The 57,671-nt window shown below is 45.1% G+C and carries 48 protein-coding genes and 1 tRNA gene (1 of these 49 running past the window's edge); 10 read left to right on the forward strand and 39 right to left on the reverse strand.

What is annotated here, in order from left to right; all coding sequences use genetic code 11:
- The coding region (locus PHW04_10370; GenBank protein ID MDD2716281.1) for a hypothetical protein at nt 1-493 on the forward strand (493 nt) is incomplete at its 5' end.
- Nucleotides 494-560: 67 nt separating this feature from the next.
- Here PHW04_10370 and PHW04_10375 read toward each other — a convergent pair.
- The 32 genes from PHW04_10375 to PHW04_10530 all read right to left on the reverse strand — a co-directional run bounded on the left by PHW04_10375 (nt 561) and on the right by PHW04_10530 (nt 33,026).
- Nucleotides 561-1,079 carry a hypothetical protein gene (locus tag PHW04_10375; GenBank protein ID MDD2716282.1) on the reverse strand — a complete coding sequence of 173 codons (519 nt, stop codon included), beginning with the start codon at nt 1,077-1,079 and terminating at the stop codon, nt 561-563.
- Nucleotides 1,080-1,081: 2 nt separating this feature from the next.
- Complete coding sequence (locus PHW04_10380) at nt 1,082-1,762, reverse strand: HEAT repeat domain-containing protein (protein ID MDD2716283.1); 681 nt, start codon at nt 1,760-1,762, stop codon at nt 1,082-1,084.
- A 1-nt stretch (nt 1,763) separates the two neighbouring features.
- The gene (locus tag PHW04_10385; protein ID MDD2716284.1) at nt 1,764-2,468 is read right to left on the reverse strand and encodes a hypothetical protein; all 705 of its coding nucleotides are present in this window, start codon (nt 2,466-2,468) and stop codon (nt 1,764-1,766) included.
- 78 nt (nt 2,469-2,546) lie between these two features.
- Nucleotides 2,547-4,406, reverse strand: a complete 1,860-nt coding sequence (locus PHW04_10390; protein MDD2716285.1) for a hypothetical protein — start codon at nt 4,404-4,406, stop codon at nt 2,547-2,549.
- 53 nt (nt 4,407-4,459) lie between these two features.
- A complete protein-coding gene (locus PHW04_10395) occupies nt 4,460-6,340 on the reverse strand; it encodes a tetratricopeptide repeat protein (GenBank protein MDD2716286.1) in 1,881 nt (626 codons plus the stop codon).
- Nucleotides 6,341-6,346: 6 nt separating this feature from the next.
- Nucleotides 6,347-7,306, reverse strand: a complete 960-nt coding sequence (locus tag PHW04_10400) for an HD domain-containing protein (protein MDD2716287.1) — start codon at nt 7,304-7,306, stop codon at nt 6,347-6,349.
- Nucleotides 7,306-8,904: an ATP-binding protein gene (locus PHW04_10405; protein MDD2716288.1), complete on the reverse strand. Its 1,599-nt coding sequence runs from the start codon at nt 8,902-8,904 to the stop codon at nt 7,306-7,308. The genes PHW04_10400 and PHW04_10405 overlap by 1 nt, the downstream gene beginning before the upstream one ends.
- 5 nt (nt 8,905-8,909) lie before the next feature.
- Complete coding sequence (locus PHW04_10410) at nt 8,910-9,248, reverse strand: STAS domain-containing protein (GenBank protein ID MDD2716289.1); 339 nt, start codon at nt 9,246-9,248, stop codon at nt 8,910-8,912.
- Between the two features lie 25 nt (nt 9,249-9,273).
- Entirely contained in the window at nt 9,274-10,377 is a 1,104-nt protein-coding gene (locus tag PHW04_10415) for a hypothetical protein (GenBank protein ID MDD2716290.1), read from the reverse strand.
- Between the two features lie 44 nt (nt 10,378-10,421).
- A complete protein-coding gene (locus tag PHW04_10420) occupies nt 10,422-11,420 on the reverse strand; it encodes a PDDEXK nuclease domain-containing protein (protein ID MDD2716291.1) in 999 nt (332 codons plus the stop codon).
- A 50-nt stretch (nt 11,421-11,470) separates the two neighbouring features.
- On the reverse strand, nt 11,471-11,890 hold the full coding sequence (gene rhuM, locus PHW04_10425; GenBank protein ID MDD2716292.1) for a RhuM family protein: 420 nt from the start codon (nt 11,888-11,890) through the stop codon (nt 11,471-11,473).
- A 221-nt stretch (nt 11,891-12,111) separates the two neighbouring features.
- Entirely contained in the window at nt 12,112-12,705 is a 594-nt protein-coding gene (locus tag PHW04_10430; protein MDD2716293.1) for a hypothetical protein, read from the reverse strand.
- Nucleotides 12,706-12,777: 72 nt separating this feature from the next.
- A complete protein-coding gene (dcd, locus tag PHW04_10435) occupies nt 12,778-13,422 on the reverse strand; it encodes a dCTP deaminase (GenBank protein MDD2716294.1) in 645 nt (214 codons plus the stop codon).
- Nucleotides 13,419-14,780, reverse strand: coding sequence for a hypothetical protein (locus PHW04_10440; GenBank protein MDD2716295.1), 1,362 nt, complete (start codon nt 14,778-14,780; stop codon nt 13,419-13,421). The genes dcd and PHW04_10440 overlap by 4 nt, the downstream gene beginning before the upstream one ends.
- Nucleotide 14,781: 1 nt before the next feature.
- Nucleotides 14,782-15,243: a hypothetical protein gene (locus PHW04_10445; protein ID MDD2716296.1), complete on the reverse strand. Its 462-nt coding sequence runs from the start codon at nt 15,241-15,243 to the stop codon at nt 14,782-14,784.
- Nucleotides 15,244-15,373: 130 nt separating this feature from the next.
- On the reverse strand, nt 15,374-15,988 hold the full coding sequence (locus tag PHW04_10450; protein MDD2716297.1) for a hypothetical protein: 615 nt from the start codon (nt 15,986-15,988) through the stop codon (nt 15,374-15,376).
- Between the two features lie 10 nt (nt 15,989-15,998).
- Nucleotides 15,999-16,565, reverse strand: coding sequence for a hypothetical protein (locus tag PHW04_10455; GenBank protein MDD2716298.1), 567 nt, complete (start codon nt 16,563-16,565; stop codon nt 15,999-16,001).
- A 15-nt stretch (nt 16,566-16,580) separates the two neighbouring features.
- A complete protein-coding gene (locus PHW04_10460; protein ID MDD2716299.1) occupies nt 16,581-17,609 on the reverse strand; it encodes a DUF3644 domain-containing protein in 1,029 nt (342 codons plus the stop codon).
- A 70-nt stretch (nt 17,610-17,679) separates the two neighbouring features.
- Nucleotides 17,680-19,101 carry a restriction endonuclease subunit S gene (locus PHW04_10465; protein ID MDD2716300.1) on the reverse strand — a complete coding sequence of 474 codons (1,422 nt, stop codon included), beginning with the start codon at nt 19,099-19,101 and terminating at the stop codon, nt 17,680-17,682.
- Nucleotides 19,094-20,527: an N-6 DNA methylase gene (locus tag PHW04_10470; protein ID MDD2716301.1), complete on the reverse strand. Its 1,434-nt coding sequence runs from the start codon at nt 20,525-20,527 to the stop codon at nt 19,094-19,096. The genes PHW04_10465 and PHW04_10470 overlap by 8 nt, the downstream gene beginning before the upstream one ends.
- Before the next feature lie 9 nt (nt 20,528-20,536).
- On the reverse strand, nt 20,537-22,927 hold the full coding sequence (locus PHW04_10475) for a DEAD/DEAH box helicase family protein (protein MDD2716302.1): 2,391 nt from the start codon (nt 22,925-22,927) through the stop codon (nt 20,537-20,539).
- 98 nt (nt 22,928-23,025) lie between these two features.
- On the reverse strand, nt 23,026-23,499 hold the full coding sequence (gene coaD / locus PHW04_10480; GenBank protein MDD2716303.1) for a pantetheine-phosphate adenylyltransferase: 474 nt from the start codon (nt 23,497-23,499) through the stop codon (nt 23,026-23,028).
- A 1-nt stretch (nt 23,500) separates the two neighbouring features.
- On the reverse strand, nt 23,501-24,031 hold the full coding sequence (locus tag PHW04_10485; protein ID MDD2716304.1) for an RsmD family RNA methyltransferase: 531 nt from the start codon (nt 24,029-24,031) through the stop codon (nt 23,501-23,503).
- Nucleotides 24,032-24,223: 192 nt separating this feature from the next.
- Nucleotides 24,224-24,451 (reverse strand): 50S ribosomal protein L28, encoded by a 228-nt coding sequence (gene rpmB, locus PHW04_10490; protein ID MDD2716305.1) that lies wholly within the window; start codon nt 24,449-24,451, stop codon nt 24,224-24,226.
- Between the two features lie 163 nt (nt 24,452-24,614).
- The gene (locus PHW04_10495) at nt 24,615-26,441 is read right to left on the reverse strand and encodes a tetratricopeptide repeat protein (GenBank protein MDD2716306.1); all 1,827 of its coding nucleotides are present in this window, start codon (nt 26,439-26,441) and stop codon (nt 24,615-24,617) included.
- 17 nt (nt 26,442-26,458) lie between these two features.
- Nucleotides 26,459-27,454 carry an anti-sigma factor antagonist gene (locus PHW04_10500; GenBank protein ID MDD2716307.1) on the reverse strand — a complete coding sequence of 332 codons (996 nt, stop codon included), beginning with the start codon at nt 27,452-27,454 and terminating at the stop codon, nt 26,459-26,461.
- A gap of 35 nt (nt 27,455-27,489) precedes the next feature.
- On the reverse strand, nt 27,490-29,577 hold the full coding sequence (pnp, locus tag PHW04_10505; protein MDD2716308.1) for a polyribonucleotide nucleotidyltransferase: 2,088 nt from the start codon (nt 29,575-29,577) through the stop codon (nt 27,490-27,492).
- Nucleotides 29,578-29,590: 13 nt separating this feature from the next.
- Nucleotides 29,591-29,860: a 30S ribosomal protein S15 gene (gene rpsO, locus PHW04_10510; protein MDD2716309.1), complete on the reverse strand. Its 270-nt coding sequence runs from the start codon at nt 29,858-29,860 to the stop codon at nt 29,591-29,593.
- Between the two features lie 93 nt (nt 29,861-29,953).
- A complete protein-coding gene (locus tag PHW04_10515; protein MDD2716310.1) occupies nt 29,954-30,481 on the reverse strand; it encodes a hypothetical protein in 528 nt (175 codons plus the stop codon).
- A complete protein-coding gene (locus tag PHW04_10520; protein MDD2716311.1) occupies nt 30,474-30,845 on the reverse strand; it encodes a hypothetical protein in 372 nt (123 codons plus the stop codon). Before PHW04_10520 ends, PHW04_10515 begins: the two co-directional genes overlap by 8 nt.
- Entirely contained in the window at nt 30,829-31,482 is a 654-nt protein-coding gene (locus PHW04_10525) for a hypothetical protein (GenBank protein ID MDD2716312.1), read from the reverse strand. The genes PHW04_10520 and PHW04_10525 overlap by 17 nt, the downstream gene beginning before the upstream one ends.
- Nucleotides 31,479-33,026 carry a hypothetical protein gene (locus PHW04_10530; GenBank protein ID MDD2716313.1) on the reverse strand — a complete coding sequence of 516 codons (1,548 nt, stop codon included), beginning with the start codon at nt 33,024-33,026 and terminating at the stop codon, nt 31,479-31,481. Before PHW04_10530 ends, PHW04_10525 begins: the two co-directional genes overlap by 4 nt.
- Before the next feature lie 89 nt (nt 33,027-33,115).
- Here PHW04_10530 and PHW04_10535 point away from each other — a divergent pair, with 89 nt between their 5' ends.
- The 5 genes from PHW04_10535 (at nt 33,116) to ispG (ending at nt 41,456) form a co-directional block, all read left to right on the forward strand.
- Nucleotides 33,116-34,264 (forward strand): 1-deoxy-D-xylulose-5-phosphate reductoisomerase, encoded by a 1,149-nt coding sequence (locus tag PHW04_10535; protein MDD2716314.1) that lies wholly within the window; start codon nt 33,116-33,118, stop codon nt 34,262-34,264.
- A 670-nt stretch (nt 34,265-34,934) separates the two neighbouring features.
- On the forward strand, nt 34,935-38,765 hold the full coding sequence (locus tag PHW04_10540) for a tetratricopeptide repeat protein (GenBank protein MDD2716315.1): 3,831 nt from the start codon (nt 34,935-34,937) through the stop codon (nt 38,763-38,765).
- A 1-nt stretch (nt 38,766) separates the two neighbouring features.
- A complete protein-coding gene (locus PHW04_10545) occupies nt 38,767-39,666 on the forward strand; it encodes a hypothetical protein (GenBank protein MDD2716316.1) in 900 nt (299 codons plus the stop codon).
- On the forward strand, nt 39,659-40,411 hold the full coding sequence (locus PHW04_10550; protein MDD2716317.1) for a hypothetical protein: 753 nt from the start codon (nt 39,659-39,661) through the stop codon (nt 40,409-40,411). Before PHW04_10545 ends, PHW04_10550 begins: the two co-directional genes overlap by 8 nt.
- Before the next feature lies 1 nt (nt 40,412).
- Nucleotides 40,413-41,456, forward strand: a complete 1,044-nt coding sequence (gene ispG / locus PHW04_10555) for a flavodoxin-dependent (E)-4-hydroxy-3-methylbut-2-enyl-diphosphate synthase (GenBank protein MDD2716318.1) — start codon at nt 40,413-40,415, stop codon at nt 41,454-41,456.
- A 22-nt stretch (nt 41,457-41,478) separates the two neighbouring features.
- Here ispG and PHW04_10560 read toward each other — a convergent pair whose 3' ends face one another.
- From PHW04_10560 to PHW04_10570, 3 genes are read right to left on the reverse strand one after another with little or no spacing between them, the layout of a single operon-like run.
- Nucleotides 41,479-44,433 (reverse strand): hypothetical protein, encoded by a 2,955-nt coding sequence (locus PHW04_10560; GenBank protein MDD2716319.1) that lies wholly within the window; start codon nt 44,431-44,433, stop codon nt 41,479-41,481.
- On the reverse strand, nt 44,420-47,617 hold the full coding sequence (locus PHW04_10565; protein ID MDD2716320.1) for a fibronectin type III domain-containing protein: 3,198 nt from the start codon (nt 47,615-47,617) through the stop codon (nt 44,420-44,422). The genes PHW04_10560 and PHW04_10565 overlap by 14 nt, the downstream gene beginning before the upstream one ends.
- 15 nt (nt 47,618-47,632) lie before the next feature.
- On the reverse strand, nt 47,633-50,725 hold the full coding sequence (locus tag PHW04_10570) for a fibronectin type III domain-containing protein (protein MDD2716321.1): 3,093 nt from the start codon (nt 50,723-50,725) through the stop codon (nt 47,633-47,635).
- A gap of 184 nt (nt 50,726-50,909) precedes the next feature.
- On the opposite strand from PHW04_10570, the gene PHW04_10575 reads away from it, so the two are divergent.
- Entirely contained in the window at nt 50,910-52,160 is a 1,251-nt protein-coding gene (locus PHW04_10575; protein ID MDD2716322.1) for a PLP-dependent aminotransferase family protein, read from the forward strand.
- Nucleotides 52,161-52,323: 163 nt separating this feature from the next.
- Entirely contained in the window at nt 52,324-52,668 is a 345-nt protein-coding gene (locus PHW04_10580; protein MDD2716323.1) for a cupin domain-containing protein, read from the forward strand.
- A gap of 78 nt (nt 52,669-52,746) precedes the next feature.
- On the opposite strand, the gene PHW04_10585 is transcribed toward PHW04_10580, so the two are convergent.
- The gene (locus tag PHW04_10585; protein MDD2716324.1) at nt 52,747-54,108 is read right to left on the reverse strand and encodes a flippase; all 1,362 of its coding nucleotides are present in this window, start codon (nt 54,106-54,108) and stop codon (nt 52,747-52,749) included.
- A 129-nt stretch (nt 54,109-54,237) separates the two neighbouring features.
- Here PHW04_10585 and PHW04_10590 point away from each other — a divergent pair, with 129 nt between their 5' ends.
- Nucleotides 54,238-55,059 carry a hypothetical protein gene (locus PHW04_10590; protein ID MDD2716325.1) on the forward strand — a complete coding sequence of 274 codons (822 nt, stop codon included), beginning with the start codon at nt 54,238-54,240 and terminating at the stop codon, nt 55,057-55,059.
- Between the two features lie 65 nt (nt 55,060-55,124).
- Here PHW04_10590 and PHW04_10595 read toward each other — a convergent pair whose 3' ends face one another.
- The gene (locus PHW04_10595) at nt 55,125-55,841 is read right to left on the reverse strand and encodes a hypothetical protein (protein MDD2716326.1); all 717 of its coding nucleotides are present in this window, start codon (nt 55,839-55,841) and stop codon (nt 55,125-55,127) included.
- 97 nt (nt 55,842-55,938) lie between these two features.
- Nucleotides 55,939-56,015, reverse strand: a tRNA-Arg gene (locus tag PHW04_10600).
- Nucleotides 56,016-56,124: 109 nt separating this feature from the next.
- Here PHW04_10600 and PHW04_10605 point away from each other — a divergent pair.
- Nucleotides 56,125-57,279 carry a DUF362 domain-containing protein gene (locus PHW04_10605; GenBank protein ID MDD2716327.1) on the forward strand — a complete coding sequence of 385 codons (1,155 nt, stop codon included), beginning with the start codon at nt 56,125-56,127 and terminating at the stop codon, nt 57,277-57,279.
- On the opposite strand, the gene PHW04_10610 is transcribed toward PHW04_10605, so the two are convergent.
- On the reverse strand, nt 57,263-57,671 hold the final stretch of the coding sequence (locus tag PHW04_10610; protein MDD2716328.1) for a CDP-alcohol phosphatidyltransferase family protein. Its footprint extends 968 nt past the window's final position; only the last 409 of its 1,377 coding nucleotides appear in the window; the start codon falls outside the window, past its right edge — the gene reads right to left on this strand; it ends in the stop codon at nt 57,263-57,265. The genes PHW04_10605 and PHW04_10610 overlap by 17 nt on opposite strands.

Below are 57,671 nucleotides of genomic sequence, written 5' to 3' on the forward strand. Positions count from 1 at the left end.
GCAGAGTCTTTCCAAATCAGGTACTGCCTTCTCCGAAGCCTATGCAGCGATGCGCACCGGAAAATCCGAACTTCAGACAGCCAGAACCGGCTACACTGCATCCAGGGCAGAATTCGAGAGAACACTTGCCCTGATCGACAAACTCACAGCCCAGCTCCAGAGCACCATCGGCCCCCCCCAGCCTCAGCCGCCCCAGCCTCAGCCGCCCCAGCCTCCCTGCCAGTTCTGCGTAGAGATCCGCAGGCAGCATGTCAATCCGGGAAATCAGATTGTGGTCAGCGAAAACACCCTTGAAGGTCAGCGCGTGATGCAGGTAGTCAGAAATAAAATTAACAATGAAATGTCCACTCTTGAGAGGATCCAGGTCAAATTTGCGCTCAGCGGGGCCAATGGTTTCACCTGCGCCCTCGTCAAGTGCAACAACCAGAGGTATGTCTTCTTCTGGTGGCATATTCTGGACGAGATCATGGACATCCTGCCGATCGATAAGTAAAAAATTCATTCTGCCAATCAAAAAAGGCCCGGCAACGGGCCTTTTTTTGATTCATTTTACTATAAAATCAATCCAGTCGAGCGCATTCTACCAGTCTGACCAGCCCTCTATCCTGAAAGTCGACGATGATTATATGAAGTCCGCCTTCTGTTCTCTCCTTGGAAACAACTTTTCCTTCCTCGCCGAAGATCCCATGATAAACCGTATCACCGACCCGGTACTCCTGTGTGATGTTGTATTCTTTCTTCACGACCCTGGTCTGAATTGTCTTCTTGCGGATCTCCTCTTTCCGGCCGTTGCGTTTAAGTCCGAGACGGTTGAGTTTGCGGCAGATGGCGATCTCGCTGACATCGAAGTGCCTGGCCATATCCTTATCTTTAAATTTCACGTAGTTTTTGCGCAGATAATCTTCTTCAGTGCCGGTCCATTTTTTCTGGGTCTGCCTGATCAATCCCATGCGTGAGAGTTTACGCTGGATCGCAATCGTGGATACTCCAAAAAATTCAGCCAGTTCCTTGTTGGAAAGAGTCTTGAATTTTTCCCTGAGCAGTTCCTCGTCACCACGAGTCCAGTGTTTGGTAGCCATGATCACTCCCTTCCCGACAAAGCTTTCTCTGCAAACCCCAATAAAGCTATCAATGCGTTGCGACATATGTCCTCATCCTCATTCATAAGATAGTTGAAGAGATAATCCAGAAAATCATTGATGCCTAGCTCTCCAAATGCATATAGGGCGGAAGCCTGCATCCACTTGTCCTTATTGGACAACATGCTCATGAAGATCCCCCGGACCTGCTCCCTCATTTTCGGATAAGCCCAGAGCGCCATCGCGGCGTTGGCTCGCACCCTGTTGTCGCCGTCTTCCAGGAGCGGCAGCAAATGCTCTTTGATCTTCTCGCTCTCGATTTTCCCGATGCCTTCCACAGCGTTGGCCCTTACTCTCCGGTCACTGCTCTTCAAAAATGGCAGCAGCTGTTCCAGAAATTCTTCATGCCTGAGTTCCCCGATTACAATCAGCAGTCTGGCGATCACCTTATCGTTTTTTTCTTGATTGAGCCATTCGACAAGGAACTTTTCCAGTCCAGGCTTTGGAGATCTGAGGAGATAGTCAAGCACCAGCAGTTTGATCATCTCATTTTTGCCGGGTAAAATCCGGAAAAAATCCTGGTGCTTCCCGGGATCGTTCAGGTAAGCGTCGAAATCTTCCAGATAAAGCTCATCGTGTTCGAGCTTGTGAAAGATATCATTTTCCTTCTGTTCGATCGCCATTTCAATTCACTCCAACCAAATATACATCCGGCTCGAACTCACCTACGACTTTTCCAACCCTGCCTGAGAGATTAAACTTCATGATCATTTCTTTTGTGGCATTCCTTGCGACTGAGAAAGGGGTGAACTGATTACCGGATTCCAGGGCAACAAGTTTGTTGAAATTTTTTTCATGCCAGTTGATCAGGGTTCCGCTGTCTGTCTTGTATGTGACGCATACCTCTTCGATCTTCATTTCCATCCTTTTGTAACTGCCTTCCGGCGCGTCAGCGATCCAGTTGACATTTTCAGCTTTGAGGATGAAATTACTGGCTGTGACAGTTCTCGATGGTGCCGAATCCACCATATTGCAGAGCGATCCTGAATTGTTGTCGAGCAGCAGGACTGCTCCGTCTTCGCGGTATTTAGCCGTAAAAATCGGGACTTCTTTTCCACCGCTTGTGATCAGATTGACCTTGGAGATGATAATGGCGCAACCCACCAGCTTCTTGTCCGCGATCGAATCAGTGATCAGTGTGGAAGCGGAAGTTTTCTGAGGAGCCGTACTATAGCCATATGGCGCTTCAGTCACGACTTCCATCCGGAGATTGACGATTCCGTCCACCACCGAGCTGGTGACTGAACTGGATTCACTGCAACCGATGAAAATACCCAGCAAACCCGAGATGACCATGATTATCACTAACAATGTGTAAAACTTGTGCATTGAAAAACTCCTTGCATGGATTTTTAATAATCTTTTCGTCAGAATAAATAAAAAGGTTAATGGTAAAAAACTGATTTACTATCTGAATCTATACAGAATGTTTAGCCCGACTTTTCCTTTGTCGGTTTCGCGGTCCAGTTCGTAGACAAGATCAGACACGAATTTTTTTGTATAAAATCTGAGCCCTGAATTCAAGAAATTGGAGTGCGATCGGAATTTGTCCCCTGTTTCGAGCATCAGATAAGCAGGGAGATTGAAAATCTTGGACTCGACCCCGAATGAAGAGAGGCAATAATTCCCTTTGCTCGATATATAGTTCAGATTATGCAAGAACTGCAGCCCCAGGTAGCGCGGAGGATGATAGCTGCTTGCAAGATATGCCCTTCCCCGTTCATCCGAATCGTTTCCGGCCAGCCTGCCCTCCCCGCCCAGCGCGAATCTGAACGGGTGCAGTTCGTGATTGTTGAGCGCGATCTTTCCTCCCAAAGTAAGGGAATCGCTGCTTTCATAATAACCTTTGTCGAATTCAAGCAGTTCTCCGTAAAGATACAAATCAGCTCTTTTCCAGGGAGTATAATTCAAGCCCAGAAAATCGATTCCTGAATCAGTGGATTCATCAAGTCCATCATGACTTTTGTATAAAGCAGCCCTGCTTTCCACGCACCAGACATTCTGAAGAAGCTCGGCGCATTTGAGATCAATCAGCCTGGGTGCTCTGCCTGGAGCATAATTACGGTATCTGCACAGCTGCAAATCAATGGAATCCGCCTTTTTCTCGACTTCATTCAAGAATTCTCCCAGATTGTAAGTATAGCCATTCTCGAAACCGGCAGGCCTTTTCTCCAGGGCCTCTATCTCGGTTCCAGCTTTCGGTGTTTCGTTTTCACTGCAGTCGATTCCAGGTTTCGGGATCAATTTTCCAATCTCAGGTTTTCCGTTTCCCGGTTCATCATAATGCTTGGAGTCATCTTTTTTTTCTTTGATTTCTTTATCAATGTTATCCAGATTCTGTTCCAGCCGTTTCAGAAAATCGCTGAAATCTCCATAATCTCCTTTTTTGATCATTCCCTCAGGCAGTTTTCTGATTTTCTGATTTTCCAAAGGTTTTACCGGCTGAGGCTGAATCTCCAATCCAGCAGAAGTTTTTGTCTCCTCTGTCATGATTTCATCTGTCTTCAGCGCAGTCTCGGCAGTATTTCCGCTGATGGTTTCCTGAGTATTATCCATCTGCTCCTGAAGTGAAGCTATCCGTTCAATCGCGCTCGAAAGTCCAGGATTGCTCAAGCCTATCGAACCTGGCTGAATTGATTTCACCTCGTCTGTCATGTCTTGAGTCTCGCTCTCCTGGTCTTTGATTTCAGACAGAAGGGAATCGACTTCTTCTGGCCCGTAAGTCTCGGTATTGGATTCGACAGTCAGTTGGACAGGTTTTTTTCCTGTCTCGTTTCCTGGGATCTCTTTTTTCCGCTTGAGAGCTGCAGATTTCTGTTCCTCAAGCTTATCTTCAAGCTGCCGCTCCTCCTCCTCGTCGTCCCTGGTGGTTCTGTAGGCAGCCAACCTGTCGAACTCCACGTTCAGAGTAGATACATTGATCTGATAATATTTCAGAAGTTCAGGTTTTAAAAAATCACAGATAGCTTTGGTTTCCCCGATAGCCTTGCGCAATCCAAAAAAAAGAGGTTTGCGTTTAGCCTCAGGCACTTCCAGGTCCACGTATGAATTTGCTACCAGTATCTCTGAGATGACTCCTGCCATTTCAGCCTTTGTCATGCGGATTTTCGGGTCAAGATATTTATCCATTTCCCGGATTCCGGACACTGAAATAATTAAGTTGAGCTGGGAATAAGCAGGTGAACTCTGGGGGATCTCTTCAGCATAAAGAGAAAACCAACCGGAAAATACGATAGCGACAACGAGAATGAGCTGGAAAGCTTTCATCTATCATATTATCGGTAAATATTAGTGAATGGTGAATGGTGAATTGATAATGATCAGTGTCTGGTGAAGAGTGTCCTGAAAAAAGCTGCAATGTCCCGTGAAATGTCTGAATTATCGTCTTCAAATGCAGAAACCAGGATTTCCAGTTTTTCCCTGTTGAAATACTGGCTGATGAAATTGGATTCCCTGGTGAATTCGAGCTGGTTCAGCTGCCAGCTCCGAAAAAAACTCTTCAATGATTCAGTGAGATCATTCACAATCAGAAAATACAGGCCAAGATAGTAATGAACTCCCCAGTGATAGTTGTCGACTCGTTCCGCGATTCTCAGTTCCCTTTGTGCGGATTCCTGCTCTTCCAGAAACAGATACGCCCGTGATTTCAAAAGAATCTCCTCCACATTCCTCGGTGAAATTTCAGCCAGCTTCTGCCACACTCCGCGGGCATTTCTGATTTTTTTCTGCTTGAGGTAGATTTTCCCCATCAGGTCGAGAACCTGGTAATCGTCGGGGACCAGCTCCAGATAGCGCCGGAAATACTTAACTGATTTCTCGAGGATGTTTTCCTGGTAATTTATCAATCCCAGGTGATAGAGCGCTTTCCGCTCATCTGGATAGAATCGGATCACCCTGGAAAACATCTCCCTGGCCCGACTTGAATCGCCGTGTTTATAGTAAATCTGTCCAAGCAGCAGGGCCGGTTCCTGGAAGTCGGTACCGCAATTCACCGCTCGTTCGAGGAAAGAAGCGGCATCCTCGTCTTTTCCTTCCTCCAGGGCGATCATGCCTAGATACATATATGCAAGGCCGGATTTAGAGTCAACGTCAGCGATCTCGGTAAAAACAGCCCTCGCCTGTGAGTATTTTTTCAGCTCAAACAGCAGTCTCCCTCTCTCGATCTGTACCCGGTCGACCTGCTGAGAAATTGAATCGTACGCTTCCAGGGCTTCCTCCAGCCTGTCTGCTGATTGGAGAAGCTGGGCCAGCCTCTCGATCACTTCCGGATGACTGCCAAAGGAAGATACGTACTGTTTGAATCTGGCAATCCCGTTCTCAAAGTCTTTCCTGGAAACAAAATCACGATATTCCTGTTCAAGCTGATTCAGATTGAATTTCAATTCTCCGTTTCCCTGGGTGGGCTTTTCATCCTCTTTTTTTTCCGAAACAGTTTTTTCGGTTTTATGATTGATTTCCCGGAGCAGCCGGTTTCCAACGAAACTGTATGGATTAGTGATCAGAAAACCTTCGGTAACCCGCCGTGCCCTGTCCACGAGCCCATTGGATAAGTGAAAGTTCACCAGACGGGCGAATATCTCCTGGTCGTTGGGATAAATATCATAGAGTACGCTCAGAACCTGCTCGACTTCTCCGATTTTATGCAGTTGTTCCAGGATGTCGGCAAGCAGCAGGAGCACAGGTTTACCGGTTTTATTAAGTTCCCGGGCTTGTTCTGCCGATTTGAGAGCTGCTTCGAAATCTTTCTGCAGAAAACTGCATTTGGCCAGCTGATAATTTGCTTCCCAGTCATCTTCGCGGATTTTGAGAAGATGCTTGAAATTCAGTATCGCTTCCGGTATCTGGTTGAGTTCCAGGTGAGTGAGACCGAGATTTTTGGTGATCAGATAATCGCCCTGCCGGTATTTTTCCGCCATCTTAAAGGCTTTCAGAGCCTGAACAAGGCGTTTGAGCTGGAAAAGCACCACTCCCATGTTGAAAAAAGCGTCGCTGTCGTGGCGGTCATGGATCACTACCTTCTCAAAACAGGCCAGGCTGCCTTCCAGATCACCCAGAGCCAGATCCACTACACCCAGGTTGTTCAATGCGGCAAAATTACCTGGATCCTGCTGCAGGACTTTCTGATAGCTGTCCTTGGCATCCTTGAAACTGCCCTTTTTCTGGTGCTTAAGACCCGCTTCGAAAAGCAGTTCAGTGCTCATCACCATTCAATTGCCTTCCCTGTTTTCCTTGTAGATGTATATGTATCGCTCCAGAAATTTATTGAAATCCGTCCAATCCCGACCCTGATTCTGCTGATAGAGTTTATCAATACCTGCCAGTTGGCTGTCAAGATAGTCGGAAAGAAAAAGGACCATTGCTTCCTTGAACTTTGGAAGCTTCGGAGAACCCCATTCATGATTCCCGTGGTGAGATACGATCAGATGAGTGAGGGCGTTTGCCAGTTCCTTGGGAAAATCAGGAATCTTCGCAATCATCTGCTCCAGCATCATGCTGCCGATCACTATGTGCCCGAGCAGCCTTCCCCTGGTGGAAAAATCGATCAGCGCCCCTCTGAATTCGTATTCCTCGATCTTGCCTATATCGTGCAGGAAGGATCCAGTGAGCAGCAGATCACTGTCAAGTCCGTAGTCTTCGGCGATTCGTCTGGAATGACGCATCACAGAAGCAGTGTGCACCAGAAGCCCGTGGAGATAGGCGTGATGCCATTCCTTGGCTGCAGGCCAGCGCTCGAATTTTGAAATCAGATCCGTGTCTGATAAGACAAGGTCTATCAGACGGCGCAGGTGCGGGTTCCTGATCAGGCCTAAAAGTTCCTTCACCTCAGCCAGCACAGTAATATAATCATGACTGGAAACCGGCAGAAAGTCTTCAATTTCGAAGTCTTTAACCGGCGAAATTCTTGATACTTTCAGATATTCCTGGTTGTTGTATGATTCAGCTCTCACCAGGAACGAGTATATTCCTCCGATCTCCAGAAAATTCAGCCATGATTCGTAACTCTCGAAAGCCCTGGCATCGATTTCCCCGCTTTTATCAAAAACTGTCAGTTTCAGATATTTCTTGCCGGTCCTTCCCGAAGCTTCGTTGATCTGCTTCACAGCCAGGAGCGTGTTCAGTTCCTCTCCCCTGTTCTTCTTCAAATCAGCAATGTAGATTTTAGCCATCAGTCACCTTCTTTTGGAATGTCTTCAATTTTAATGTCCCTGAGCGTGAAAAAAAATTCGCTGCCTACACCTACTCTGGATTCCAGCCAGATCTGCCCCCCCATTTTCGTGATGATGTCGTGCACGATATAAAGCCCGAGTCCGGTGCCTTTGGCGCTTTTATTGAGTCCGGTCTCGATCTGGTAAAACTTGCGAAAAATCTTTTCCCGATACTTGTCCGGAATGCCGCAGCCGAAATCGCGGACCGAGAAAAACAGTTTGCCTTCATCCCTGCGCAATACTTTGATCACGACCTTGCTTCCTTCAGGAGAAAATTTAATCGCATTTCCGACCAGATTTACGAAAATGCTCTCAAGCTTCTCCCTGTCGCAGACAAATTCGGTCAGAGGAGTCGAAAACTCCTCGGATACAGAAATTTTCTTTTCCAGAGCAAGGCTTTTAAAATTTTCCGACAGCTGCCTCAGAAATTCCGGGAAATTGATCAGTTCATACTCCAGTCGAAGGTCATTGCTCTGGAGCCTGGAAGCGTCCAGGATGTTGTTGATCAGCCTGATCAGATTGTTGCACTGGCGCAGTATCACACCCGAGAAATTCCTGTACTCTTCCGGAAGCTTGCCAAATCGTTCCATCAGGATCAGGGAAATGTAACCCTTGATGGAAGTGAGGGGTGTACGCAGTTCATGTGAGATGCAGGAAATGAAAAAATTCTTTTCCTCTTCGAGCTCTTTTTCCATAGTGGTGTCCCTGAGAACTGTGACTACGCCGATCGGGTCCCCCAGGGAATCTTCCATGATTCTGGTCTTGGAGAGGAGAAAAATTCTGCCACGGTTAGGAAGATTCAAAATGATTTCTTTTTCCAGGACTTTTTCGGGATTGTTGAAAGTATGGAAAATCAAACCTTCCAGTTCCTCGATGCCCACTATTTCATTGAACGGCTTACCCTGGAAAGACAGGGGCGATTTGGAGGGGTCAAAAAGCCGGACTGCCTGCTCGTTAATATGCAGAATGCGATTGTCGAAATCTGTGATGATGATGCCTTCAGCGATTCCGTCCAGAACAGTCGAAAGTTCAATCGATGACTGATGCTTTCTCTCGTTCAGTATTTCGATCATCATGTTCTTTTCAAAGGCCAGGCGGAACACATCGAAAAAAGTCTGGAGCTTCAAAAGCTGCGGAACTGAGAATTTTTTCCGGCTGCAGTATCTGTCGAAAGCTACGATAGATTCCAGTTCATTGTTGAATTTGAATCCAGCCAGATAAAAGCTTTGCATCCTGAAATCCGAAAGAATGGGAAATGCCTTGATCAGCCTGGAAATTTTTTCCGAGCCGATCAGATGGATTTTTCCATCCAGCAGAAAATTCAGGTATTTTCCAGCTCGCTTCCTGGAAAAGGAGAGCTTGCGCTCTCTCTTTTCGGGATACAGGTTTTTGCTGATCGAGAATTCGTGGAATTGTTCTCCCTTGCGGAGAAAGATGATCTTGCGCTCAATCCCGAAGTTTTCCAGAATCACAAAAAAATAGTCTAGGAATTCGGTAAAAGTGCTGAATTCAAGAAATTTCAGAAAAAAATCATGAAATTCGGCCGGATTTTTATTCAAACGGATTAATTTCCTGTCAGGGCTGCAATCGCTTCCTGCGTATCCTCGAAAATCTTGAAAAAATCGATCAGTCTGGTCAGTTCAAAGACGTTTTTCACATCATGGGAAAGTTCGGATAAAATCAGCTTTTTCCCGGCTTCTTTGGCGGCGCGTAAAATCCCGGTAAGAATCCCGAGACCAGAGCTGTCGATGTAGCGTACATTTTTCAAGGAAATGACCAGGCCGTTGTGCTTTCCGAGAAGTTTTTTCAGTTCTTCTTCTAGTTCTTCTGAATTATAAAAATCGATATCCTCAAATATCGATACTATGGCGTATCCGTCCTTGATTTCACTGCTCAGCTTCACCTATCCCCTCCTCAAAAAAAATAGCTCAGCGCAGTTCCTTGATAATATCATTTTTCATGATGATAGTAAAGATGGCGGTCGAAAGCAAAAAGATAAACAACAGAATCAGCGAGTAACCTGACTTGTCGATGGCCAGGCTCAGCTTGAAATCGATGGAGTCGATTCCGTAAACACCCTGAGGCAGTGGATAGCTTGGGAATACTTTGAAAATAAAAGCCAGCAGAGTCATGGCTCCCAGTAATCCGAGATGGGAATTAAGAGCGAGATCTGCGAACAGAACGGTAAAAAGCCTCAATCTGCCGATCCCCATCACTCTGGTGATCAGGATGTCGCGGCTGATCTTCGAAAGACGCAACTGGTAAATATTCAAAACAACCAGAAAAACCGTGAAATAATAGACTGCCAGGAACAACCTGAAAAACAGGTTTTCAGTGCTCTTCGCCTTGGCAAGTTCAGGATTGCGCTCCCAGAAGCTTTGAAGCCTGAAACCTTCGAATTTTCCTGCAGCCTGCCTGACCAGTTCAGACGAACCGTAGATCTCTATTTCATTGATGCAGGGAATCTCCTTGAGCCTTGAAAGCCCTTCCAACCCAAGCAGCACATGGTAACTGTCGTAATCGTAATATCCTGTATCCACAAAACCTGAGCAATCGAAATCCGCGCTTTCATTCAAGAGGAAGATCCTGGCTTCGCAGCTCCCGGAAAGTGCCAGCTCCCGCTTCAGGTTGACACCCGGGATCATGCCTTCCCCCGGCTTGCGCTCCAATTTGTAGATTCCGGGATTACGCCGCAGCTTCGCAGGCAGATCCAGATAAGTGTCCAGCATTACTCCCAGAGCTTTTCCTCCTGATTCTATCACAGCCGGAGACGAGGCCACCGGAAAAAATTCGACTCCTGCCGGAGGCGCAGCATTTTTCAGCGCCACTTCCCATTGTTCAGGCAGGATCGCCTCCCGCTCAGGTATCAGATAGTATTCAGGATATACGCTGAGGAGCCGATTCCAGAACACCCCATGCAGATTACCCCTGAAAATGTTGAAAACAAACAGAACCGTCAGTGTGACTGTGAACAGGAGCACAGTCCAGAGCCCTGATCTGCGCCAGCAGAAAATGCGGAGAAAGTAGATCATTTCAAATACCTCGTGCGGAACAAGAAAATTTTGTCATTCCTCGCTTACTTCAGCGCAAATTCAAGAGCTCTTCTCAGTTCCTCTCGATCAGGTAGAAACAGCTGATACTTTGAAACAAACAGCTGACTTTCCATGCCATACATCGAGTATTCCACCAGGAGTTCGTCTTTTTCCCTTGTCAAAATGATGCCAATAGGCGGATTGTCTCCCTCAACATTTTCCTCATTGGCAAAGTAGCCCAGATACATGTTCATCTGACCTATGTCGTGATGCCTGATTTTCTCCACCTTCAAGTCTATCAGCACATAGCATTTGAGGTAACGGTGATAAAAAACCAGATCCACATAAAAATGTTCATTGTTAAGAGTTATCCTGTACTGCCTGCCGACAAAGGCAAAGCCCTTGCCCAATTCAAGTAAAAACGACTGCAGATTATCCATCAGTTTCTGTTCAAGAAGACCTTCATTCAAGCGGGAGTTCTCGGGTATTTTGAGGAACTCAAATACATATGGATCGCGTAAAATGTCCTGGGGATTTTCCTGAGCTTGACCATCAGCTGCCAGTTTCAATATAGCTTTTTTGTTTTTGCTTTGGGCAAGGCGTAAAAAGAGAGAGGATTGCTTCTGCCGCTTGAGTTCCCTGACCGACCATTTTTCCTTTTGGCACTGAGCTTCGTAAAACTGCCTCTCCATGTCGTCGGAGATATTCAACAATTCACAATAATGCGACCAAGTCAGGGAATCGGAAATTCCAGACGTCTGGAATTTTGGGAACAGGATGAAAAACTGTCGCATCAGGTAGATGTTGCTGAGGCTGAATCCTCTGCCGTGCCGAAGTGAAAGATCTGCAGCAAGTTTTTTCAACAATGCCTTGCCATATTCGGCTTTGAAGTTCCCACCCTGTTCGAACTCAACGACAAATTGCCCTATTTTCCAGTAGGTTTCCAGCAGATATGAGCTGACTGCCTGATGGGCAAGAAATTGCCCCCTGGCATAGGTGTCTGAAATTTTACAAAGCAGGCTCTCGTATTCCGGAGTCTGCATATTATCTGCAGATTTCGTCAATCTTCTTTTACATGAATTCAATTTTGTTTTCATCCCGCCTCGCAATAATCAAGATCAAGTTCCCCAAACTCTCTAAACTCTTTTTCAAAATAACTGCCCCGCGAGCTGGAAACGGCATGCATAAACAAGTCTGTACCGCGGTGCGATTTTACCTGATACCCGACAGATATTATGCCATCCAGGTTGTAGAATTCCACAGCGCGGGAAACCTTACGGTTTCCCTCTTTTCGAACTGTCAAGGATTCCTTGACAGTTGCCTCTGCCTGCAATCCTCCTTCTGTAAAGAAATTCTGGATATGCAAGCTCACATTCTGTTTAGAAGTTTGGAACAATTCAGCCATCTGGTTCTGCGTTAACCAGACAGTTTCATTCTCAAGCTGGACTTCAAGCCTGATCTTCCCGTCTTCAGTCTGATAAAGAAGTATCTGCGATTCATATCTGGATTTCATGTTTTTTCACCCTCATTCCTGTGCATTAGTCAGGAAACAGTGCTTAACTTGTGACTTTAACTTTGTAAAATGTAGAGCTCCGGTACTGTTCTTGTTTGTTCTTGTTCTATGCCGGAGAGAGCTGGCTGTACGGGAGGTCCTTGACTTTTACTAATGAACATCATCCTTTGCCGTGGTCCTTTGCATTGATAGGATTAGTTTGAAGTCGCACACGGCGTAAATTAATGATAATTTACTAACATTGTTTCACACAATAAAATATTTCCGTCCTCAAGATCAATACATCTCATACTTATCAAGTTACTTATCGATTCGTTAAACTTATTAATATCTAATTTTTCAAATCCTAAGTTCGGTCTTTCAATATTAGTCATTTCGAAGCATTCTTCTTCAGGTAGCGAATACCTGCCATTATTATGTTTCCAAAAAGCATAAAGAATTGTTGCTTCATCAGTAGACAAGGGTTCTTCAATATTTTCGTGAACTCTCTTCCAGAAGTAGAGAGTGAATAAAACAACAAAAAAAATATCAGCACAACTCACACCTGACCCTGTAAGTATAACATCAAAACTTAAATTAGATAATTTTTTCCAGCTAATCCATAAGTTCTTTAGTTTTTTGGTTTTACTGTTTTTGAAGTTCCCTGTATCTATCTTTATAAGATCCCTTTTACTAACAACATCTTCTTTTTTATAAACAAATGAGCCGAGAATTAAGTTAATTATTGATTGTCGTTCAGAGGAATTCATTTTTTTAATAAGTTCTGAAAAATCATTAAGTGCATTTGAGACTTCTTTTGTAATACTTTTACTCATTTTTTCTTTGTAAACTCGCTTCATGAAACTGTAACATTGAAATGCAGATTTTCTTAACGAAGTTAATTTTATCTAGTAAGATTTTGGCAGACACAATTTGCGGGCAACATCATCAAGTTTGATAGTGCCTAGAACAGGTTTCCTTTTTCCAATAAAAGGACTGATATCTACCTTTGAGGTTGAATCAGTATCAACTTGGTGGAAAAACAACTGGCAAATAGTCGTACCTGGCTTCATTACAATTGGTACTTCTCCAACATTTGTTAATTCTAATGTCAGACAACCAGTGAATCCAGGGTGCACACCAGTGGCTGTGGCAATAATTAATCCCTGCCTCCCCCAAGAAGAACGGCCAACAACGTATGCAGCTAAATTGTTGGGTAGCCTTATCCATTCTAAAGTAACACCAAGAACAAATGATTTTGGATGAAGAATAAAATCCTTCCCAAACGGAACATAATACATTTTTGTTAAAGACTCTTCACATGGAGCATCGTCCTGGTGATTGTAAACATTGAGCGTCCCAATCTTACTGCGTTTACACATTAAAAACCAACAGCCTAATCGAATATCAATAGAAGCAGCACCTGATTTTTTAAGTTCTTCAAGAGTTAAAAATGGTGTGATAATCAAAGGATCAACACGATCTGCATCATCAGCATTTAAATGCTCAGGGTTATTAAGAGAATGGGCAATTTTATATGCTTTTACTATCATTCAGGTAACTCCCAGAGTCTCGATATTTCTATAATCTCTAAACTTTTTAAAATCATATCGTTCAATTCATTTAACTTTTCAAATCTAGCCTTTTCGTTTTTTCTATCCTCCTCTAGCTTCGTACTCAACTTTGGAGTCTCAAAAAGCTTGTTTTTGATAAAGCATTGCCATCCAGCATTTATTATATCAACCATCTCTTCGGGGCCTAATATCGGGCTATTAAGTGATTCAAAAGTATTACAAATCGAATCTACCTTTTCTTGATTTCTAACAGGAATACTTTTTTTAGATAAAATTACATTAACATCATTCATAATCTCTTCAACTATTGTATCAACTACTTTATCTGCTATCTCCAATAAGAAAATTGGTTTATGATCAGTTTCTGGTGATGGATCTAAGCTTTCACTTTCATCTAAAAAAAATGAGTTCAAATTAGGAGCTAGAGCAACATTTTGTTTTTGAGCATACTGGCACAAATACTTAACTCTAGCCCTAATATCTGGATAAAGAGAAGATCTTGTTCCTGTTGGATGTCCTGGCGTAGTAAGATAAGTAAATGCATGTAGATATGACTCTGCAAAAATTCGAATACCAATAAAATCACAAAACACTTCCTCTACCTGACGTAATGCCCATGATTGCGCATCTTCCCATAATTTAGGTAAATACAAAGAAGAGAACAAATCTTCTTTCTTATATCCAGGAAAATGTCTACAAAAATCATCCCAACTCTTTTCAATTTCTCTACGTATTTGATCATCAATTAAATCATTATACTTATTTGGTTTTATTAGATCTACTAGTTTACTGTTCTCATCTTGTAGTTTTAACCATAAGGTATGACCTATTTCATGCCCTGCTATGGGAATTATCAATGGATTAGAAGATTCTGTAGCAGACAACCCAATACAAACAAAACTTTTAAGTAATTCATCGCCAAGTAAGTAATTGTATGGGGAATACTCCCACTCGGAAGCAACAATCAATTTTACGTGATTCGCATCAATACTTTTCCTATCTTCTCGTAGATCTTCATCAAAGATTCTTTTTGTTAGTTCAAGGAGAGGGAAGTAAAATTCAAATGCAATTCGAACTTTTGTTGATCTAATAATAAACCCCATGATCGGTAAATATGTCTGTAACAAATCCAATGCAGCACAACACACCGTAAGTGCACTTTCCCCCTCAACAGATATTTTCTCTAATGCACGTCTAGAAGAGTTGAAATTTTTTTCCAGAATAATTAAAGCCATTCGGGGATAATCATAAGCAAAATCATCCTGTTTTAAACGATTAATCTCATCAACACAATATTTTAATCGTAACAAAGAATATTCAACAACTTGAGAAGCCATTTTACTTCCTAAATTTATGTACTGGTTTTAGTTCACGTATATATTTTCTATATGTTATTGTTGCCTTTGCAAGAGCAATGCAAAAGTCTCTCACATAAGTTAATTCATTATGTTCTTCCCTCTGTTCAATTGTAATTAATAGTTTAGTTATTCTGTCTGCTTCTTTAAGTAAATCATCAAGTTTAACGAAGAGTTTGTTTTCACCAGTTTTAGATAATGCATCATTCAAAAAAGTTACAGTAGTAATATCCATTAAAGATTGCATTTTATTAGAGGTTTGGTCAATTGTGTATGAATTTTGTAGTCTTGTTGCAAGCTTTTTTAAAGCTGTAAAGTCTTTGTTTTCTTTACAAACTAACATGTTATCAATGTCAACAGCCGCTTCAGAAGCAAGAAGAGAAAGTTCCGGATCACCAATATTCAGGCGTCTTGATGTCATTGAAGTGCTAGTATCATCAATCATATTTCCTCCGTTTTGAAAGGTTATTTTCAGGAGATTTCAGCCAGCATTCTCCTAAGATGCACGATCGTGAACTTATGTTGCGAAATATTTTAGTTGTTAGATAGTCCGATGTCAAGAATTTTTCACAAATTTAGTATGTTAACTCATTGCCGATCCATTCACTTGCATTATCAATGCATATCTGAGACCATGTTTCAAACATGTTGTAATTATCTTTAACAAAAGATATATCGACAACACTAACTTCATTAATTGATTTTTCCTTCTTCCTTACCTCAGGAGAAGTTAAATTAAAAACATGTACAATACCTAAATGTACTTTTCCAACATCGTTAGAGTCATCATTTATTAATCCCACAATTTTTTCTTGGTAGTGGCTATTTAACTTTAGTTCCTCATTTACTTCACGCAGCATTCCCTCTTTATATGTAGAGTTGAACAAATTGGAATCTTCAAACGATATATGGCCACCAAATCCCAAAGAATAGTTAAATTTCAGCCTTTCTTCCGATAATTGCTTTCCCCTTTTATAGATGCAGACTTTCTTATCATGGGTTAATAGTGCATAAGGAATAATCTGTTTGTAATTCGGGTCATTTTCTACTGATCCTCTTTTTTTTATCTCGTAATGTTCATTTATATAGTCAACATATTTTTTATAATTGGCATTAAATCCCTGGAAACAACCCAATTGATCGAATGCTGATTTTGGTATAACCATTATCAATTCATCGAATTTATTCACTTATGTCCTCCTAGAGTTTTGGAATTATCTCCCAGATGCCATCTTTTTTAAAATGAATCGCCTGGTACAAATCAATTGATTGTACAACCTGTCTCCCGAATTTTTCTGGTCCAGGATCTAATAATATTACATTTTCATTCTCAATACCATAAATTATTGCCACATGACCAACTTTTTTATCTTCATGAAAATACAAAAACGGACTACAAAATCCGCAAACAAGATGATACCCATTTCCAAGAATTTCTCGAATCTTATCATCAAATTGCCAGTCCTGAAATTGATTAATTGGGTAGTAATTTTCTTTCAGAGGGATATTGCCAGCTTTTAATAAATTGTTAATTCCATCTTTATGTATTTTTATCCCCCAATCATTGGGGTCTTTGCTTGTAATGGATTTATCGCTTATATATGGATAATCAGACGGATATATTATATTGAAGAAATTAGCAATTTCTTGTTGTGAAATGCTCCGATTGCTATGAATCTGAATTATTGTCTTTAATACTGCACAAACACAGAAATAATCTTCAGCTTTTTCTAAGATGTAATTGTATTTACTGTAAACGGCTTCCATTGCTTGTCCTTAATGCTACCAAATATCTAACTTTCCAGCTGATCTGATTTTTTTCGCCTTTTCTCTAGCCTTTAGAAAAAACATCGAATCATTCTGATATTGCTTAAGCAGCCAGTCGATAAACACCTGACTGTATTGGGGAAAGGCTCCTTTGATTGTTCCAATATAAAAAAAATCAAGTCGTTTTCGTATTTCATAAGCTTTTTCAATGCATTGAATATCAAATTGGCTTATTTTAGAAGAGGATATTTTTGAATTCAATTCATTTTTTATATCTATTTGGCGGAAATGGTGGGTTTTGCTTGGGTCTTTGGGAACTTCTATTACTTGAGTATTTACTCTACCGTTAGGACCAGTAGACAGTTTAATGTCCGCATCGTCATCGTTTTTTGATAGAACCAGGCGGTATTCGATACCTATGGAAAATTCAGCAGCCCGTTGGAATTGGTCGAATTCGCGTCTGATATCAGCGCAATACTTAGAAAGAAATTTAGCTGCATCCAAACCTAATTCACGTCGTAATCGTTTATCAGCTAGATCGCCATACTGTGGCTGAATATCGTATACTATGCTCATCATCCCAACATGGACGCGCTCGGAGAGTGACACCATAAACCAATTATTTAGTCTTTTGTGGTAATTTATTACACAAGCTTGAAACAAACACAATACATCTCTGGGAATTTCAGTAAAGACTAAGTGTACTGCTTCGTCACGCAATTCCACAATTCTTTCGATATTTCGACGTTCCGGATTGTTTTGGATTGGAAATACTCGCTCCAGGCATTCGCGCAATGATTTTGAGTCACGCCTTTCGCCGCGAATTTTTTTTCCCCTGTAAATTTCGTTATGATTGTTTTGTGTATCTTCAAGTATCTTTGCCTTGAGTAATAACTCCCAAGCATTACAGATTAGATAACAGAAAGCCTCAATTCGATAACGAATGGATAGTCGATTGATGGTTTCCAGAGAGAGAATGTAAGCGTCTATACTTTTATCCAGCAAACGACCTTTCAGCCCTGGATTGCCCCTGTGGCCTTTCACTTTTCTACCTCCACAAAGACTCTTTCAATCAGCCCCAAAAAATCATCACTCTTTTCGATTAATTCCGCCCTCATCTTTCAAACGCCTCTCTCATCACTGATCGCATAAACAATTGTGAACATTCTTTCATCTCCGTTGTTTGTTTTTCCAATTGGTTTACTGCAGCCAAAAAGCTATCAATTTTCTTAATAATAATCCGCAGCTCTAAAAGACTAGGTAATGGTAGAACAAATCGATGTAACTCTTGACCAGTAAAATGTTTAATACCAGAACCGGTAAGATATTTATCTAAGTATCCTGTCATCTTAGATAAATACAAAAAATATAAAAAAAACTTATTAATTTCTTCCTCTAAAAAACGAACTCTATGTATCGCTTTTTGGTAGTAAATCGCATAATCGCTATTCCATATTGCAGCTCTACCAGGATAACCTCCTTCACAAATCAGTAGGTCCCCTTTTCTCGCAGTACATTTTTCGTATTCATTCGTTTGAAATCGCATTTCGAGTAAATCCGACAAGTCGAAATCAAACCACCGAACATTAAGGTTTCTCAAATATTTTTGATGAGTGCCTTTGTTTTTTGACCTGTCCAACATTTTTCCGAGTGAGTGTAATGATATTCCCCCAACCCTGCACCACACCCAGCCTTTAGGTAAATTGAATGGTATTTCATTTTCTGAAATTGGTGGCTGCGGTTTTTCTTTCTTAATTTTATTTTCTTTAATCATCTGCTCTTTTTTAGATCTGATTTTCTCAAGCCATTTCGAAGCATGATTTTCGCCACTGATCAAATCAGGGTTCTGCTTCCGCCATTTTTCTGTAAGTTTGCCTTCAATTGCTTCCTGCAGAATTGCTTGCCTGAGAGATGATATGTATGACGATTGGTTTGAAAATTCATCTTGTAAATCTCTACAAGAAATATTGATTTTATTGAACAACTCGACAAACGAGATCTGTTCTCTCATAGGTGGAACCGTGATTTTAATTCCTGCAATGTCCTTGATTGCCAAAGACACATTTGCTGCACCTTTCATCAATGGTACAATTTTCTTATCTTTAAAAAACTGAAGATATCGATGCAGATATGCTGCTGACAGTACTTTAGGGTTCCTCGGTATCACAGCTGCTAAAATTGTACCAAGTGCAAATTTACCTTCTTGGTAATGAACATAATTCAGTGTTTTTTTTCCATGCCCTGTTGACGACACAAGCGGTATACAAACAGCTGCAGTGTTAAATTGGTATGAACTACAGGATTTTCTATCAGCACTAGTATTAACTAATGGATATTTACCAGGTGTGGCACTGGCAATTCCAGTTTCACCCTTTTCAATTTTACAAAGTTCGCCCAAGGTAGAAGTTGGAAAAGCACTCTTTCTTTTCTCTTTGTCCATTTTCTTCACTGCTGGATCAGTATCTGAGTTATAAAATGAAGAGTCATTGGATAATTCTTCCTCCATGTATTGACCTTTTCCGATTTTATCAATCACCTGAAATCTCCTTGCTCAGCTTGTTCAAGAGGACTTCACTTTTACAAAAAGAGTCATGAAGCAGTGATAGTAATTCACTACTCGAAAGAGTATGTTCAGACTTAATAACATGAGGGTTTTTGATATCCAAATTAAATCCGGTTTCCTCAATCTGCTTGATGGCAACCTTCCACGCCTGCTCATTTTCCCTTCTGCTGTTCCACCATTTTTTGAGGCTGTCAAACTCTTCTACACGAATAGGTTTCGTTTTATTGTATGCCTTTACACTTTCTGGCAGCTTGTGTTCCCAGTACCAGATTTCTTCAGTTTTCTTTCCTTTTTCAAAGAAGAGAAGATTTGTGGCAACACTTGCATAGGGTTGAAAAACTGAGTTTGGTAACCTGACAATGGTATGAAGGTTGCAGTTTTCCAGGAAAAACTGACGAATTCGCTGTTTAACACCATCACCTGTTAAAGACCCATCCGGTAAAACTATTCCAGCCCGGCCGTCTTCATTTAAAAATCGAACCATCAGCAAAAGGAATAAATCAGCGCTTTCTGTTGTCCTGTAATTTAGAGGAAAGTTTGTTTCCACTCCATCGGTTACAGAAGCGCCAAAAGGTGGATTTGCCAGTATCACATCCACTTGGTCTTTTTGCCTTATAGAAGTGTATTCTCTGTTCAAACTGTCAGTGTAATCCACATTCGGGACTTCGATATCATGAAGGATGAGATTAGTGACGCACAGCATGAAAGGCAATGGTTTCAGCTCCATGCCATGAATATTAGCTTCCAGTTTTTTCAGGTCTTCTACACCCTTCACATCTTGTCTTCTGATATTTTCAATTGCGCTGGTTAAAAATCCACCTGTGCCGCAGGATGGGTCAAGTATCTTCTCCCCAAGCCTTGGATTGACCATTTCTGTTATGAACTCAGTCAGTGCCCTTGGTGTGTAGAATTCTCCATAATTACCGGCACTTTGCAGATCACGCAGTATTGTCTCATAAATATCTCCGAAAACATGCCTGTCTTCAGAGCTGTTAAAATCGATCTTGTTCAGTTCATTAATCACCTGGCGGATGATTGTTCCGTTCTTCATGTAGTTATTTGTGCCTTCAAAAATCTCCCGGATTATGAGAGCACGCTTGTTGCCTGGGCTGACCTCCAGATTTTTCAGATCAGGAATTAAAGTGCCGTCAACGAAATTCTTGAGCTTATCGCCTGTCAGTCCTTCATCATTGGCTGCCCAGCTTCTCCATTGAAGATGTTTGGGTATCGGAGATTTATATTTAACATTAAGAAGTTCCAGCTCCTGATCCTTGTCGTCAAGGATTTTCAGGCTGATCATCCAGCCCAGTTGCTCGATGCGCTGGGCATCTCCGGATACGCCGGAATCTTTTCTCATTATGTTCTGGAGCGATTTGATAATGCTTCCAATGTTTTTCATGTTTACTCCTTAGGCCACTTCGTAAAGCAAGTGTTCAAGCTCTTCAAGCGCTTTCATGTAGTTTTCCCGGCCGCCAAAACTCTGCACAATCTCAAGCGGTGTTCCGAACCCATTAAAAGGCTCAACCCTGAGTATGTCTAGGTCTTCAAGATTCATGACCCCACCATCAGCGTACTTATCCAACAGGGCTTCCAGAACTTTCCGTACTTTCTCGCCATACTTGGCAAAATAGTTTCTCTTTTTCACTTTATCAACCCGCTCACGCCTTGTGAGTGGAGGCATATCCCAGGCAATGTGGCAGATAAGATCGAATACATCAAGATCTGCGTCCACTTCTGCTGCCAAGTTTTCAAGACTTACACCATGATTTTCCAATTCATCAATCACTGCTGACTTTCTCTGCGAACTGTTCCAGCGGGTCAGAAAGGAATCAAGCGATCTGTATTCTCTGAGAATGCCCTTCTTTGTGTAATCCTTGAGACTCTCAATGATCAATTTTCCATCAGGGCCTGGAAATTGCCTGCGTTCGCTCAATACAGTGACATCAACACCATTGATGTAAACTTTTCTTGCGGGCTCTGAGATTATTTCGCCGCCCGGAACAATACCAGGAATTGGAGGCGGATCAGGATCTGAAATTATTGGTGGAAATCTTGGCTCAGGGTTCTTGCCAGAACCATCATCGTCTTCATCATCATCTGGGATTTCATCATCTCCATTGATCTGCTTGACCATTACTGGCTCACCGTCGAAATCAGGATCAGCAAACAGATCAGTCACATTCCGGAAATCCATGATTGTAAAAAACATTTTTCCGTATTCTTCATTGATCCGCGTGCCTCTACCTATGATCTGTTTGAATTCAGTCATTGATCTGATGTTTGAATCCAGCACGATCAGCTTGCAGGTCTGGGCATCCACCCCTGTTGTCATCAATTTGGAAGTAGTGACAATTACCGGATATCTTTCTTCAGGGTTGATAAAATTATCCACTTCCCTTTTTCCGATTTCGTCATCACCGGTTATCCTCATCACATACTTGTGGCTGGCTTGGACCAGATCAGGATTTTCATTGACCAGGGCCTGCCTCATCCGCTCAGCATGTTCAATATCAACGCAGAAAACAATGGTTTTGTCATACTTCCCGGTTTTAGAAAGAAATTCAGTTATTATTCTGGCAACAATCTGGGTCCGCTCATCAATTACCAGGTTTTTATCATAATCCAGGGTATTGTAAATGCGATCTTCTATGAGATTACCGTCTATATCCGTTTTGCCGGTTTCAGGTCTGTAGCCTTCCAGATCAGTGTTCAAACCTATTCGGAGAACTTTGTAAGGGGCCAGGAACCCGTCTTCAATGCCCTGCTTCAGAGAGTATGTATAGATTGGATCTCCAAAGTATTCGATGTTTGAAACATCCTCTGTTTCCTTGGGCGTTGCAGTGAGACCAATCTGAGTTGCTTTATTGAAATACTTGAGTATGTCTCTCCAGGCGCTGTCCTCTTTTGCACTGCCCCTATGACATTCATCAACTACAACCAGATCAAAAAAATCACGGCTGAATTCTTTATAAACATCTTTATCTTCATCATTACCTGATAAGCCCTGATAAAGAGCAAGATAGATCTCGTAAGCTTTATCAATGGTTCTTTGCTTTATCACAGTCATTTTTTCTTTAAAATGCCTGAAATCATTACGCTTTGCTTGACCGATCAGGATTTTACGATCAGCCAGAAACAGGATCCGTTTTTTCTGCCCGCTTTTCCAAAGCCGATGAATAATTTGAAATGCTACTAAGGTTTTCCCGGTTCCAGTAGCCATGACCAGCAAGATCCGGTTTTGTCCGCATGCAATTGCTTCTACAGTCCTGTTAATCGCGATTTGCTGGTAATAGCGAGGTTTCTTTCCTGTGCTATCAAAAAAATAATCAAAGGTAGCTATTCTTTCCTGATCCGGAGTATCGATTTTTTTGTATTTTTTATAGCAAGTCATAAGTTCGGATAGCCGTGGGAATTCACTAAGTAAAAGATTACGTTCGACAGTGCCAAAGTGTCCGGATTTATCATGCATTACAAAGCCGTCACCATTTGAACTGAATGCCACAGGTACGTCAAGAATTGAGGCATAATCCAATGCCTGCTGCATTCCTGCACCTAAAGAATGATTGTTATCCTTTGCCTCGATTACTGCAATCGGGATGTTGGGTTTCATGTACAGGATAAAATCAGCGAATTTCCGTTCGCCTCTGGCTGTCTTGTTACCTTTTAATAAAATACGCCCGTCTGTAAAATAAACATTTTCCCTGATATGTTTCTGAACATCCCAGCCCGCCATGACAAGCGCTGGTAATATGAATTTAGTGCAAATATCACGTTCTGAAAGGTCTTTTTTATTCATCATACTTCACAGAAGGAAGATTACTTGAAAATTATACCATAAAAAGATGATAGAGATTGCTTCACGGCCATCGGCCGTTCGCAATGACGCATAATAATGATTTACTTATACTTCTTTGCCAGCGCTTTGATCACGCATGCCGGAGCCACCCGGCTTACGTCTCCGCCAAGGCGCGCCAGTTCCTTGACCAGGCTGGAACTGATGAAGGCATATTCGCCTTTTGTGATCAGGAAAACAGTCTCCATCTTATGATACAGCCCCTTGTTGGTGAGAGCCATCTGATATTCATAATCAAAATCGGACAAAGCCCGCATGCCGCGGATGGCGATTCTGGATTTCTTCTTCTTCATGTAATCGATGAGCAGCCCATTGAAACTCTCTACTTCGACACCAGGGATCCCTTTTGTGGCTTCCCGCAGCAGCAAAATCCGCTCCCCTGGAGTGAAAAGAGTCTCTTTCGTGGAATTTTCAAGCACAGCCACAATCAGAGGCTGGAACAGGCTGGCACTGCGGCTGATGATGTCAAGATGCCCGGTCGTGACAGGGTCAAAACTGCCGGGATAGATTGCTTTCATATCATATGCCTTTCCTATAGAATCTCACTATTGAATCACCATACTTTTTTTCCTGAAACATGGTCAGTCCCTCGCCGGCTTCCAGCTGGTTTCCCCTGCAGAATCTGACTGCCAGGATCCCCTGATCCTTGAGGATTCTGATCGACTCGCTGAAATATTCCGAATTGATTTTGAATTTAAACGGCGGATCCAGGAAAATCAGGTCATACAGTTCATCAGCAAGCCTTTTCATCACTGGAAGAGCCTCACCCTGGAAAACTTCGTACCCTCCAGCCAGAAAATCGCAATTGTTCCGAAAATTCCCGGGATTCAGGTCGATGAAACTGACCTTGGCAGCACCCAGGGACAGGGCTTCGATCCCGAAACTGCCTGATCCGCAGAAGACATCGGCCACCACCTTGTCCTGGAATCTCATGAAATTGAACAACACGTTGAAAATCCCCATCTTGACCTGGCCGGTGAGCGGCCTGACACCTTGGGGATTGCTGAGCTTTAAAACTTTTCCCTTATACTTGCCCCAGACGATTTTCATGACAGTATGATACTACTACATGCAAAACATTGAAACTTACGCAACTCCCCTATAGGTTGCGAGGCTCGGGGTTCGGGGTACGAGGTTTAAGAACTGATCTTTTTACCCCGTACCTCGAACCTCGCACCTCGATCCCAATTAAATGAAAAAGCGGACTGTTAATCCGCTTTCATATTTCTAAACTTGGTCGATTTAGACCGCAGCTGCCACTTTCTCGCCGGCTGGTTTAGAGATAGCTCTTTCCACTTTCCCGGCCTTGAGGCATCTGGTGCAGACCATCATTTTTTTAGTCCCGCCGCCGATCCTGGCTCTGACTTTCTGCAGATTAGGGTACCATCGCTTCTTGGTTCTGATATGGGAATGGGAAACCTGAAAACCCATCCAGGGGATTTTCCCGCAGACTTCGCACATTTTGCCCATTATGTCCTCCTTAGAAGCCGTTAAATCCGAGTTTAGCGAGGATTTTACGGATTCTTAGCCCCGCTGTAAGCGGGACATCTAATATTTAGCCTAAATATAATATCTCAATTCCGGGTATACGCAAGAAAAAAAACATTCGCTTTGCTCAGTACCGCAGTACCAATCAGGCGTAAAGAACGGAGATCCTCTCCTTGGCGAGCATGAAATACGGGCTGTCAGCAGTGCCTTCGTTCACTATCCGCTGGTACTCTTCGATCGCCTTTTTGAGATCCTTCGAAGCTTCATAGACATTAGCCAGATTGTAGCGGGCTTCCAGGTATTTGGGATTGATGGAAATGGCTTTTTCAAGCATTTCAGTAGCTTGCTTGAAATCTTTGAGCAGGAAATACGTTTTGCCCAGGTAATTCATGCTGTCGGCAAAATGTGGAAATTCGGCGATCAATTCAGACAGCACGATCTTGGCTTTGTCGAGCTGCTCGCCTTTCAGGTAGGCGAGTCCCAACAGATTCTTGGCTTCCTTGTACTTCTGGTTGATCTTCAGGGCAGACTGGAAACTGTCGGCTGCTTCAGTGAACAATCCCTTTTCCATATAGGCCTGCCCCAGATAATAATGGCAGTCAGCATAATTCGGATTCAGTTTGATCGCGTCCTTGTATTCCTGGATGGCTTCGTCGATCATGCCCTTGGCCTTATACGCCAGGCCGAGATTGTAGTAAGCTCCGGCATACTTGGGCTCCATTTCCTTGACTTTCTTCCACTTGTTGGCAGAGCCATAGACATTCTTTACGCTGTCCATGATTTTTTCCATGAAACCCGGCTCTGATTTCTTCTCCCCGCAGACCTTTGCGGCTAGTTCGTCGATTACCTTGCTGAAGCCGTTTTCCGGATCAAGCTGAAAGAGAGGCTGACCCCGGTTCAGGGATGCGATACAGGCTTCAGAAGAGTATGGAAGTTCGCTGTAAACAGGTTTTCCGAAGGAGTTGGTAATGTTTTCAGTGGTAATAGCCTTGTTTTTTCCGCTTTTATTAATCATCAGCTTGATCTTGTCTGTAGCATAGTTGAGATTTTCCAGGAGTTTCAGGGCAGCGCGGGAATTCTTGATCCCGATCAGGTCCACATCTGCGATCAGAAGCAGTACGTCAGCCAGGTCAAAAGCGCAGAGAGTGACATCCGAGAAATACGAGGCAGTATCAACTACCACATATTGATACTTACCTTTCAGATTGGCTAAAATTTCATATGCAGCCTGACGCGGTATCAGTTCCGCCTCCTCAGGAATGTGCGGGGCAGGCAGAATTTTCAGATTGTCGGTCCCGGTCTTTTCCAGATATTTTTCCACCGTAGCAGCGGAAAACCCCTTTTCGTTCTGGATCAGATCTACTATGGTGTTGCTGTGCATCAGGTTGAACATCAGGGCCTGGTCCCCGAACTGCAGGTCATAATCCACGATCACAGTGGAATGTCCTCGCTTGGCAATGGCGGTTGCCAGGTTGGCAATGATCGTGCTCCGGCCACATCCGCCTCGTGGCGAACAGACAGCAACAATCTTGCCTTCTTTGGGAGCCTGATCTCCTGCGGTTGTCGTTTTGGCAGCTCTCTCCTTGAATCTCTGAGACATGACTTTCATGATCTTGAGGCTGATGGAGAGATTCACTTTCAGCAGAGTGTCGAATTTTTCTTTGGTGATCGCAAGGAGCTGGCATTCGGTCTCACAGATGATGGTTGCGTTTCTTGGCTCTCCCTCGATCAAAGCCATTTCTCCAAAAAAATCGCCTTCAGCCAGTTCAGCGACCTTCTGCTGTTCATTCTCGATCTTCTTCATCACACTGACGGTGCCTTTTTTTATGATGTAGAAGATGTCGCCCGGGTCGCCCTGATAAAACAGGACTTTGCCTTTCTGAAAGTTTTTAGTCTCAATCAAATCATTGATTTTCTTCAGCGACTCCTCTTCGAGGTTGTGGAAGATCGGGATCTGCTTCAGAAATTCCATGAAGTCACCTGCCATAATTATTTAAGATCCTTCTTTAATTTTCTGATCTCAGCCCTTACTTTGTCTTTATCCTCATCGTTATTCAAGAATTTGACAAGAGTAGTAAGCTCCTTGATGGCGTTTTCCGGTTCTTCCATTTCCTCGTAGGCATGTGCCAGATTTCTCAGGGCGTCAATGAATCCGGGATTGATTTTCAGTGCAGACTTGAAGCTCTTCACAGCCTCATTATAGTCTTTCTTCCCCTTCAGTGCTGCTCCCAGCTTGTTTAAAACGTCGGCATAGTTCGGATGCACATCAAGTGCCTTGCGGTAATGGCAGATGGCATCATCGAGCATGGAATCATCGTTATACAGCAGACCCAGGGCGATCAAGGCGTCCGAATACTTGGGATTGATCTTCAGGGCGGCCTTGTATTTTTCACCAGCTTCTTTAACTTTGCCGAGTTGTTTCAGGACATCGCCAAGCCGCTTATGGGCATCGGCGTAATTAGGATTGATGTCCAGAGCGCGCTGGAATTCATCTCTTGCTTCCTCGAACATGCTTTTATTTACATAGGCAAGCCCCAGATGGTAGTAAGCATCGGCATAATTAGGCTTGATTTCCACGACTTTCTTCCATTTCATGATTGCCCTGGAAATGTTGTCCTTGAAGTCGCTCGTTGCTTCCTCGTAGCTCTCGTAAATGCTGATGAAGAAATCCAGGTGGATCAAGTCGAACAAGCGCTTGATGTAAGGATGAAGCTTGACAATCTTCAGATCGCCGTTGTGATCCCTCAAAAGCTTCAGAGTTGCAGTGAAAAAGCCGATTCCGGAACTGTCGATGTACTCAAGTTTAGCCAGGTCCATCAGGATGTTAAACCGCTCCTGCTCCACCAGCATGTCAATGATTTCCTGGGCCCGGGGGAGCGTGTACATATCGAGCTCACCGATGAGTTCGAAAATTGTGATCCCTTCCTGAGTCCTGATGTTGTAAGAAATCCGGTTTAATTCCTGTTCATTGGTTTCCATCATCATAACTCTGCTCACTCCTTTTGCTTTATTTTGATAAATTAAAGACAATCCTTCCGGCTCAAGTTGACCCTGTTCTGGGAATCGATTTCGATCACCTTCACCTGGATCATGTCTCCCACGTTGACAACATCTTCCACTTTATTTACACGTTCCTTGGCCAGCTTGGAGATGTGGACCAGGCCTTCTTTTCCCGGCAGTATTTCCACGAAGGCACCGAAATTCATGAGCCTGGTGACGCGGCCGTCATAGATCTTGCCTATTTCGACATCAGCAGTGATGTCGTCGATCATTTTCTTGGCCTTGTCCGATCCTTCTGCGGATACAGAATAAATACGTACTGAACCGTCGTCTTCAATGTCGATTTCCACACCAGTGTCGGCAATGATCTTCTTGATCATTTTACCGCCCGGCCCGATCACATCCTTGATCTTTTCGATGTCAATGAAGAAGGCTGTAATCCGTGGAGCGTGAGGAGAGAGCTCTTTTTTGGGTTCTGCGATGCATTGATTCATCTTTCCCAGAATGAACAGTCTGGCATCTTTGGCTTGAACCAATGCCTGCTGCATAATTTCAAATGACAATCCTTTGATCTTGATGTCCATCTGAAGGGCAGTAATTCCGTCTTTGGTGCCTGCCACCTTGAAATCCATGTCTCCGTAATGATCTTCCAGGCCCTGAATGTCGGTGAGAACCGTGAATTTCTCACCTTCTTTGACCAGTCCCATTGCCACGCCGGCAACAGCTTTCTTGATGGGCACGCCGGCTTCCATGAGTGCAAGAGATGTGGAGCAGACCGTCGCCATCGAAGATGATCCGTTTGACTCCAGGATTTCGGAAACTACCCTGGTAGTATAAGGAAACTCTTCATCAGAAGGGATCAGCGGTAAAATCGCCCGCTCGGCCAGTGCGCCATGTCCGATTTCTCTTCTGCCCGGGCCTCTCAGCTGTTTGACTTCTCCAACCGAAAAGGGAGGAAAGTTATAATGCAGCATGAAACGCTTATATGAGTCCTGGCCCATGGAGTCGATCATCTGGGCATCTTTGGCGGTTCCAAGTGTCACGATTCCAAGTGACTGGGTCTGGCCCCTGGTAAAGAGAGATGAACCATGCACGCGGGGCAGGACACTGATCAGACATTCGATCGGCCTGATTTCAGTAGTTTTGCGGCCGTCGGCACGGAAGTTTTCCAGTACAATCAGTGAACGGACTTCCTGCTTGATCACTTCTTCGACAGTATTTTTTATGACGTAAATTTTTTCAGCCCGTTCCTGCTCCTGATACTTGCTTTCATATGAGGCGGTAATTTCCTGGTCAATAACCGCTAAAGCCTGGGACCGCTGCTTCTTATCAAAGATCTTGACCGCTTCTCTGATGCGGGAACGATTGGCCTTCGCGATCTCATCCGACAATGCCTTATCCGTAGGAACTTTTTTGTATTTTTTGACCGGTTTTCCGCATTTTTTCTTCAGCTCGTCCTGAATCGCGATAATTTTCCTGATCTCTTCATGGGCAATCCGGATTGCTTCGAGCATCGTTGCTTCAGAAGCTTCCTTTGCCCCGGCTTCCACCATGCAGATTGCATCTTTTGTTCCTGCCACGATCAGGTCAATCTCGCTCTGGACGAGTTCCGAATCAGAAATGTTGACGATGAAACGGTCTCCGATTTTACCCATCCGAACGGCACCGACAGGATTTTCAAAAGGAATGTCTGAGATGGCAAGGGCGGTTGAAGATGCAACAATCCCTAATGCCTGTGGCGAGTTTTCCTTGTCCATGGCAAGTGGAGAGACAATCACCTGCACTTCTTCACGGTAATCATCAGGGAACAGCGGCCGGATTGGTCTGTCGATCATTCTGGCGGCCAGCACGGCCTCGTCCGCAGGGCGGCCTTCCCTCTTGAAGAATCCACCCGGGATCTTTCCTGTAGCATAATCGCGCTCGCGAAATTCTATGGTCAGCGGAAAAAAATCGCTGAAACCCGGTTTTTCCATCGCACAGACGGTTGCCAGCAACACGGTATCACCATATCTGAGAACGCATGCTCCGTCAGCCTGTTTTGCTACTCTCCCGGTTTCAATGACCAGCTTTTTTCCACCAATTTCTAGCTCTACTGATTCAATTGGCATCGTTTATTCCTTTTCAACCTCTGATATTCAGTTTCTGGATCAAAGTGCGGTACTTTTCCAGGTCGCTGTTTTTCAGGTAATTTAGTAATCTGTGCCTGCGTCCAACCATTTTCAGCAGTCCCTGTCTGGAATGGTGATCTTTGGAATGAGCTTTGAAATGGTCGTTGAGTGATCTGATCCTCTCAGTGAGAACCGCAATCTGCACTTCGGCAGAGCCTGTGTCCCGCTCATGTTGGGCATAAGCCTTGATGACTTCGGTTTTCTTTTCCTTGGTGATGCTCACGAATTCCTCCCTCCACTGGATCAAGCAGCAAACAGCCCCTAAACCAGGGTGATTTTTGGCCATTTTACCACACCATTGGCGGGCATATCAAAATCAATGGAATTCAGTTTTTTTGACCACGTCACCAGAGAGATCGGAAGCTCTTTCCAAAATTTCCCGGATCAGCATTTTATTCTGCTGAAAAACAAATCCGGCATAACTTTCATAGATGTAAATCAGAAACACTGCGGTCAGTACTATTCCGCAGTAAAAAGAGAATAATGCCAAAATGAAGTCGAAGGTCAGCGCGAATCCGGAATACCTGAAGCTTTCAACGCCGGATTCGAGATCCAGTTCCAGTGAAAACACGCGTGGAGTCAGTTGAAGCATAGTAATACCGCCACAAATCCCGGCCGGATATATGCGGACCAGGTCAGCCTTACGTTCGAGGTATCCGGAAGAAGATATGCTTCCTTCAGGCAGACCTCTGACCAGATCCAACTCAGCTGCACTCATTTTTCTGCTTCCGAATCTGACTTCAAGGCCGGATCTCCGTGAGCTGCACCTGTGGTAAATGTTGAAAATCGAGATCAGAGCCGGGATAATCCAGAACCAGATTGGAACAATCCACAATTCAGACATCAGAATCACCCCTGCCGAGACATGTCATGCCAAGTGAGAGGAGCAAGGAACAGGCCAGAAAAAAAGAAGTCACTGGTATCACAAGACAGATCGACATCAGCAGAGAATACGAAAAAACTGCGGTATCATTCAGCATGCGTTTAGCTCCGAAGAGGGCTGCAGTCAGAAAATAAATCAACAGAGACATGCTGATCAGCCCAAAATAACTCAGCTGATCGAACTGGCTGAAAAGATCGTTCCAGCCGGTATATTTCATGCCTGTTTCATAAAAATATCCAGTGAAGTATTCGAGAATTGAATACAGCAGAGTAAAGAAAGAAGCGAAATAAAGCAGGCTGGAGCTGATTTTATAGTTCCTGAACATGAAAATTCCTTTCCAGGTCTTTCAGATATGCCTCTTCATCACATCCGAGAGGAAAAAACAGCTCCAGTACATTACCTGGACCATACCAGAACTTTTCTTCAGGGTAAAGATACTGAAAAAACGTGTGAAATTCGGAAAAACCATAAAAAACTCCTGTCTTGTCAAAATGCTCTTTCAGTCTGACAAGATCCGCCGGGTTTTCTGCCCGGATGGCTTTGACATGGTATTCAGGCTTCCAGCGCAGCTCTGACAGAGCTTTAGTTAAACGGGGGTTTGCCAGAAAGCTTCCGAATGTTGTGCTGGAAATTACCCGGGAGTCACCGTTGGATTGGTTGATTTCAGCTAGAACAGACAGTTGATGCCCGTGATAAATTTCCAGATTTCTAAACCCTGAGGTTTTATCGAAATGGAAATTTCTGGGTAAAAAAACGGAATCAGCACTGGACAGGGATTTGATTTCACTGGTGACAATGCCGGCCAGATTTCCTTCACGGATCATGATGGTGCTGTTTTGCAGCATGCGGTCGAGGTGAAAACTGGGATAGGGGAAAATACCAAGATACAAAACCTGAACCATGATCAGGCCCACGAATAGACCGCGCATAAGGTCGGAAATATTTTCAGGAATGAATTTCATGCTGTGCCTGCGCTTTTTTTTACTTTATAGATTATGAAACGGTATTCCTGATAGCTGGTCTCGAAGATTTTCTCCAGACAGGGGGGTGGTTTATCGAACAGTTCCCGGCTTTTTCCGAAAAAGTAATGGTAAGCCTCGTCGATCACGACATAATCGATGCCGAGCAGTTTAAGATTTGCTTCGAAATTATCGTCAAATCTGATCTGGTCATGCCATTTTCCTTGCTTTTCATAAGCGAACCAGGGGTCCCGGACCATGATGGCTGAATTCGAGAGATCCAGCTCTGAACAGCGTTCCAGGAAGACCCTGTTCGGGCCATAGCTGGATTGTTTATAGGAGGGCAGATAAACCGGATGCAGGATAAGAGTGCTGAGAAACAGAACGATCATGGCTGGAATCGGATTAAAGATCTTGAATCTGTCGGCAAGGTAGCGATAACCGACAGCCAGGTGGGGAAGGAAGACAGGGTAGAGATAAGCGAAGTGCCTGGTGCCAGGAGAATCCAGCTCTGTCCAGAGGTCACCGATCGGGAAGACAATGAAAGGGAGGAGAAACAGCAGGAAAAAACTGCGGTCCGCCCTGACCAGGTACAATCCGCAGAGCATGGCTATTAGGTCCAGTGGAAGAAGGGTATAGACAAAAAAGTGAAGGCAGTTCGTCATGAACCACATGTAAGACTGAAAAAGAAGACCTTTAAAGTACCAGACAAAATCGATTTCCGGTCTGCTTTTCGCCACCCAGAGACCCTTGTCAGTGGAAAGTGCAGTCTGCCCTATCCACTCCCATTCCAGCCGCTGAAATTGATCATAGCGCGAGGCTTCTCTATCGTCCGCATCATAGGAATTGTGATAGATGAGCATTGTGCCGTAAAGAAAGGGCATGGTCTTAGTGCTGAGCATCGCCTGACCTGAGAAAGAGCGGATCATCAATAGATATGGAAACACCAGCAGCAGGAAAAGTGCTGTTCCAATCAGGAACTGCCGCCATCTTCGGACAGTGATGAATATGACAGGTATCAGAAATAAAATCCCTTCAGGTCTTGTTAAATAGAGAAACGCGCATAACAGGAACATGACCCAGACCGGTCTGCCGGTTTTCCAGACATAAAGCAACAAAGAAAGCAGCAGCAGAAACAGGGATTCAGTCAGTGCCCAGTGAAAGGTCGTGATCAGAAGCGGAGAAAAAAGGTAGATTACTGAAGCCAGGTTTTTCAGTTTCGGATTCGATACTTCAAAATATTTCAGCAGCACTATATAGGTTGCGAAATCAAGCATAAAGGAGAAGATCATCTGCAGGATTTCCAGTCTGGCGATGAAAATCGAAAGAAATGCCAGGATCAGCGAATACAGCGGTGAGATCCAGGCCAGCTGCCTGATCTCTTCCTCGGTCAGCATCCCGCTCTGCGCCAGATGTTTAAAGGTCTCTGCCAGCCGGATGTATTCCAGATTGTCGGACATGTGGGGCGGTGCGTAAAAATACAGGATTGCGCGCAGGGCAAAGGCCGTAAGCACTAGCCAGGGTGAGACACCGAAGAATTTCCTCATCTGGAACATGATAACAGTTTAGCTGAGATTGGCAAATCAGGGAATTCTCTGTTAAGATTTCGGGAAAACATCGGAAATATACACTGATCATGAAAAACATCGTGATTCTCGGCTCCACAGGCTCCATCGGGATCAACACTATCAATATCGTGAAGAATTTTCCGGAAAGATTCAGAGTGGTCGGCCTGGCAGTCAACCAGGATATAACAGCACTCAGAAAGCAGATTTTCGAACTGAATCCTGAAGTGGTGGCTGTAGCGTCGGAAGCCAAGGCGGCTGAGCTGAAAGAATCACTGGGCAGGAAAAAGCTCGCAATCATCACTGGACCTAACTGCCTGTCTGAAATCGCCTCCCATCCCGGCGCGGACACTGTCGTGAATGCTGTTGTAGGCGGGATCGGGCTCTCCCCCACCTATCAGGCACTCAAGCTGAAAAAAACCGTGCTGCTTGCCAACAAGGAAAGCCTGGTGGCAGGCGGACACCTGATCATGCCGCTCTGCAAAGGAAAGTCCAGGATCATTCCCATCGACAGCGAGCATTCGGCGATTTTCCAGTGCCTGCAGGGCCAGAATCGCGGTGAAGTCGATTCCCTGATCTTGACAGCTTCTGGCGGTCCTTTTTACAAGCTTCCCAGGAACAAATTCTCATCAATTACTGTGGAACAGGCCTTGAATCATCCCCGCTGGAAGATGGGGAAAAAAATCAGCATCGATTCCGCTACCATGATGAATAAAGGCCTGGAGGTGATCGAGGGGCACTGGCTGTTCGGTATGGATTACAGCATGATCAAAATAGTGATCCATCCCCAGTCAATCATTCATTCTCTGGTGCAGTTCAGGGATGGCTCCATCCTGGCCCAGCTAGGCGTTACAGACATGCGCCTGCCGATCAGTTATGCGCTGAGCTATCCGGAAAGACTGCCATTGGAGAGTAAGCTCCATCTCAACCTGTCTGAACTTGGCAGCCTGGATTTTTCCGCGCCTGACATGGAAAAATTTCCCTGTCTCGGTCTAGCATATCAGGCCGGGAAAAGAGGAGGCAGTGCCACAGCAGTGCTCAACAGCGCCAATGAAGAAGCAGTAGCTCTGTTCCTTTCCGGCCGCATCGGATTCACAATGATCCCGAAATTGATTGAAAAAGCGCTTTCCAGGATCGATTTCGTGAAAAACCCCTCTCTGGACGAGATCCACGAAATCTCCAGGGAAACCCGGGAGTTTGTGACTGCTGAAATCAAATAAAATAGTTGCTATTAATAATATCATCTTCAATCCGCAAGGCTGATTTATGTTTTACTGATTTGTAACAAAATGTAACTTGATTAAATTACAACCTCAGATAAAATAGATATATAGAGTAAAAGGCTGTTCTATGAAATCGATTTTCTCATTAGTTTTAATAGTTTTTTTTGCAAGTGCTTCATTCTCTATTGATATTAATAAATCATACAAGATTATAAATTTTCCCCCTGCGCCATTCATGCCAAATTTAGTACCATTGGCCCCACAACCCGATTCCCTTGAAACCTCTTCTTGTCTAACTGAACTCAAATCCCTGGATAACCTGATCGCCGCCTCACTCTGGACACTTTATCTTTCCAAACAGATAACAAACCAGACAGCATCGGGGTCTGGTCGCACAACCGGGGACAGGCTCGTTCCCCAAAGCCCTGCCCAAAATACGACCTGTCTCCATAGTCATGCGCCCAAATCCGACCTGCCCCCATCTTTAAGCGAAACCATCGAGCAAATCTATGCCTCCTCCCTCGATGAAATAGACCGCGGTTCAGCCTCAATTGCTGGTAAAATCACCCAGTGCCTAAAAAGTGGCGATAATCATCCATTTCGCGAATTCGCGATCTTTTTTCATAGATCTACAGAAAATCAGAAAAGCGGTTTATCAACCCTGACAATGAAAATTGAGGAAAACCTGCGGAGTTTGAAAGTGGACTCTGTTCGTTCCCTAGACAATTCCGGTGCCTGTGCCGTTCCCAAAACCAATACCCAAGTCACAGCCTGGCACCGTGAAACAGGCATTGACCTGTCCTCATACTTGGCAGAACTGAAAGAAATCATCTCAGAAGCCAACTCAGCCCAGGTCAGCTTCGCCGGGTTTCAGATGGGTATCCCTGAACTGATCGTCAAATTTGGCTTCCTCGTGGTGGAATGCCACTCCGATGCTCTGAAATCTTTCCTGGATAGCGGGAACAAGGATGAGTTCGTGAAACAAATGACCTGGGTTAACAAAACCTTTGAACTATACGGCAGGCTTAATTTTCTTTATGGCTCTCCTTCTTCAGACAAAGCGACACCGGCTGCTGAACAGGCTTACAGTACAGCTATGGATGACTATTACGCTAAGAAATATGCTTCAGCCATATCCGGTTTCGAGAAAGTGATCACGCTTGACCCTGCCTATGCCGCAAAAAACGGATGCTATTACTGGATTGGGAAATCTTACGCAGGGCTTGGCAACGGCGTTAAAGCGATCGAAAATTACAAAACCAGTATCCGGACTGACGCCACTGACCCATATAAACGGAACTCTTATCTGGCCGGATTATCCTGGTACACAGACCAGAATACTGAAAATTCACTGCTTTCGGCAGTCAGGTACATCGATGAAGTTCTCTCATTCGTGACCGACGACTATGTAATCCAGCACGCAAGATACGATAAAGGCGACCTTTATGTAAAACTTGCCTGGAGTTTTGCATCCTCTCCTGAGAACAATGAAAAATATGTCCTTGCAGCCATCGAAGCATACAGGTTTTTCATCGATAATTTCACGAATGCAGGGCAGCCATACGGGCAGGATCAGGCCCAGGAAAACATCGCTGCGGCATACGGACGCTTATGGAACGTCACTGGCCTGGATCCTTCAAAAAGACTGCAATACGCAAAACTTTGTTCTGAAGAATACATAAAACTCGCTGAAACCTATCCTGGCAGCACGCGTGCTCCTGAAGCTTACTATTCCGCGGCAGGCAATTACTGGTCAATGACTTCAAGTCTGATCAGCGAACTACCTGATAAGGAATCATACTTTCTGAAAGCCATCGCAGTTTATGAAAAGCTGCGTGCCGGATACCCTGCCCATCAGAAAAGCGAATTGGCTTTGTTCAACATTGGTACAGCTTACTGGCAGATCGGAGTTAGTATTTATACTTATCACTATAATGAAACCGGGGAATGGATCATAAAACGGGACTATCTTCTCAAAGGCATCGAAACCTTGAAGAAGTACTTAGCCGACTATCCGGACGGGAGTCAGTATGCCGGCGCATTGAACTACCTTGGCAGCATATACAGTTCACTCGCAGAATCATATAAACAGGATGCTGATTTTGATATGATCAAGGAAAGTTACGATGCAGGCATCGGATGTTATCAGAATTACCTTTCACAGGTTGGTCTCAGTCTTGATAATAAAAGACAGACAATGGACGCAATTGCCATCTATTACAGGGAAATCTCCCGCGACTATCTCAAATACAAACAAGACGAAGTGAATCAGAAAAAATACGGACTGCTGGCAGTGGAGCAGTACAAAGAGCGTTACAATTTCGCTGGACTGGAAGGTTGGAAACCAGCTGCAGCCAGGGAGATCGGCAATACCTACAAGGAAATCAAAGATTATGATTCAGGGATCGAATGGTATGGGAAAGGCACAGGCACAGCGGATACGTATTTCAATGGCCTGTGCTATCTGGGACAGGCTGAATGTTATTTTGAAAAGGGCCAGTACCAGACAGCCAGGGATTTGATTCAGAAGATTTTTAATGAAGGCAGTCCTTCGCCAGAGGCTTACTATTGCAGGGGAAGAATCGAAGCCATCTTTGGGAATTATTCCAAAGCGCATCAAGACTTTGCCCTTATAGTGCAATATTGTGCTTCTGCATCCTGGGAATACAATGACATCACCGACAAGTGTAAAGATGAAATCCGAAAACTTCTCAAGGTCAGGATCACGCCAGTCACCGACTACATAGAACCGAACACCAAACAGAATTTCACTGCCGAGATAGTCTACAACGACTCGATGGAAACACTAGCAATGGTGCCTGGGTCAGCGATCAAGGAATGGGTCTGGCTTGTAAATGGAGGTGCTCCCGGAGCAGGCTACCTGCCAAGCAGTACAAACATCCTGACTTATACGGGACAAGGCGATTTCAACGATATTCTTACTGCTAAATGCAGGATCGATGCGGGGGTATACGGTGTAAGGGCGGTTACACCAGAAATTTGGATTGAGGGGAATAACCAGGTACCGGTCAGTTTGGTGAATGAGGATGAAAAAAGAGTCAGGGTTGTACCGATTTACTATCCGGATTGCGGGAAAAGTTGCGGCATTTCCCCGAATAATAAAAACACACACGGATTCACGATCATATTCAAGGCCCCTTATTTTACCGACAATGCCAGCGCTCTGAATTTGATTTACGATTCCAATGATTTTTCCCTTGGCGTGGTGTCCGAAATGACTGAGACTCAAAAAGGAAAGTTTGAAACGTCTGCTGGAAAAGTGCGAATTGTTATTACAAAACCCCTTCCATCAGAGCCAATAATCACTAAGTCTTTGCATGAAGATCAGGGTGACCTGGAATTTGTATTGACTGGGCTTGGTTTTGATAATGAGAAAATCACCATACCTATGATCCAACTACAGCAATTCTCAACAGACCCTTCAGCTCCGAGTAAATACTATGCTGCTTCTAATCAAGTTCATGATGAGGGTGATTGTCAGAATATCCCGCCTGAAACCGGCTTGACAAAAAACTGCAAATTTTTCGTCAAGATCGTCGATAACAGCGTCAATACTGATAAAATACTTATAAATCTCAAAAGCAATTCCGATCATATTGACAACTTGGAATGCGCGAGAAAAAAGTCCGGCAATTACATATCAAAACCTCTCTACCTTGTACCAGCTTCATTCAACGCACAAGATGTTTCTATAAACGGAGAAAAGTTCTCTGTTTTGAAAATAAATTCCCAGGAATCCTTGAATTACCAACCAGATATTTTTATTGATTATCCATTATCTGCAAGAAGAAAATCTGATGTGGCAGTCGGGCAAGGAAAAAATAAGGCGTATTTGACAACTGGATATAAAGATCTGGGAATCATTGGCCTGTTTGACCATCCTTTGACCATTAAAAAGGAGTTAGTAACGAAACTTGGCTATTTTGCTGAAGCCGACTATAGTGCCACAAAAAGCGAAATCACAAAAGAAGTTATCAATACTAGCCTTTTCTATCTTGAAGTCCATGGAATGGTGGATGATGAGAATAAACCGAAAAAGTTTTTCGGATTTGGTGTTGAAAATTGGAAAACCTGGTTTCTAATGTGGCTACCTCTGACAGGAAGCAGTTTCTCAGCCGATCTTTTCTTGACTGCAAAAGATCTTCCACAAACCAAGTGCGGATTCGTATTCATCAATGCCTGCTACTCTGGAAAAGATACAGTTGCTCCATTGGAAAATCAGAATGAATCGTACCAGACCATTTTCACCAAATTAAATCCTACTGCAATTTTAGGATGGAAAGAATTTGTAAATACTACTCAGTCCAAGAGTTTTGCCACGTTGCTGTTTGAAAAAGTGAATGATCCTAAAAAATTAAAATTAACTGATGCGATTGACGCTGCTTTTGATGCTCTTCAACCAATTGGAGACAACAGTGCCAACAGGGAAAACTTATGGCGTGAAGGCGACCTGGAAATGCAGGTAAAGGTCAATTGAGATGAAATTATTAATCTTATTTTTTCTCATTTCATTTGATACATGCTCAATGGCGGCAGACGCGGAACAGTACAAAGAACGAATCGATGGATATGTTTCAAAAGTTCTGTCAATTCCTCCTGTATTAGATTATAAAGACGCATCTATTTCCAAAAATATTTTCTATCCTGGTATCATCGAAATCTGTGTTTTTGATAATACGCGAAATGCCTGGAGTTTCATGTTATCTGATAATTTTTTAATGCTTATCAAAAATCGACCAAACAAAGAAACGGCAAATCCGGTTTGTGATACTGTTGAAGCGCTTACCAACGCAAGAAACATTGTAAAATGTTTTACTTCAGAATCAGAGTGCTTGATTCTGGACAAGTCCAAAATTAAACCACCAAAATTCGATGATTTGATTCCATCATGGGAATTCACATGGAACAGATATTGGAGTGGATACCAATATAATTATGAATGGATTACAGTAAAATTGTATCCAGATGGTTCCTTCTTCTCTTATAAAAACACTTGCATGTCTGATACATGCGAGACCAACAGTAAGCTACCCACCTCTGAGGTGATGGATTGTGCAATAATAGGACTCGAAAAAGCCTGGGGTTGGTTTGTAAAAGTTAAAAAAATCGATGCAGTTATAACTGGACCATACATTATTAACCGCAACGATTTTACAGACTATATTCACGTTAGAGACAGATGGCCAAAATATAATCCTGAAACAAGGCTTGCCTGGCTGTTGGATGCCAGTGTCCAATTTTATCACCCGATTTTTACTCCTCTGATGAAACTTGTTGATAAATTTAGCGAACCCAGTGTACAAAAGGGACGTACAAGATTCTGGCTATATATTGATGCTGAAAACGGAGAATTAATTGGAGGCTTTCCGGGTGATTGAAGGTAGCCAGGACATGACTTTAAAACTCGCTGAAACCTATCCTGGCAGTACGCATGCTCCTGAAGCTTACTATTCCGCGGCAGGCAATTACTGGTCAATGACTTCAAGTCTGATCAGCGAACTACCTGATAAGGAATCATACTTTCTGAAAGCCATCGCAGTTTATGAAAAGCTGCGTGCCGGATACCCTGCCCATCAGAAAAGCGAATTGGCTTTGTTCAACATTGGTACAGCTTACTGGCAGATCGGAGTTAGTATTTATACTTATCACTATAATGAAACCGGGGAATGGATCATAAAACGGGACTATCTTCTCAAAGGCATCGAAACCTTGAAGAAGTACTTAGCCGACTATCCGGACGGGAGTCAGTATGCCGGCGCATTGAACTACCTTGGCAGCATATACAGTTCACTCGCAGAATCATATAAACAGGATGCTGATTTTGATATGATCAAGGAAAGTTACGATGCAGGCATCGGATGTTATCAGAATTACCTTTCACAGGTTGGTCTCAGTCTTGATAATAAAAGACAGACAATGGACGCAATTGCCATCTATTACAGGGAAATCTCCCGCGACTATCTCAAATACAAACAAGACGAAGTGAATCAGAAAAAATACGGACTGCTGGCAGTGGAGCAGTACAAAGAGCGTTACAATTTCGCTGGACTGGAAGGTTGGAAACCAGCTGCAGCCAGGGAGATCGGCAATACCCCTAAAGAAATCAAAGATCACTTACATTAAAATGAATAAAATTGAAATCTCAGTCGGCAATTTAAAGCTCGGCCCGGGAAATCCGGTGCGGGTACAGACCATGCTCAACACTGATCCTGAAGATTACAGGTCTTCCCTGCGCCAGCTGAGAAGCGTGGAGAATCGCGGGGCTGAAATCGTGCGGATCAGTGTTCCGACCATGCAATCGGTAAAGATCTTTGAAAAACTCAAATCAAAAGCCAGAGTCCCGCTTGTGGCAGACATCCACTTTGATCATAAAATGGCCATCTCAGCCATCAAGGCTGGTGCCGACAAGGTCCGGATCAACCCAGGGAACATTGGTGATGCACGGAAAGTGGCTGAAGTGGTGAAAACAGCTTCTGAATTCCTCATCCCCATCCGAATCGGAGTCAATTCCGGGTCATTGCCTAGAGACATCCTGAAAAAGCATGGTCATCCAAATCCTGAAGCAATGCTGGATACTATGAAAAGATTCGTGCGCCAGCTGGAAGACCTTGGTTTCAAAGCAATCATCCTCTCAGCCAAAACCTCATCCATGGATGGAACAGTGACCATCAACCGGCTGCTGGCTGACTCATTCCCCTACCCGCTCCATATCGGCGTGACTGAAGCAGGACCTCTGATCCCCGGACTGTTGAAATCCACGCTTGCCCTCTCCAGCCTTCTGCGGGACTGCATCGGCGATACGATCCGCATTTCTCTCACTTCTCCACCGGTTGACGAAGTCGATGCCGCAATCTATCTGTTAAAATTTCTGGGGCTGCGCAAGGAAGGCATTGAGATCATCAGCTGCCCAACTTGCGGCAGGACGAAAGTGGACCTGATCAGCCTGGTAAATAAAATCTATCAAAGGCTTCCATTATCTTCCGGAAATCTGAAACTGGCCCTGATGGGTTGTCCTGTAAATGGCCCTGGTGAAGCAGCCGAAGCAGACATCGGTCTCGCTTTCGGGCCTCTGGAAGCCGTTTACTTTGAAAAAGGAGTGGCAATAGAAAAAATCAGAAATAGAGAAGCGATCGAGTACATTCTTGGAAAAATCTCAGAATTCCGCTGAAGCAGAAATCATGAATTTCCGTTTAAATATTTGAGTCTAATTTTCTGAACTCGAGCCTGTTAAGACAGAGCTGACACGGACTGTTCGTGGCGAGGTATGGCTTGTTGGCTACGTCGAAGTTAAAGGTACCGTCAAAAAGATTTGTAGTAGCAGTCTGATATTGCGTCCCCAGCGCATAAAAGTAGAAATCCAGCCTGTCCTTGTTGGAAGCGAAAACGTTCGGCCAGGTGACCTGTTCTTTATTTGTGGTGTCACTGACTTCCTGAAGTGTGCCTATCAATGCTCCATTTTTCCGGAGACCGATCAGATAATGCCCTGCGATTCCGGGAATGGAGTTGAAATACATGGTCACAGCGTAAGAACCGGTTTCAGGGACAAAGTATTTGAATCTGAACTCTTCCTGAAACATGTCGTAATTATTCTTTGCGAGATCATTGCTCCAGCCGGAACTGGTATAATCGATCGGATCGCCGTTATTGAGGTCCCACATCAGTGTGTTGTCCTTTCTGACTGCCCTGATCAGGCTGTTTTCAGAAGTGATTCCATTGGCTGCCTGAGTGGCCTTGTCGGCGAAGATTATCTCGTGTGCGGAATTTGGCCAGGTCCCTGCGGCAGCCGGCCATGTGCCGAAATAGTTACCTTCCCACCTTACGAGCAGCTGCTGCCCTGAGGCCAGAGTTTCTCCGTAAAAGTCCCGGGCAATGTATTTTTTCTTGCTGTCCGGACCAAGATAGCAAGCGCATCCTCCACCCTTGGTTTTTACAGTTCCCCAGTCGTTCAGCAGGTTTCTGGAACAGCGATCCCAGGGCGCCACTCCATTCTGATTGTATAGCGTTTCCCAGAAATCCGGATATTTTGGGTTGTTTGCTTTCACCTGAAGGATGTCCCAGGTCTGGCCATAATATGTCCAGGGATCCACATCAGTGTCCAGTTTCAGGGTATCTCCTTCCATGCCATGCTGGAGCAAAGCGAATTCCTCGTCCTGGTAAAGAAAATCGTGCAGGTCCACCCCGTCACCGGCAGAATCGCGCCAGAAAGACAAGCCGTCGTCATTATAAGCCGGGAGATAATAATAAGTTTCGCGGGAATCCGCCAGTGCCATCCCTGAAATTACTGAAAACAGCGGTCTGACTGAATCAACCAGACCCAGCTCACTGGTGTTCGTCGAAGACAGGTCTGTGTATACAAAATCCCCGACTTTGATTTCCTGGGTGATACTTGTGGAAGCAAGCACAGTAGCGGAATTCGAGAGCGGCGGAGGCTGCATTCCCATGGCATCGAGCACCAGCCAGGAATCATTGGGGCCATCGATCTTATCAATCCTGTAATGCACTCCCTGGCGGATGTCGTATCCCCAGAGGCTGTCTTCAGCAGCCTGACTCAGTCCATAATGCTTACGTACAAACCAGGCCTGCTGGATCGACCTGGCTTCGAAGAGCCCGGAAAGGTCTCCGGCATAAAGGACAAGTCTGCCGTTCTGAAAGGGTCCCGGTTTCTCAATCCTGACATAATATGTCAGATTCGAGGAAAAAATATAGGCATTGTCGTAAGCCTGCAGCTTGAGATTGATCTTCTCGTTATCACCCAAAGACATGCTGCTGATTTTGTAGGAAATGAGATCACCGTTTTTGTATCCTTCCAGTTCCTTCTTGGCATCAATCTCCCTGAAAACATCGAATTTTGTCGTATTCTGTGAACCCCACAGCCTGTATGTCTCGACTCCGCTCTCCAGCTTCCAGTGGAATGTAGGTTCGCCTGCAGCGTTCACTTCAATGTAAAAACCCTCTGGAGCGGGAGTCGCTGTGGTAGGAACGTCCAGATAATAACTGACAGGATATGACAGATCGCCTTCATGATCCTTGGTATCTACAGCTGAAACACGGTAATAGTAATAAAGATCCTTGCGGGTGATGTCGATTTCGTTGTCGATGTATTCCAGGGTGTTGTAAACCACATTGATCAATGTATAGACCTGTGATTCGCCAAGACTTGTTTCGAATCTTTGATTCTGGTAGCGGTAGATCTTGTAAGCCACTACATCGCTTGCCATGTTGGTTCCGCTCCTGCCGTCATCGTTCCAGGCCGGCATTTTCCATGTCAGTTTGACAGCTCCCGGCGTTCCAGCCTCGGTCCTCTGCAGGGTAAGACTGGTAGGTGCTGTCGGCCGGGCGAGATCCTCATTGGAGAGATTCGTGATCTGTGCATCCCTCAATTCCGAGCCGACACCGATGTTGCCGATGCTGGTGATTGCGAATATCTGGTACTTGTAGGCGGTATTAAGTTTAAGCATGGAATCGATGAACATCTGATTTTCCGCAGGCACCAGTGCGACAGTCTGAAACAGTCCGCCGGATTCGCTGCGGCAGATCCGGTACATCCTGATCTGGTCGCCGTGGGTCACGCAGTATTCCCGGTTACCTGGAGGTGACCAGTAAAGTGTGACCTTATCGCCGTTGCAGAGAATGAAAAAATTCCTTGGCGCATCAGGATAAACTCCGCCCACTTTAAGTTCGGCATTCTGGACATCAGACACAGATTCACGCATTTTACTGTCAATGGCACTGACGTAATAGCTGTGTTTGGTGCCGTCAAGCAGCACCTTGCGGTCGAGATCCTCGTACTTGGTCTTCTCTGGGTCCATGATCACCGCAGCAGCTGTTTTCCGGTTGTCGCGGTAAATCTTATAACCCATTACATTCTGCTTGAGGTCTCCCTTGTAATTGGTTGTGACCTTCTTCCATTCCAGGAACACTCCGAAATTCCTGGTCTGTTCGCCGTTCTGGTTTTCCCGGACAAAGAACACTTCAGGCTGCACGTTAATCCAGACCGGCTTTGCTGGGACCTCATTGTCGTCCGGAAAATACTGGTCGACAGAGAGAGTCTCCTGTTTGGAAGCCTTATCGAGGCAGCCTGAAAAACCCAGCAGAACTGCTGCGATCAGCAGGCAGAAAAAAGAGATTTTCCTAATTAGTCTCATTCAGCTGTACTTTGGTAATCTCGAGTCTGTCCAGATACATCTCAAAAACGCTGCCCATGCTCATCTCGTAATTTGTGGTGAATACATCGCGCACCTTATTGCTGCCAAGGCAGCAGAAGATGAACTCTACCGGCTGGTTTTCATAGAGGTACACTTTTTTGAGTGAACCGTCCCTTGCGATTGTGGCATCGAAGGTACTGGATGTAGCCTTGGTAAGGTTGTTGAAACCGCCTGAATCCTTATCAGTCCCACGTTCGCTCAGATTGATGATGAACGGGGCGCCAACCACCTGATTCTTCTGCTTGACGATCACCATGTAATTGCCCGAGTGAGACGTTTCAAGGAAATACAGGTCGATGTTGTAATACCCGGTTTCCTGTGGAGACCAGGTGAATTCCAGCTGCTCCTGATACATGTCATAAGTGTTGTACATGATGTTCGAGAAATTATTGCCCTCAGGAGAGATCCAGGAAGTCCCGGTATAATCCTGACCCTGTCCGTATTCATCGAAAGTGATGGAATTGTCTTTTCTCCAGTTCCTGGTATAGACGATCTGATGGGCGTCGTTGGGCCACCATCCTGTGTACCAGGGGGAGGAATTCGAGTAAAGGGGTCCGAAGTAGTTTGATCTCCAGTTGATCGGATAAACCTTGTCCCAGCCGTAGGCACGGAAATTATCCGCGAAATAGTCCTTGGCCACGAACTTGGTGTTGCTGTCCGGGCCGATGAAGTAAGCGCAGCCGCCATTGTAAAGTCCTACAGTGGGCAGCACATCGCGAGACGTGAACGTCTTGTCCCCGGATATTTCGATCTGCAGCCACATCGGATTCAAATAGTTGTTGGCCGGCCAGTTGTCCAGCTGCTTCCAGGATTCGAACCAGTAATAGTAGTTGAAATCCCTGTCCTTGTATGTTGTGAGCATCCACCAGAAATCGTAGTAAGGAATGTGGTAGAGATACCAATCCTCGTAGTACTGGTAATTCCAGTTGTAATTGTTGTCCCAGAGTCCCAGGTGGTAATTGGAGAAATTGGTGGGGGTTTTATTGGTCCATGGGTCTACGTCATAGTCGAGGTGCAGGTCTTTGCCTTCCATGCCATGCTGCAGCAGCGGATTTTCGGTCAGGACATAGTAGAATTCATACAGATCCACACCATTGCCGTCAGTATCGTTCCAATAGCTGTATCCATCGTCGTTGTAAGTCGTGATGTACTGGTAATTATAGTTGTCGCTCGAAGAGAGCTTGGATTTGGCCTTGAAGATGGGGCGCACTGAGTCGCACATCCTCGGGACAGTGGCGTAATCCGGGCTCTGGGCAGGATAGAGCACTCTGATTCTCTCATCCAGCAGCGTATTGGAATAATTATTGTCGATCAGGTCGGTGTAAACATAGTCATCGTGATAAACCTCATCGCTGATTCCCACGAACAGGTTGCTCGGGGAGCTCTCCTGTGGCGGATGCTGCCGTCCCATTGTGTCGAAATACAGGCACTGATAAGGTTTGGAATCGTCGGTGCACCAGACTGTCTTCACACCCATGTTGTAATGTTCACCGCGCTGAAGATCGTAATCCCAGAGCGAACTTGCTGAAATATTCCGGTCATGATAGAGATTCTGAGCGTACCACGCATACCAGACTGACCTGACCTTGCATGATTCCACCAGATCTTCAGCTTCGATCACGACCTTATCCGAAGTCAGGAAAAAGGGTTTCTCTGCTTTAACGTAATAACCGTAATTGGAAGCCGTGTTACGTGTGGCATGATCATAGGCCTGCAGCTTAAAGTACAGGATATCCTGGTCCAGGATGTAATTTTCATCCCTGCAGGTGACTTCATCGCCGGTCTTGTAACCGGGAAAGGAATCCTTGCTCAAAGTCTTGAAAGACTGATACACGATCCCGTTTTTGCTATAGAGAATGTTGTATTCTTCCACATTTGCATCGAATTCCCAGTAAAAAGTGATCTTTCCCTCATTGTCGGTCGTACAGCGGAAACGCAGCGGTGTCTTGGTGCCGGTTGTTGTATATCCGGTGTAGACGGAAACCGGATATGACAGGTCTCCTTCCACTCCCCTGGTGTTGACTGCGCTGATCCGGTAAAAATGGGTTTGAGTGTCGGTATGGAGATTGACAGTAGAGTCCACATAAAAATCCAGGTTATAGACAATTTTGATCGGTTTGTAAATCAGTCCCCAGGCACTGGTCAGGTCAAATGTTCCGGTATCGGCCCTGTAGACCTTGAATGCCACCACATCGGTGCAGAGATCCTGCCCGTTCTGGCCGTCGTCGTTCCAGATCGGCCGCTGCCAGGCTACTTTGACTGCATAGGGATTGGAAGTGGTTTCGAACATCACAGCCGAGACATTTTCAGGGGCAGTCGAGCGTGCCAGCAGATCCTCTGATTTGTGCTCGAAATAGATCGAGCGCTCATCCGACGGCAGGCTGCCATTGCCGGAATGGGTAATGGCATAGACGCGGTAGTAATATGTATTGCCAGGGCTCAGGCCTTCATCCACATAATAATTGCTTTCGACCGGGATCATGGCAATGGTCTTCCAGGCATCGTTGTTGGCATGTTTCTGGATGCGGTACTTGCTGATTTCATCACCTGAGTTCTTGCATAACTGCATGTTCTCCGGTTCGGTCCAGGAAAGCGTCACCTGATTCCCAGTCCCCGGGATCAGGAAAAAATTCATGGGCGGCTGCGGTTCTGCGCCGTAAGTCTGCAGATCCACCATCTGCGGGCCTGAGAAAGATTCGCGCATTTGCGAATCCACCGCGCTCACGTAATAAGTGATTCTCTTGCCGCTCTGCAGGACCGTCAGATCCTGGTCCTCGTATTCCTCCTTGCCGTAACTCACGACTCCCACAGCCTTGTCCTTGTCATCCCTGTAAATCTTGTAGGCAATGATATTCTTCTTGGTACTTCCCTTGCTGTTGGTCGTTACGGGTTTCCAGCTCAGATAAACGGAAAAATACTTAGTGCTCTGATTCGGGGATTCGTCGGTATAGAGAAATTCCGGCTGTACATCCTGCCAGAGCGGAGTCTGCGGGGATTCACCGTCATCCTGCACTACGGTGGTCGTGAGATCGCCGCTGTTGTTATTGTTGCATCCGATGAATATCAGGAAAAACCCGATTATCGGGACCATTGCCAGCAGGACGAATTCCTTTTTTCTTTTCATATCTCACAGCCCCCTTTAATTTGAATCCAGGCGAACGAATTCGATGCGGTCCAGGTAAAACTCGAATGGTGACCCCTGGCTGAAGTCATATGTGTCGTCATGGAAAATGTCCGTATTGCTGCCGACAGGGCAGAAATAGAAGTAGATCGGATAATTGGCCTCTAGGTAAGCTTCGAAATGCCCGTCCCTTGCGTCGGCCTGGTCATAAGGCGAATCAGTGGGCTGCTCAGGATCATTGAAATTACCTACAACTTTCACTGTAGTCCCGTTGAACTGATAATCTGAGTTCCGCGAGAGGTTGATGATGGAAGGGGCTCCGATGATGTTGCCTCGATGCTTTACGATCAGGAGAAATGTCCCGGAATTCGGAGTTTCATAGAAATACATGTTGATGGCGAATCTCCCGGTTTCAGGAGGATTCCAGCTGAACATAAACTGATCCTGATACATGTCGTACATGTTCTTGTCCAATTGCTGGATATATTCGTGGCTGTTGTAATCAATGCCATTGCCCTGCAGGTCGTATGACAGGCAGTTGTCCTTGCGCTGGGGACGGTCAGTCGGATACCTGAAAACCCAGCTGTAGGCGTCTGTCGGCCATTTCCCTGCATAGCCCGGATAGGAATTTGAATAGAGAGGTCCGAAATAGTTCTCCCGCCAGGTGATCTTGAAATTGGTCATGTCTCCGTGTCCATCCGCGTAATAGTCCCTGGCCATGATCGCAGTTCCGGACATCGGCGCTTTGTAATAAGCGCAGCCTCCGCTGATGCCTCCCCCGCCGTTCCAGTCGAAGTCTGTCTTGTCCCAGGCTTTCGGACCGGATGCGTCGGTGATCACAGAAGGCCAGAAATCGTATAAGCCTCCGCCCTTGGTGTAGTCGACCTGGGTTTCATCCGTGGGAATCAATGGGTGGACAATCACAGAGGCAGTATCGATTCCGAGGTAGACATTGGCAAAGCTGACAGGAGTCCTGTAAGTCCAGGGATTGACATCATAGGTCAGTTTGAGCTCTGTTCCTTCCATTCCATGCTTGAGGAGAGGCATCTGAGTTTCCCTGTAATACAGTTCCTCGAATTCCACACCGTCGTAGTCGAGATCCTGCCAGTAGCTGTATCCGCAGTCATTGTAAGCAGTCACATAGTTGTAAGCGTATGAGTCTCCGCTGTATGTTCTGGAAATCGCAGTCACGACCGGCCGGGCAGTGTCTTCGAGATAGACCCAGCCGCCCCTGATGCTGATTTCATTGGTCACGAGATCGCAGAACACATAATCGCCTGTGGAGTAGCTCACTTCGTTTGAAATTCCGGCGCTGGCGCCCCAGCAGTCAGAGGGATCTTTGGCCCTGGGTGGAACCTGAGTGCCCATCGGATCGAAGAAAAGAGCCTGCCCGGATTTTCCTGAAACTGAGAATCCTCTGGTGGCAAGGGTATAATGTTCTCCCCGATTGAGATCGTAGTCCCACAAGGAATTCCGACCGGTCTCAGAGTTCGGATAAAGGAAATTGGCATACCAGGCATAATGGACGTCGCGCACTTTGACAGAGTTCAGCAGATCCTCAGCCTGAAGCACATATTTATTATCCTTGAGCAGGGAGAATTTCTCGGCTTTGACGTAATAAGTGAAATTGGAACGGAACGTCTTGTCAGGATTGTATCCGGAAAGTTTGAAATAAAAGATATCATTGTTCTGCATCTTTTCGGTCAGGGTGAATCTGGCGTAAATCTCGCCAGTGTTGCTGTCCAGGGTGAGTGAGGTATGAGGAACTTCATACACCTTCGTGTAATATCTCTTGTTGAGACTGCGATAAAGCAAGTAGGTTTTCTTCTCATCAAAGGTAGGAGATCCGGTTTCATACTTGAAATAAAATGTGACTGCTCCATCCTTATCCACCAGACAGGTGAATTTCTGAGGACAGGAGGTTGAAGTCGAACTGTTTCCAAGGTAATAGGCAGGAACTGACATGTCTCCTTCCAGCCCCTTGTTGTTGATTGCCGACAACCTGTAATAGTAAACCTTGTTGGAATTGACAGTGTCGACGGCAGTGTCGATATACTTCAGTTGAATCGGAACCACCTTGATCAGCTGATAAGTCAGGTTTTCGATCTCAGAAGTGCTGTTGAGAACTCCAACGCTTTCAGCGCGATAGACCCTGTAAGCTACAACTCCTGAGGCTGAATTTCTGCCATTGGTTCCGCTGTCGTCCCAACTTGGGACAGTCCATTCGATCAGCTTGGCATTGGGGATGCCTGAAGTGTTGTCAGGCTGAACTTCTGTGATATAAGGCGCGGTGGGGGGAGCAAGATATTCTGATGCACCGAATGTGAAGCTGATGGTTCGTTCAGGTGAACTCGGCCCGACATTGCCGCTTGTGGTCACAGCATACATTCTGTAGGAATAGGTCTTACCCTCCATGATCGTATCGTCGTAATAAATAAACACATCGGACGGAACATGGGCGATGGTGATCCATGTGGTAGAACCGCCTTCCTTTCTTCTGACCTTGAATTTGCAGATCGGATCGGCACCTGCACTGCAGTCATCGAAATTCAACGGTTTATCCCAGCACAGGATCGCCACTTTGTTCTCAGCTGGTATTACATAGAAGTTTTCAGGAGCTTTGGGTTCCACTCCGTTGACTTTGAGGGTAACCTTGACCGGGTCGGAGAATGATTCCCTCATCATGCTGTCGATTGCACTCACGTAATATGTGTATGTCCCGCCTTCCTTGAGATTCTGATAATCATAATCCTCATACAGCATCACACCGTAATCGGTGCTGCCGATGGCCACTGTTTTCTGGTTGCGGTAAACTTTGTATCCGATTATATTGCTCTTTTTAACGCCTTTTAAATTTTTGTCGACAGCCTTCCATTGGACAGTCACGGCGAAATGTTTCTGGGAAGAATCCACGCTGTCTTCCTGATTGTACAGGTATTCCGAATTGCCGGAGAGCAGCTCCGGCGCCATCGGCGACTCCCCGTCGTCGCTCATGGCGTAGCTCAAGACGCTGCTGTCTTTCGTGCCGCATCCGACAACCATGAAAATCAACCCCAGCAGGGCCGTTAATGATATGGAAACTATCAATCTCTTTTCGAAAAGAGTGAACATGGCGTTCTCCTTTATACCCGTAATAATGTCTTCATTTACATACTTTATCGGTAGGAGTGAAGCTCCTGATTACAGCAAAAAGTACCACTCACCAATTCGCGCCTGGCTGGAATTTCGATTTGACTTCTTCATGGTTCCGGTTTAAATTGAAAATGGGGAGTATCAGACTCAATTGGGGGATCAAATGTCGCTAAATTACGACGCTATGTTTTCTTTGAACGCCCAGAATATGAAAAAGTCCGCGATCAGGGAGCTCCTGAAGCTCACCAACAATCCGGACATCATCTCATTCGCAGGAGGACTGCCTGCGCCTGCCACTTTCCCTGTTGAGAAGATCCGCGAGATCGTACTCGATGTTCTCGACAAGGAATATAAAAAGGCTCTCCAGTATGGCGCCACTGAAGGCGACACCGGCCTCAGGGACGAGCTCATCAAGTATATGCATGAGCGCAACTGCCCGTGGATAAAGCAGGACAACGTCCTGATCACGAGCGCTTCCCAGCAGGCTCTGAACATGATCCCTGAAATTTTTCTGAACCCGGGGGATTCGATTATCGTGGATCTCCCCAGCTATCTGGGTGCACTGGGAGCATATTACTCTCACCGCGCTGATCTGATCGGTATTCCCTTGACCGACGAGGGCACTGATATCCAGGAAGTAAAAAAAGCTCTTAAAAAACTGAAACTGGAAGGAAAAGTCCCGAAGTTCATCTATGTGATTCCAGATTTTCAGAACCCGGCTGGAGTGACTTTCTCCCTGAAAACCCGCAAGGAACTTTTGAGCCTGGCAAAAGAATATGGCTTCTTCATCCTGGAAGACTGTCCATATAGAGAATTGAGATACAGTGGGGATCATATTCCCTCGATTCTGGAACTCGACAAAGGCGAAGGCTATGTAATTGGTCTTTTCACTTTTTCCAAGATCTTCATCCCCGGATTCAGGCTCGGATGGATCATCGGCCCCACTGAGGTTATCAACAAGCTGGTTGTAGCCAAACAGTCGATCGATCTCTGCACATCGCCTTTCACTCAATGCATCGCAAGGGACTATCTCAAAGCGGGATTGATCAACGAACGCATTCAGAAGAACATTGAACTCTACAGACCGAAAAAAGACCTGATGCTGGAATGCCTGGAAAAGGAAATGCCTAAGGATGAAGGTATCCTATGGACAAAACCTGAGGGCGGACTGTTTCTGTTCGCTTATCTGCCTGAACGGATCAGCGCTGATGAGATGTTCATGGATGCCATCAAAAACAATGTGGCCTATGTGATCGGCAGCGCGTTCTATTGCAACGGAAAAGGTCATAACACCTTCAGGCTCAATTTCTCTTATCCCTCATATTCCGAGATCCGGGAAGGCATCAAACGTCTGGGCATCTGTGTCAGAAAGAAACTTTCAGAAACCACAAAACACAGCTCAGCAGCTTGTTAATAGGACGGACAATGGAAATTTTTTTTCAGGCTGTTCAAAAGCGGCCAGATGCTAGGCGCACGAAACCGAAGGATGGAGACGTACTTAAAGGTACGGCGACGACTGAGGTTGAGTGTAACGAAGCAGATGGTCACTTTTCAACAGCCTACTGAAGAGGTGAAACATGTTTTATGCAAAACATTATACTGAAGTCTCTGCACAGGAAGTGGAAGTGGAAGGAGCCAGCAATGTCAAGATCCGCTGGCTGGTAGATCAGAAGAAGGGTGCTCCCAATTTCGCCATGCGCCTCTTTGAAATCGGTGCTAAAGGGCATACCCCTTTTCATGCCCATCCCTGGGAGCATGAAATCTATGTGCTGGAAGGAAGCGGTGTGATGCGGATCGAGGATGCGGAATATCCCCTTTCCAAAGGTTCTGTAGCGCTGGTGCCTGAAGACAAAAAACATCAGTTCGCTTCAGCGGGTAAAGCCATGAAAATGATCTGCGTGATTCCCAACAAAGGAAAATAGCATTCCATTTCCAGCACAGAAAATAAAAATTCAAATCATGATTCCAAAAGGGGCTGGGGTGAACCCAGCCCCTATATTTTATTCATTTTTTCGTGCGGGTGAACGGCCTTTCACCCCTACTTTAATGAACGGCAGATAGATACTCAATATTCCATACTTTCTATAAAGATAAATCACTGAACAAAGATTCAAGGTCACGATGCTCGAAAAATTTGCCAGCGCAGCTCCATTGATCCCAAAGGCAGGAATCAGCAGCCAGTTCAAGATGACATTGACAGCTGTAGCAAGGAAGGCGATGTTCTGGAAAGCCACCTGCCTGCCGGTCATCTGCATCAGGGAAATCACGGAACCTGTAGCCGCGTCAAAAATGTTTCCTGTGCAAAGAATCAGCATGGCAGCAGCTCCAATCCTGAATTCCGACCCGAAAAAATAGTCCAGTGTGAAGCCTGGAAACAGCACAAGAAAGAGGAGCGCTGGGACAGAAGTCCAGAAGATCAACAGATTGGACTGCCTGGTGATCCGGTCGAGGCCGGATATGTCACCCCTGGCATGCATCTCTGCAAACTTGGGAGCAGAAATGCTGTTCACAGCCATCTGCGTAATTGATACCAGCCTGGAAACCTTGATTGCCACGCTGTAAATCCCAACATCTTTGGTCGACCCCAAAATCCCAAGTATCAAAGTGTCGATGGAACCCATCAAGAAGACCAGTGAATTGGCAAGCATCAGCGGCAGGGCAATGCCAAGAATCCCGGAACGGCTGTATGTTTCTATACTCCCTGTGGAGAGTATTCTGGAACGCAGAACCCACAGAATGATTCCTATCAGGCAGGCTCCGAAAGATGCTGAGACATAGCTGATCACAGGCATGTACTCGTTCCTGCAGAAAAGTACAGCTGCAGCCAGTACCAGGGTCATCAGCAAGTTTTCAACAGTGAACTTCAGGAAGGAATAATCGTTGATTTTCTTCAGGCCACGCAGACCTTCCTGATGGATGAAATTCAGCACTACAGGAAAAATCATCAGGGCGGCAATTCTGATGTAAGGTGTGAGCTGCTCTTTGCCGAAGCAGATGACCGCTATCTCCCTGGAAAACATGAAAATCGCCGTTGTGAGGAGCAGAGAAACAGGTGTGATCATGGAAATGATTTTTAAGTAGATGTCCCTGATCCTGCCGATCTGATTTCCGGCATAATGCTCTGCAGTAAGCCTGAGCAGGGCGATATTGGTGCCGAACCTCCCGAATATGCCGGAGATTTCCACCACTATGGATGCAATCATCAAACAGCCCAAGGCGTCAGCTCCGAAAAAACGGGTCATGAGCATGGTACTAATATAGCCAAAGAGCATTCCGGCGATTCTGAAAGTAAAAGAAGCCCCGCTGCCGCGGACAAGTTCCTTGAAATCCAGGTCGAATTTCATGATGCTTTGGATCGTCATTGTTTTGGATTATATCAGAAAGAAGATTCCTGAAAAACCAGTTCGAGAATAATTTTATTAAAGTACTTTACTCTGATGATTTTCTGTTTATAATTAACTTATAAGTGGATCGACATGAGTGGGGGTACTATGTTTAAAAAAATTTTGATTAGTTGTAGTTTATTATTTTCAATCTCTTCATTTGCATCTCTTCCAGACGAAAATGTCAGAGCCATCAATGAAACAATCCGCAGCTTGAACGACATCAATGCACCTCTGGAAAAATCCCTGAAAGATTTCGACAAACTGATCTTTGAGGATGCCTTTGACTCCACCCAGGCAGCCGTGATCTGCGCTACAGGCGATCAGGCCAACTGCAAGGCGGCTGAACTCAAGACCCTGGTAAAAATTATCAGCAATGCCTTTGACAACGGTTTCATGAACTCCGAAGCCAGGGAACTCTGCAACAACATCGACGTCACAACCTCCACCCTGAAAAATGTACTCGATATCATCCAGGGCGATGACTGTACCACTGCTGAAAACCTGTCCCATGCCAGGGACCTCTATAAAACCTGGAGAAAGCTGGCCACTCAGGTCATCTTCGACTGCAGGGATTATTCCAAAGGCGTGGAACTGGCGATTGCCGCTGAAAACAGAGAAAAAACCGCAGTTGCGGTTAACAAAGCGCCTGATACATCTTCTGAATCCAAGACCGAACAATCTCACCAGACTGTCGCCATTGTTAAACCTGAGATCCAAGTCGAAGCAGCCAAATCTGATTCCCAGGCTGTGATTGCGGAGAACCCTTCTAAACCAGAGATTACTGTCTCAGCCAAACCGACCGCCGAAAATATTAATCATGAAGCCCTGTCTCCTGACGGCATTCTCAAACAGACAGAAAAATTTAATGCTTCAGCTGTTGAAAAATCAAAGGGAACTGAAGAATTCAACAACCTGCTCGGAGAATAGGAAAACAACTGTAAAATTAAAAAGCCCGGTGAATGCCGGGCTTTTTTTAATTGTTAAACTTAATTTTATTCTGCCAGAGAATAAGTGATCAGTTTGTAAATTTCTATCGCCAGTGTCTTGCCATTCAAATTTTTATCATTGAAAGCACTGTCAGCAAATTCGAACAGTTTCTTGAAATCAGCCTTTTTTTCCACTCCGCTTGCCAAAGCTCTGGTAACCTGCTCGATCTCCAGGCCGCTCCACTGGTGCATCATCATGAAACTCACCAGAAGCTCGGAAATTTTGATGGGAACGCCATGACGTGTAGCTGCCTCGTATGAGAACGTTGCACAGTCATAGTCTCCAGGTGCTTTGAATTCGCATTTTCGGGCTATGTCAGAGAGAGCCTCTTTTCCTTTGTGCTGTTCGTAGAGCCATTCTTCCTGCTCCTTATTGGACCAGTTTTTCCATTCTGCAGGCTTCTCTTCCAGGAATTTCTTCAAAGCCGGATTCAGCTTGCCGATTTCCCAACCTGTCTTGTCCCCAACACCCCAGCCCGGAGGATTGAACAATGGCAGTTCTTTCTTGGGACAGGAGGAACATTTGACTGCACATGTGCCTGCACACGAGCAGTTTGTATTTTCCTTGGTTACTTTCTTTTCCACGTGAATCTTCGGTTTGCTTTTCTGATTACCCTGGGCTTGCCCGGCCCTTTCCTTTACTTCCTGTGCCATCAGGAACAGCGGCGAGACAAGAAACAGCACCAGAATCAGCATGGTAAGTCTTGAATTCTTTTTAGCCATGGCTCCTCCTTAAGATGAATTTAGATAATCTTATCACCGGGTCTTCAAAATTTCAAGATTTACTGTTTATGAAAACTGAAGAAGGATCTGAAAAAAATGGTAGTCCCGAGAGGAGTTGAACCTCCGACCTTCGGTTTAGGAAACCGCCGCTCTATCCAGCTGAGCTACGGGACCACAAATAGAATATTAAACAAGGAAAGCATATTTTTCAAGATTTTTTTCGCTGATCACTCGTCACCATGCTTCTTTGACATCATTCAACAATTCCAGCAGAATAATCCGGATGCATAAATCCATTGTCGCAGCAACCCGCTGCCTTGCATATGAACCCGCTGCAGTAAAACAAGCGCTGCTGAGCGTGCTTGAAAATTCCAGAGTCCTGGCTACTTATAGTTTCAAGGATAAAAAAGTCCTGCTCAAGCCGAACCTGCTCAGAGAAACCCGCCCTGAAGATTGCGTCTGCACCCATTTCGAGGTAGTCAGACAGCTGGCAGTGATTCTCCGGGAACGAGGGGCGGAAGTGATTGTCGGTGAATCCTCAGGAGGGGTTAGTTACGGAAAAACAGCCAGGGCTGCGGAAACCAGCGGTCTCAAATCCGCTCTGGATGAGTCAGGTTTTCCTTTCGTCAACCTGGACGGAAAAGGCGCAAAAACAATTTTCATCAACGGAAAAATTCTCGGTTCAGTCAGCCTCTCTTCCCTGCTTGATGAAATTGACATCCTGGTTTCAGTACCAAAAATGAAGACCCACGTGGAAACAATGATCACAGGTGCAGTCAAGAATCTGATGGGCCTGATTCCCGGAACAGGCAAACTCGACCTGCACAGGATGGGGCCGAATTCCCGCGCGCTCGGGGAAGCGGTTGCTGATCTTCTTTTGGCTGTCAAACCGCATTTCTCGGTGATGGACGCTGTCTGGGCCATGGAAGGAAACGGCCCGAATCAGGGGACAAAAAGGGAAGTCGGCCTGATCCTCGCGAGCCTTGATCCTATCTCTCTGGACAGCGTGGCTGCCTGGGTCATGGGGTTTAAAAGCATGCAGGTCGGATTTCTGAAATCCGCCCACAGCCGCGGCCTGGGAATCGCAGAACGCAAATCGATCAGAATCGCAGGAGATTCTCTCGACGGTTTTCCTATCAGGGATTTCAAGAAAGGACGCTTTTCCCTGCTGCACGCGCTGCCTAATCTGCTGCTTAAAATCGCGGTCAGACTGCTGATTTCGGTTGACCCGGAAATTCTATCCCGCCGCTGTAGAAAATGTATGGTCTGCAAAAATTCCTGTCCTGCGAAAGCCATCAGTCCGGAACTCAGAATTGATTACAAGCTCTGCACGCGCTGCCTGTGCTGCCACGAACTGTGCCCGCATCATGCGGTAGGTTTGAAGAAGAGCTGGGTGATGAAAGTGTTAACCGGAAAATTAGTTACCGATTCGTTCTGATGAACAATGGCGAGATCACGTACAGCATGATCACGCCAAAGAGCATCTCGAAGGCGTAGATTTCTTCCAGTATCCTCACTTCCAGCAGTTTGGCGAAAGTGAGTAAGCTGGCGAGGATCGTGCAGACCGCCAGCAGCAGGAAAAATTTACGTTTCTTGGCAACTCCAAGATGAGCATAGGGTACCCTGGACACCATCAGCAGTGATGAAAACAGCACGATCCAGGGAAATACTTTCAGTGTGTTGAGATACGGGGAAATCGCGCTGACCAGCACGAGCGCTGCGCCGACAGGCGACGGCAGGCCGGCGAAGAACTCCGTATGTCCCTGCTGCTTGTCGAATCTGTTCAGCCTGTACCAGACGCTGAAGGCGTATAAAAGAGCGAGGAAAAAT

The organism is Candidatus Wallbacteria bacterium (assembly GCA_028687545.1).
Taxonomy (GTDB): Bacteria; Muiribacteriota; JAQTZZ01; order JAQTZZ01; family JAQTZZ01; genus JAQTZZ01.

Coding starts and splice junctions, on each gene's coding strand:
- PHW04_10375 (MDD2716282.1), bottom strand. CDS start 1,079: ATGGCTACCAAACACTGGACTCGTGGTGACGAGGAACTGCTCAGGGAA.
- PHW04_10570 (MDD2716321.1), bottom strand. CDS start 50,725: ATGTTCACTCTTTTCGAAAAGAGATTGATAGTTTCCATATCATTAACG.
- PHW04_10585 (MDD2716324.1), bottom strand. CDS start 54,108: ATGACGATCCAAAGCATCATGAAATTCGACCTGGATTTCAAGGAACTT.
- PHW04_10445 (MDD2716296.1), bottom strand. CDS start 15,243: ATGATTGATGATACTAGCACTTCAATGACATCAAGACGCCTGAATATT.
- PHW04_10485 (MDD2716304.1), bottom strand. CDS start 24,031: ATGAAAATCGTCTGGGGCAAGTATAAGGGAAAAGTTTTAAAGCTCAGC.
- PHW04_10475 (MDD2716302.1), bottom strand. CDS start 22,927: ATGATGAATAAAAAAGACCTTTCAGAACGTGATATTTGCACTAAATTC.
- PHW04_10400 (MDD2716287.1), bottom strand. CDS start 7,306: ATGGCTAAAATCTACATTGCTGATTTGAAGAAGAACAGGGGAGAGGAA.
- PHW04_10430 (MDD2716293.1), bottom strand. CDS start 12,705: ATGAGTAAAAGTATTACAAAAGAAGTCTCAAATGCACTTAATGATTTT.
- PHW04_10440 (MDD2716295.1), bottom strand. CDS start 14,780: ATGGCTTCTCAAGTTGTTGAATATTCTTTGTTACGATTAAAATATTGT.
- PHW04_10595 (MDD2716326.1), bottom strand. CDS start 55,841: ATGGCTAAAAAGAATTCAAGACTTACCATGCTGATTCTGGTGCTGTTT.
- PHW04_10500 (MDD2716307.1), bottom strand. CDS start 27,454: ATGATGATGGAAACCAATGAACAGGAATTAAACCGGATTTCTTACAAC.
- PHW04_10560 (MDD2716319.1), bottom strand. CDS start 44,433: ATGAGACTAATTAGGAAAATCTCTTTTTTCTGCCTGCTGATCGCAGCA.
- PHW04_10415 (MDD2716290.1), bottom strand. CDS start 10,377: ATGATCTACTTTCTCCGCATTTTCTGCTGGCGCAGATCAGGGCTCTGG.
- PHW04_10565 (MDD2716320.1), bottom strand. CDS start 47,617: ATGAAAAGAAAAAAGGAATTCGTCCTGCTGGCAATGGTCCCGATAATC.
- PHW04_10575 (MDD2716322.1), top strand. CDS start 50,910: ATGTCGCTAAATTACGACGCTATGTTTTCTTTGAACGCCCAGAATATG.
- PHW04_10395 (MDD2716286.1), bottom strand. CDS start 6,340: ATGAGCACTGAACTGCTTTTCGAAGCGGGTCTTAAGCACCAGAAAAAG.
- rpmB (MDD2716305.1), bottom strand. CDS start 24,451: ATGGGCAAAATGTGCGAAGTCTGCGGGAAAATCCCCTGGATGGGTTTT.
- PHW04_10590 (MDD2716325.1), top strand. CDS start 54,238: ATGTTTAAAAAAATTTTGATTAGTTGTAGTTTATTATTTTCAATCTCT.
- PHW04_10525 (MDD2716312.1), bottom strand. CDS start 31,482: ATGAAATTCATTCCTGAAAATATTTCCGACCTTATGCGCGGTCTATTC.
- dcd (MDD2716294.1), bottom strand. CDS start 13,422: ATGATAGTAAAAGCATATAAAATTGCCCATTCTCTTAATAACCCTGAG.
- rhuM (MDD2716292.1), bottom strand. CDS start 11,890: ATGAAATCCAGATATGAATCGCAGATACTTCTTTATCAGACTGAAGAC.
- PHW04_10530 (MDD2716313.1), bottom strand. CDS start 33,026: ATGAGGAAATTCTTCGGTGTCTCACCCTGGCTAGTGCTTACGGCCTTT.
- PHW04_10385 (MDD2716284.1), bottom strand. CDS start 2,468: ATGCACAAGTTTTACACATTGTTAGTGATAATCATGGTCATCTCGGGT.
- PHW04_10380 (MDD2716283.1), bottom strand. CDS start 1,762: ATGGCGATCGAACAGAAGGAAAATGATATCTTTCACAAGCTCGAACAC.
- ispG (MDD2716318.1), top strand. CDS start 40,413: ATGAATAAAATTGAAATCTCAGTCGGCAATTTAAAGCTCGGCCCGGGA.
- PHW04_10455 (MDD2716298.1), bottom strand. CDS start 16,565: ATGGAAGCCGTTTACAGTAAATACAATTACATCTTAGAAAAAGCTGAA.
- PHW04_10495 (MDD2716306.1), bottom strand. CDS start 26,441: ATGGAATTTCTGAAGCAGATCCCGATCTTCCACAACCTCGAAGAGGAG.
- PHW04_10420 (MDD2716291.1), bottom strand. CDS start 11,420: ATGCAGACTCCGGAATACGAGAGCCTGCTTTGTAAAATTTCAGACACC.
- coaD (MDD2716303.1), bottom strand. CDS start 23,499: ATGAAAGCAATCTATCCCGGCAGTTTTGACCCTGTCACGACCGGGCAT.
- PHW04_10390 (MDD2716285.1), bottom strand. CDS start 4,406: ATGAAAGCTTTCCAGCTCATTCTCGTTGTCGCTATCGTATTTTCCGGT.
- PHW04_10580 (MDD2716323.1), top strand. CDS start 52,324: ATGTTTTATGCAAAACATTATACTGAAGTCTCTGCACAGGAAGTGGAA.
- PHW04_10540 (MDD2716315.1), top strand. CDS start 34,935: ATGAAAATTGAGGAAAACCTGCGGAGTTTGAAAGTGGACTCTGTTCGT.
- PHW04_10520 (MDD2716311.1), bottom strand. CDS start 30,845: ATGTTCAGGAACTATAAAATCAGCTCCAGCCTGCTTTATTTCGCTTCT.
- PHW04_10515 (MDD2716310.1), bottom strand. CDS start 30,481: ATGTCTGAATTGTGGATTGTTCCAATCTGGTTCTGGATTATCCCGGCT.
- pnp (MDD2716308.1), bottom strand. CDS start 29,577: ATGCCAATTGAATCAGTAGAGCTAGAAATTGGTGGAAAAAAGCTGGTC.
- PHW04_10605 (MDD2716327.1), top strand. CDS start 56,125: ATGCATAAATCCATTGTCGCAGCAACCCGCTGCCTTGCATATGAACCC.
- PHW04_10535 (MDD2716314.1), top strand. CDS start 33,116: ATGAAAAACATCGTGATTCTCGGCTCCACAGGCTCCATCGGGATCAAC.
- PHW04_10470 (MDD2716301.1), bottom strand. CDS start 20,527: ATGAAAAACATTGGAAGCATTATCAAATCGCTCCAGAACATAATGAGA.
- PHW04_10545 (MDD2716316.1), top strand. CDS start 38,767: ATGAAATTATTAATCTTATTTTTTCTCATTTCATTTGATACATGCTCA.